49 protein-coding genes and 3 pseudogenes (2 of these 52 only partly in view) are annotated in these 57,671 nt (G+C 53.8%); 30 read left to right on the top strand and 22 right to left on the bottom strand.

Annotated elements, in window-relative coordinates; genetic code table 11:
* The 10 genes from phnG to phnP all read left to right on the top strand — a co-directional run.
* Positions 1-124, top strand: the final stretch of a protein-coding gene (phnG, locus tag E6P06_RS05730) for a phosphonate C-P lyase system protein PhnG (protein ID WP_048241771.1). Its footprint begins 329 nt before the window's first position; 124 of the gene's 453 nt are visible here — the last part of the coding sequence; the start codon falls outside the window, past its left edge; its stop codon occupies positions 122-124.
* Positions 121-705, top strand: a complete 585-nt coding sequence (phnH, locus tag E6P06_RS05725) for a phosphonate C-P lyase system protein PhnH (RefSeq protein WP_003841109.1) — start codon at positions 121-123, stop codon at positions 703-705. The genes phnG and phnH overlap by 4 nt, the downstream gene beginning before the upstream one ends.
* Positions 705-1,772, top strand: coding sequence for a carbon-phosphorus lyase complex subunit PhnI (locus E6P06_RS05720; RefSeq protein WP_044702163.1), 1,068 nt, complete (start codon positions 705-707; stop codon positions 1,770-1,772). The genes phnH and E6P06_RS05720 overlap by 1 nt, the downstream gene beginning before the upstream one ends.
* Positions 1,773-1,818: 46 nt before the next feature.
* A complete protein-coding gene (phnJ, locus tag E6P06_RS05715; protein ID WP_224774781.1) occupies positions 1,819-2,610 on the top strand; it encodes an alpha-D-ribose 1-methylphosphonate 5-phosphate C-P-lyase PhnJ in 792 nt (263 codons plus the stop codon).
* On the top strand, positions 2,607-3,365 hold the full coding sequence (gene phnK, locus E6P06_RS05710; protein ID WP_003031816.1) for a phosphonate C-P lyase system protein PhnK: 759 nt from the start codon (positions 2,607-2,609) through the stop codon (positions 3,363-3,365). Before phnJ ends, phnK begins: the two co-directional genes overlap by 4 nt.
* An 89-nt stretch (positions 3,366-3,454) precedes the next feature.
* Positions 3,455-4,135 (top strand): phosphonate C-P lyase system protein PhnL, encoded by a 681-nt coding sequence (phnL, locus tag E6P06_RS05705; protein WP_003841104.1) that lies wholly within the window; start codon positions 3,455-3,457, stop codon positions 4,133-4,135.
* Positions 4,132-5,268 carry an alpha-D-ribose 1-methylphosphonate 5-triphosphate diphosphatase gene (gene phnM, locus E6P06_RS05700; protein WP_003031811.1) on the top strand — a complete coding sequence of 379 codons (1,137 nt, stop codon included), beginning with the start codon at positions 4,132-4,134 and terminating at the stop codon, positions 5,266-5,268. Before phnL ends, phnM begins: the two co-directional genes overlap by 4 nt.
* Position 5,269: 1 nt before the next feature.
* Positions 5,270-5,824: a ribose 1,5-bisphosphokinase gene (phnN, locus tag E6P06_RS05695; protein WP_003841102.1), complete on the top strand. Its 555-nt coding sequence runs from the start codon at positions 5,270-5,272 to the stop codon at positions 5,822-5,824.
* Positions 5,811-6,245 carry an aminoalkylphosphonate N-acetyltransferase gene (phnO, locus tag E6P06_RS05690; RefSeq protein WP_003031809.1) on the top strand — a complete coding sequence of 145 codons (435 nt, stop codon included), beginning with the start codon at positions 5,811-5,813 and terminating at the stop codon, positions 6,243-6,245. The genes phnN and phnO overlap by 14 nt, the downstream gene beginning before the upstream one ends.
* Before the next feature lie 8 nt (positions 6,246-6,253).
* A complete protein-coding gene (gene phnP, locus E6P06_RS05685; RefSeq protein WP_103849062.1) occupies positions 6,254-7,012 on the top strand; it encodes a phosphonate metabolism protein PhnP in 759 nt (252 codons plus the stop codon).
* Between the two features lie 52 nt (positions 7,013-7,064).
* On the opposite strand, the gene E6P06_RS05680 is transcribed toward phnP, so the two are convergent.
* The 4 genes from E6P06_RS05680 to E6P06_RS05665 form a co-directional block, all read right to left on the bottom strand.
* A complete protein-coding gene (locus E6P06_RS05680) occupies positions 7,065-7,406 on the bottom strand; it encodes a HigA family addiction module antitoxin (RefSeq protein ID WP_046671375.1) in 342 nt (113 codons plus the stop codon).
* A gap of 26 nt (positions 7,407-7,432) precedes the next feature.
* Entirely contained in the window at positions 7,433-7,735 is a 303-nt protein-coding gene (locus tag E6P06_RS05675; RefSeq protein WP_046671374.1) for a type II toxin-antitoxin system RelE/ParE family toxin, read from the bottom strand.
* Between the two features lie 155 nt (positions 7,736-7,890).
* Positions 7,891-8,220: a DDRRRQL repeat protein YjdP gene (gene yjdP, locus E6P06_RS05670; RefSeq protein ID WP_003031807.1), complete on the bottom strand. Its 330-nt coding sequence runs from the start codon at positions 8,218-8,220 to the stop codon at positions 7,891-7,893.
* 69 nt (positions 8,221-8,289) lie between these two features.
* Positions 8,290-10,554 carry a hybrid sensor histidine kinase/response regulator gene (locus tag E6P06_RS05665; protein ID WP_115489424.1) on the bottom strand — a complete coding sequence of 755 codons (2,265 nt, stop codon included), beginning with the start codon at positions 10,552-10,554 and terminating at the stop codon, positions 8,290-8,292.
* Between the two features lie 114 nt (positions 10,555-10,668).
* Here E6P06_RS05665 and E6P06_RS05655 point away from each other — a divergent pair, with 114 nt between their 5' ends.
* The 6 genes from E6P06_RS05655 (at position 10,669) to E6P06_RS05630 (ending at position 16,890) form a co-directional block, all read left to right on the top strand.
* Positions 10,669-12,192 (top strand): sugar ABC transporter ATP-binding protein, encoded by a 1,524-nt coding sequence (locus tag E6P06_RS05655; protein ID WP_139935035.1) that lies wholly within the window; start codon positions 10,669-10,671, stop codon positions 12,190-12,192.
* Complete coding sequence (locus tag E6P06_RS05650; RefSeq protein ID WP_003031803.1) at positions 12,185-13,180, top strand: ribose ABC transporter permease; 996 nt, start codon at positions 12,185-12,187, stop codon at positions 13,178-13,180. Before E6P06_RS05655 ends, E6P06_RS05650 begins: the two co-directional genes overlap by 8 nt.
* Before the next feature lie 88 nt (positions 13,181-13,268).
* Positions 13,269-14,210 carry an ABC transporter substrate-binding protein gene (locus tag E6P06_RS05645; protein ID WP_003826688.1) on the top strand — a complete coding sequence of 314 codons (942 nt, stop codon included), beginning with the start codon at positions 13,269-13,271 and terminating at the stop codon, positions 14,208-14,210.
* Positions 14,211-14,330: 120 nt separating this feature from the next.
* The gene (locus E6P06_RS05640; RefSeq protein WP_046671373.1) at positions 14,331-15,014 is read left to right on the top strand and encodes a D-lyxose/D-mannose family sugar isomerase; all 684 of its coding nucleotides are present in this window, start codon (positions 14,331-14,333) and stop codon (positions 15,012-15,014) included.
* A 14-nt stretch (positions 15,015-15,028) separates the two neighbouring features.
* Positions 15,029-15,889: a ketose 1,6-bisphosphate aldolase gene (locus E6P06_RS05635; RefSeq protein ID WP_139935034.1), complete on the top strand. Its 861-nt coding sequence runs from the start codon at positions 15,029-15,031 to the stop codon at positions 15,887-15,889.
* The gene (locus tag E6P06_RS05630; RefSeq protein ID WP_139935033.1) at positions 15,886-16,890 is read left to right on the top strand and encodes a carbohydrate kinase family protein; all 1,005 of its coding nucleotides are present in this window, start codon (positions 15,886-15,888) and stop codon (positions 16,888-16,890) included. Before E6P06_RS05635 ends, E6P06_RS05630 begins: the two co-directional genes overlap by 4 nt.
* 87 nt (positions 16,891-16,977) lie before the next feature.
* On the opposite strand, the gene E6P06_RS05625 is transcribed toward E6P06_RS05630, so the two are convergent.
* The gene (locus E6P06_RS05625) at positions 16,978-17,709 is read right to left on the bottom strand and encodes a response regulator transcription factor (protein WP_003841088.1); all 732 of its coding nucleotides are present in this window, start codon (positions 17,707-17,709) and stop codon (positions 16,978-16,980) included.
* 292 nt (positions 17,710-18,001) lie between these two features.
* Here E6P06_RS05625 and E6P06_RS05620 point away from each other — a divergent pair, with 292 nt between their 5' ends.
* From E6P06_RS05620 to yjcO, 7 genes are all read left to right on the top strand, one after another.
* Entirely contained in the window at positions 18,002-19,987 is a 1,986-nt protein-coding gene (locus E6P06_RS05620) for an alkyl/aryl-sulfatase (protein ID WP_044714894.1), read from the top strand.
* A gap of 216 nt (positions 19,988-20,203) precedes the next feature.
* Positions 20,204-20,479, top strand: a complete 276-nt coding sequence (locus tag E6P06_RS05615; protein WP_139935032.1) for a YtcA family lipoprotein — start codon at positions 20,204-20,206, stop codon at positions 20,477-20,479.
* Between the two features lie 19 nt (positions 20,480-20,498).
* Complete coding sequence (mdtN, locus tag E6P06_RS05610) at positions 20,499-21,533, top strand: multidrug transporter subunit MdtN (RefSeq protein ID WP_121540661.1); 1,035 nt, start codon at positions 20,499-20,501, stop codon at positions 21,531-21,533.
* Complete coding sequence (gene mdtO, locus E6P06_RS05605; RefSeq protein ID WP_139935031.1) at positions 21,530-23,569, top strand: multidrug efflux transporter permease subunit MdtO; 2,040 nt, start codon at positions 21,530-21,532, stop codon at positions 23,567-23,569. Before mdtN ends, mdtO begins: the two co-directional genes overlap by 4 nt.
* Complete coding sequence (locus E6P06_RS05600) at positions 23,566-25,026, top strand: MdtP family multidrug efflux transporter outer membrane subunit (RefSeq protein WP_139935030.1); 1,461 nt, start codon at positions 23,566-23,568, stop codon at positions 25,024-25,026. Before mdtO ends, E6P06_RS05600 begins: the two co-directional genes overlap by 4 nt.
* A gap of 205 nt (positions 25,027-25,231) precedes the next feature.
* A complete protein-coding gene (fdhF, locus tag E6P06_RS05595; RefSeq protein WP_080602221.1) occupies positions 25,232-27,379 on the top strand; it encodes a formate dehydrogenase subunit alpha in 2,148 nt (715 codons plus the stop codon).
* 103 nt (positions 27,380-27,482) lie between these two features.
* Positions 27,483-28,172, top strand: a complete 690-nt coding sequence (yjcO, locus tag E6P06_RS05590) for a Sel1 family TPR-like repeat protein YjcO (protein WP_003031775.1) — start codon at positions 27,483-27,485, stop codon at positions 28,170-28,172.
* 104 nt (positions 28,173-28,276) lie between these two features.
* On the opposite strand, the gene gltP is transcribed toward yjcO, so the two are convergent.
* The 9 genes and pseudogenes from gltP to nrfA form a co-directional block, all read right to left on the bottom strand.
* A complete protein-coding gene (gene gltP / locus E6P06_RS05585; RefSeq protein WP_003031773.1) occupies positions 28,277-29,590 on the bottom strand; it encodes a glutamate/aspartate:proton symporter GltP in 1,314 nt (437 codons plus the stop codon).
* A gap of 344 nt (positions 29,591-29,934) precedes the next feature.
* On the bottom strand, positions 29,935-30,546 hold the full coding sequence (gene nrfG, locus E6P06_RS05580; RefSeq protein WP_139935029.1) for a heme lyase NrfEFG subunit NrfG: 612 nt from the start codon (positions 30,544-30,546) through the stop codon (positions 29,935-29,937).
* Positions 30,546-31,380: pseudogene (nrfF, locus tag E6P06_RS27910) on the bottom strand (heme lyase NrfEFG subunit NrfF); the annotation flags it as partial. The pseudogene nrfF and the gene nrfG, both read right to left, overlap by 1 nt.
* A gap of 249 nt (positions 31,381-31,629) precedes the next feature.
* Positions 31,630-32,634, bottom strand: a complete 1,005-nt coding sequence (locus tag E6P06_RS05565) for an IS110-like element IS5075 family transposase (RefSeq protein ID WP_094309343.1) — start codon at positions 32,632-32,634, stop codon at positions 31,630-31,632.
* Between the two features lie 70 nt (positions 32,635-32,704).
* Positions 32,705-34,099, bottom strand: a pseudogene (locus E6P06_RS05560) (heme lyase CcmF/NrfE family subunit); the annotation flags it as partial.
* Positions 34,100-34,107: 8 nt separating this feature from the next.
* Complete coding sequence (gene nrfD, locus E6P06_RS05555; RefSeq protein WP_139935028.1) at positions 34,108-35,064, bottom strand: cytochrome c nitrite reductase subunit NrfD; 957 nt, start codon at positions 35,062-35,064, stop codon at positions 34,108-34,110.
* Positions 35,061-35,732: a cytochrome c nitrite reductase Fe-S protein gene (gene nrfC, locus E6P06_RS05550; RefSeq protein ID WP_005132585.1), complete on the bottom strand. Its 672-nt coding sequence runs from the start codon at positions 35,730-35,732 to the stop codon at positions 35,061-35,063. The genes nrfD and nrfC overlap by 4 nt, the downstream gene beginning before the upstream one ends.
* Entirely contained in the window at positions 35,729-36,295 is a 567-nt protein-coding gene (nrfB, locus tag E6P06_RS05545; RefSeq protein ID WP_003031758.1) for a cytochrome c nitrite reductase pentaheme subunit, read from the bottom strand. Before nrfB ends, nrfC begins: the two co-directional genes overlap by 4 nt.
* Before the next feature lie 44 nt (positions 36,296-36,339).
* Positions 36,340-37,776: pseudogene (gene nrfA, locus E6P06_RS05540) on the bottom strand (ammonia-forming nitrite reductase cytochrome c552 subunit).
* Positions 37,777-38,209: 433 nt separating this feature from the next.
* Here nrfA and acs point away from each other — a divergent pair.
* From acs to actP, 3 genes are all read left to right on the top strand, one after another.
* Positions 38,210-40,168 carry an acetate--CoA ligase gene (gene acs, locus E6P06_RS05535; protein WP_139935027.1) on the top strand — a complete coding sequence of 653 codons (1,959 nt, stop codon included), beginning with the start codon at positions 38,210-38,212 and terminating at the stop codon, positions 40,166-40,168.
* 237 nt (positions 40,169-40,405) lie between these two features.
* Positions 40,406-40,720 (top strand): DUF485 domain-containing protein, encoded by a 315-nt coding sequence (locus E6P06_RS05530; protein ID WP_003031750.1) that lies wholly within the window; start codon positions 40,406-40,408, stop codon positions 40,718-40,720.
* The gene (actP, locus tag E6P06_RS05525; RefSeq protein WP_003031747.1) at positions 40,717-42,366 is read left to right on the top strand and encodes a cation/acetate symporter ActP; all 1,650 of its coding nucleotides are present in this window, start codon (positions 40,717-40,719) and stop codon (positions 42,364-42,366) included. Before E6P06_RS05530 ends, actP begins: the two co-directional genes overlap by 4 nt.
* 46 nt (positions 42,367-42,412) lie before the next feature.
* On the opposite strand, the gene E6P06_RS05520 is transcribed toward actP, so the two are convergent.
* Together E6P06_RS05520 and E6P06_RS05515 are read right to left on the bottom strand one after the other, a co-directional pair.
* Entirely contained in the window at positions 42,413-43,102 is a 690-nt protein-coding gene (locus tag E6P06_RS05520; protein ID WP_003031745.1) for an LrgB family protein, read from the bottom strand.
* Positions 43,095-43,505, bottom strand: a complete 411-nt coding sequence (locus E6P06_RS05515) for a CidA/LrgA family protein (protein WP_003031742.1) — start codon at positions 43,503-43,505, stop codon at positions 43,095-43,097. The genes E6P06_RS05520 and E6P06_RS05515 overlap by 8 nt, the downstream gene beginning before the upstream one ends.
* Before the next feature lie 101 nt (positions 43,506-43,606).
* On the opposite strand from E6P06_RS05515, the gene E6P06_RS05510 reads away from it, so the two are divergent.
* The gene (locus E6P06_RS05510; RefSeq protein ID WP_003844732.1) at positions 43,607-44,497 is read left to right on the top strand and encodes a LysR family transcriptional regulator; all 891 of its coding nucleotides are present in this window, start codon (positions 43,607-43,609) and stop codon (positions 44,495-44,497) included.
* A gap of 83 nt (positions 44,498-44,580) precedes the next feature.
* Here the strand turns inward: E6P06_RS05510 and E6P06_RS05505 are convergent, their stop codons facing one another.
* The 3 genes from E6P06_RS05505 to soxR all read right to left on the bottom strand — a co-directional run bounded on the left by E6P06_RS05505 (position 44,581) and on the right by soxR (position 48,917).
* Complete coding sequence (locus E6P06_RS05505) at positions 44,581-46,227, bottom strand: Na+/H+ antiporter (protein WP_003031737.1); 1,647 nt, start codon at positions 46,225-46,227, stop codon at positions 44,581-44,583.
* Between the two features lie 157 nt (positions 46,228-46,384).
* Entirely contained in the window at positions 46,385-47,734 is a 1,350-nt protein-coding gene (gene ghxP / locus E6P06_RS05500) for a guanine/hypoxanthine transporter GhxP (RefSeq protein ID WP_003031735.1), read from the bottom strand.
* Between the two features lie 724 nt (positions 47,735-48,458).
* A complete protein-coding gene (soxR, locus tag E6P06_RS05495; RefSeq protein WP_003031733.1) occupies positions 48,459-48,917 on the bottom strand; it encodes a redox-sensitive transcriptional activator SoxR in 459 nt (152 codons plus the stop codon).
* 86 nt (positions 48,918-49,003) lie between these two features.
* Between soxR and soxS the strand changes: the two genes are divergently transcribed.
* Positions 49,004-49,327, top strand: a complete 324-nt coding sequence (gene soxS, locus E6P06_RS05490) for a superoxide response transcriptional regulator SoxS (RefSeq protein ID WP_003031731.1) — start codon at positions 49,004-49,006, stop codon at positions 49,325-49,327.
* Positions 49,328-49,329: 2 nt separating this feature from the next.
* On the opposite strand, the gene E6P06_RS05485 is transcribed toward soxS, so the two are convergent.
* Positions 49,330-50,916 carry an EAL domain-containing protein gene (locus tag E6P06_RS05485; protein WP_003841054.1) on the bottom strand — a complete coding sequence of 529 codons (1,587 nt, stop codon included), beginning with the start codon at positions 50,914-50,916 and terminating at the stop codon, positions 49,330-49,332.
* Positions 50,917-51,469: 553 nt separating this feature from the next.
* Between E6P06_RS05485 and E6P06_RS05480 the strand changes: the two genes are divergently transcribed.
* Complete coding sequence (locus tag E6P06_RS05480; protein ID WP_003844730.1) at positions 51,470-51,751, top strand: YjcB family protein; 282 nt, start codon at positions 51,470-51,472, stop codon at positions 51,749-51,751.
* Positions 51,752-51,834: 83 nt separating this feature from the next.
* Here E6P06_RS05480 and E6P06_RS05475 read toward each other — a convergent pair whose 3' ends face one another.
* Both E6P06_RS05475 and ssb1 read right to left on the bottom strand, forming a co-directional pair.
* Positions 51,835-54,144: an autotransporter outer membrane beta-barrel domain-containing protein gene (locus tag E6P06_RS05475; protein WP_139935026.1), complete on the bottom strand. Its 2,310-nt coding sequence runs from the start codon at positions 54,142-54,144 to the stop codon at positions 51,835-51,837.
* Between the two features lie 481 nt (positions 54,145-54,625).
* On the bottom strand, positions 54,626-55,150 hold the full coding sequence (gene ssb1, locus E6P06_RS05470; RefSeq protein ID WP_003826621.1) for a single-stranded DNA-binding protein SSB1: 525 nt from the start codon (positions 55,148-55,150) through the stop codon (positions 54,626-54,628).
* A gap of 251 nt (positions 55,151-55,401) precedes the next feature.
* On the opposite strand from ssb1, the gene uvrA reads away from it, so the two are divergent.
* Positions 55,402-57,671, top strand: the 5' portion of a protein-coding gene (uvrA, locus tag E6P06_RS05460) for an excinuclease ABC subunit UvrA (protein ID WP_003031720.1). The gene runs 553 nt beyond the window's last position; only the first 2,270 of its 2,823 coding nucleotides appear in the window; it begins with the start codon at positions 55,402-55,404; the stop codon falls past the right edge of the window.

Raw genomic sequence — 57,671 nt, 5'->3', positions numbered from 1 at the left:
CCTAATGGAAACCTTAATTGCCCCGCTGGAAGCGGAACGCGATGCGCTGATTAACGCACGCTGTGCCGAAGTTAACGCCAGCCGGGTCGACTTCTTCACGCTGGTACGCGGAGATAACGCATGACCTTACAGACCGCATTTAATTTACCCGTTCAGGATGCTCAGCAGAGCTTTCGTCGCCTGCTGAAAGCCATGAGCGAACCGGGCGTAATCGTCGCCCTGCATCAACTGAAACACGGCTGGCAGCCGCTGGGTCTGGCGACCACCAGCGTGCTGCTGACCCTGGTCGATGGCGACACGCCGGTCTGGCTGGCGCCGTCGGTGGATAACGATATCGCCCGGCAGAACCTGCGTTTTCACACCAACGCGCCGCTGGTGGATCAACCACAGTTGGCGGCCTTTGCCGTCGCCGACGAACGTATCAGCAGCGAACAGCTTAACGCCCTCTCCGCCGGTTCAGCCGTCGCACCAGAAACCAGCGCCACGCTGATTGTGCAGGTCTCTGGCTTAAGCGGCGGACGCATGCTGCGTCTGACCGGCGCGGGCATCGCCGAAGAGCGCATGATCGCGCCACAGCTGCCGGAATGCCTGATTCACGAACTCACCGAACGCCCGCACCCGTTCCCACTGGGGGTCGATCTGATCCTCACCTGTGGCGAACGCCTGCTGGCTATTCCGCGAACCACCCATGTGGAGGTGTGCTGATGTACGTCGCCGTCAAAGGGGGCGAAAAGGCGATAGCCAACGCCCACGCCCTGCAGGAAAACCGACGCCGGGGCGATGAGACCATTGCTGAACTGAGCGTGGCGCAAATCGAACAGCAGATGAACCTGGCCGTTGATCGGGTGATGACCGAAGGTGGCATCGCTGACCGCGAACTGGCTGCACTGGCGCTCAAACAGGCCAGCGGCGATAACGTCGAGGCCATCTTTTTGCTCCGCGCCTACCGCACTACGCTGGCAAAGGTTGCTGTCAGCGAACCGGTTAACAGCGCAGAAATGCGTCTTGAACGCAGAATCTCCGCGGTCTACAAGGATATTCCCGGCGGGCAGCTGTTGGGTCCAACCTATGACTATACCCATCGCCTGCTGGATTTTACCTTACTGGCCAATGGCGAAACCCCGCCTCTGCGCAGCGCAGACGGCGCGCAGGATGCCTCCCCGCACGTCTTTTCCCTGCTGGCGAACCAGGGCCTGGCAAAACGTGAAGAGGATGATGGCGCGACACCCGACGACATCACCCGCACGCCGCCGGTTTACCCCTGCTCACGCGCTTCACGTCTGCAACAGTTGATGCGCGGTGACGAGGGATATTTGCTGGCGCTGGCCTACTCCACCCAGCGCGGCTACGGGCGCAACCACCCGTTTGCCGCCGAAATCCGTAGCGGCTATGTGGCACTGGAAACCGTACCGGAAGAGCTGGGATTTGCGGTGAACGTCGGCGAACTGCTGATGACGGAATGTGAAATGGTCAACGGTTTTGTCGCGCCAGAAAATGAATCCCCCCATTTTACCCGCGGCTACGGGCTGGTGTTCGGTATGAGCGAACGTAAAGCAATGGCGATGGCGCTGGTGGACCGCGCCCTACAGGCAGCCGAATACGATGAAACGGTCACAGGACCGGCGCAGGACGAAGAGTTCGTGCTGGCGCATGCGGATAACGTCGAGGCGGCGGGTTTTGTTTCGCACCTCAAACTTCCCCATTACGTCGATTTCCAGGCCGAACTGGAACTGCTCAAACGCCTGCAACAGGAGGCCACCTGTGACCACTAACCTCTCCGGCTACAACTTTGCCTATCTTGATGAGCAGACCAAACGCATGATCCGCCGCGCAATTCTGAAAGCGGTAGCGATTCCCGGTTACCAGGTACCGTTTGGCGGCCGTGAAATGCCGATGCCATACGGATGGGGAACCGGCGGCATTCAACTTACCGCCAGCGTGATTGGCGAGCCGGACGTGCTGAAAGTGATTGACCAGGGTGCGGACGACACCACTAACGCCGTATCGATTCGTAATTTCTTCAAGCGTGTGACCGGAGTGAATACCACTGAGCGTACGGAAGATGCGACGCTGATCCAGACCCGCCACCGCATCCCGGAGACGCCGCTGGTGGAAGATCAAATAATCATCTTCCAGGTACCGATCCCCGAGCCGCTGCGCTTTATCGAACCGCGTGAAACGGAAACTCGCACCATGCACGCGCTGGAAGAGTACGGCATCATGCAGGTGAAACTGTATGAAGATATCGCCCGCTTTGGTCATATCGCCACCACTTACGCCTATCCGGTGAAGGTCAACGACCGCTACGTCATGGACCCGTCGCCCATCCCGAAATTCGACAATCCGAAGATGGACATGATGCCGGCCCTGCAACTGTTTGGCGCAGGCCGCGAAAAACGCATCTATGCCGTTCCACCTTACACTCGCGTGGAAAGCCTCGATTTCGACGATCACCCGTTTACCGTGCAGAGCTGGGATGAACCTTGTGCCATCTGCGGCTCAACCCACAGCTATCTCGATGAAGTGGTGCTCGATGACAGCGGCAAACGCATGTTTGTCTGCTCCGACACCGATTACTGCCGCCAACAGAGCGAGGCCCTCAGCAAATGACGCAACCGCTGCTTTCAGTCAACAACCTGACCCATCTCTACGCGCCGGGCAAGGGCTTCAGCGATGTCTCTTTTGACCTGTGGCCAGGCGAAGTGCTGGGTATCGTCGGCGAGTCCGGTTCTGGCAAAACCACGCTGCTGAAATCGATCTCTTCACGGCTGACGCCGCAGAGCGGTGAGATTTTGTATCAGAACCGTTCGCTGTACGGCATGAACGAGGCCGACCGTCGCCGTCTGCTGCGCACCGAATGGGGCGTGGTGCATCAGCATCCGCTGGATGGCCTGCGCCGTCAGGTCTCCGCAGGCGGCAATATCGGCGAACGTCTGATGGCCACTGGCGCGCGTCACTACGGCGACATCCGCTCCACCGCGCAGCGCTGGCTGGAGGAGGTGGAGATCCCTGCCTCGCGTATCGACGACCTGCCAACCACCTTTTCCGGCGGTATGCAGCAGCGCCTGCAGATCGCCCGCAACCTCGTCACCCATCCCAAACTGGTGTTTATGGACGAACCCACCGGCGGGCTGGACGTTTCGGTACAGGCCAAACTGCTGGACCTGCTGCGCGGCCTGGTGGTGGAACTGGACCTTGCAGTGGTCATTGTCACCCACGATTTGGGTGTGGCACGTCTGCTGGCAGACCGTTTGCTGGTGATGAAGCAGGGTCAGGTGGTGGAAAGTGGGTTAACCGACCGCGTGCTCGACGACCCGCACCATCCGTACACCCAGTTGTTGGTGTCGTCCGTTTTGCAAAATTAAACATCGGATGCCGGATGGCAGCTTACGGGGCGCTGTTTGTAGGCCGGATAAGCGCAGCGCCATCCGGCAATAAGAACCATGAGGCTCAAATGATTCGCGTTGAAAACGTCAGTAAAACCTTTGTCCTGCATCAGCAAAACGGCGTGCGTCTGCCGGTGCTGCAAAACGCCACGCTGGAAGTGAAAAATGGCGAATGCGTGGTGCTGCACGGTCACTCGGGTAGCGGCAAGTCCACGCTGCTGCGATCGCTGTATGCCAACTATCTGCCGGATGAAGGACACATCCACATTCGCCACAGCGATGAGTGGGTCGATCTGGTGCAGGCCCCGGCGCGCAAAGTGTTGGAAGTTCGCCGTTCAACTATCGGCTGGGTAAGCCAGTTCCTGCGCGTAATCCCGAGGATTTCCGCGCTGGATGTGGTGATGCAACCGCTGCTGGATCTAGGGGTCTCCCGTGAGGAGTGTGCAGCCAAAGCGGCTAACCTGCTTACCCGCCTGAACGTGCCGGAGCGGCTGTGGCACCTGGCGCCGTCGACCTTCTCCGGCGGCGAACAGCAGCGCGTCAACATCGCCCGCGGGTTTATCGTCGATTACCCGATTCTGCTGCTCGATGAACCCACCGCCTCGCTGGACGCCAAAAATAGCGCCGCCGTCGTCGCATTGATTGAAGAAGCAAAAGCCCGCGGCGCAGCAATTGTCGGTATTTTTCACGATCAAACCGTGCGCGACCGCGTAGCGGATCGTCTGCATCTGATGGGAACAACAGCATGATTATCAATAATGTAAAGCTGGTACTGGAAGATGACGTGGTGCAAGGATCGCTGGAAATCGAGGGCGGGGTCATTCGCGCCTTTGCTGAAAGTCCGAGCAGCCTACCTGAGGCGCTGGACGGCGAAGGCGGCTGGCTGCTGCCAGGGCTTATCGAGCTGCATACCGATAATCTCGACAAATTTTTTACCCCGCGCCCGAAGGTAGATTGGCCTGCCCACTCGGCGATGAGCAGCCACGACGCGCTAATGGTCGCCAGCGGCATTACCACCGTGCTGGACGCAGTGGCGATTGGCGATGTGCGCGACGGTGGTGACCGTCTGGAAAATCTGGAGAAGATGATCAACGCGGTGGAAGAGACGCAAAAGCGTGGGGTCAATCGCGCCGAGCACCGCCTGCACCTGCGCTGCGAGCTGCCGCATCACACTACCCTGCCGCTGTTTGAAAAACTGGTTGGTCGTGAGCCGGTGACGCTGGTGTCGCTGATGGATCATTCCCCCGGCCAGCGTCAGTTCGCCAATCGTGAGAAGTACCGCGAGTATTATCAGGGCAAGTATTCGCTCACCGACGAGCAGATGGCCCGTTATGAAGAAGAACAGTTAGCGCTGGCTGCGCGTTGGTCACAGCCCAACCGCACGGCGATTGCCCAGATGTGCCGTGAGCGCCAGATTGCGCTGGCGAGCCATGACGATGCCACCTGCGATCATGTGCTCGAATCGCATCAACTTGGCAGCGTGATCGCCGAATTTCCCACAACTTTCGAAGCCGCCGATGCCTCACGCCAGCATGGCATGAACGTGCTGATGGGCGCACCTAACATCGTGCGCGGCGGTTCTCACTCCGGCAACGTGGCGGCACATAGGCTGGCTGAGCTGGGGCTGCTGGATATTCTCTCCTCCGACTACTACCCCGCCAGCCTGCTCGATGCGGCATTTCGCGTAGCGGATGACGACGCTAACCGCTTTACGCTGTCGCAGGCTATTCGTCTGGTGACACGCAATCCGGCGCGGGCCTTAAATCTCGACGATCGCGGCGTTATTGCCGAAGGTAAACGCGCGGATCTGGTGCTGGCGCATCGCAAAGGCGGCAACATCCATATCGACCACGTCTGGCGTCAGGGCAAAAGGGTATTCTGATATGGGTAAACTGATCTGGCTGATGGGGCCGTCCGGCTCCGGTAAGGACAGTCTGCTGGCAGAATTGCGCCAGCAGGAACCGGCACAACTGCTGGTGGCGCATCGCTACATCACCCGCGCCGCCAACGCCGGGAATGAAAATCATATTGCGCTAAGTGAACCAGAGTTTTTTACCCGCGCCGGGCAGAATCTGCTGGCGCTGAGCTGGCACGCCAACGGCTTCTACTACGGCGTCGGCGTGGAGATAGACCTCTGGCTGCACGCTGGTTTTGATGTGGTGGTCAACGGCTCGCGTGCGCATCTGCCCCAGGCGCAGGCCCGTTATGGCGCTTCTTTGCTTCCCATTTGCTTACAGGTTTCTCCGGCAATTCTCCGCCAGCGCCTGCAGGCGCGTGGGCGGGAGAGCGAAACGGAAATCGCCGCCCGTCTTGAACGCGCAGCCCGCTACGCCCCGTATGACTGCCACGTCCTGAATAACGATGGTAGTTTGCTACAGTCTGTCGATACACTGCTCGCACTGATGGGACGCAAGGAGAAGAAACATGTCTGTCTGTGAATTACGCCGCGCCACGCTCTACGATACCGATGCGGTTTACGCGCTCATCTGCGAGTTGAAGCAGGGTCAATTTGACCTGCAGGCTTTTAGCGCTGGTTACGCCGCTAATCTGCAAGATGCCAATATGCACTACCAGTTGGCACTGATCGACGGACAGGTCGTAGGCTTGATCGGTCTACACCTGCAGTTTCATCTGCACCACGCCAACTGGATTGGCGAAATCCAGGAACTGGTGGTGATGCCGCAGGCGCGAGGGTTAAGGGTTGGCAGCCAGCTACTGGCCTGGGCCGAAGCCGCCGCACGCGAAGCGGGCGCAGAAGTCACCGAGCTTTCCACCAGCACCCAACGCCTTGACGCACACCGTTTTTACCAGCGCGAAGGCTATACCATGAGCCATTTTCGCTTCACCAAACCGCTGTAGGGGAAGCCATGAGTCTGATCATTACGCTAACGGGAACTGGCGGCGCACAGCTGGTGCCGACATTTGGCTGCGACTGTGCGGCCTGCCAACGAGCACGCTTACAGGCGCAATATCGTCGACGCCCTTGTAGCGGGGTGGTCAAATTCAACAATGCGGTGACGCTGCTGGACGCGGGGATCCCGCATCTGATGGACGACTGGCCAGTGGGCAGCTTCCAGCAGTTTCTGCTGACCCACTATCATATGGATCACGTGCAGGGGCTGTTTCCGCTGCGCTGGGGCGTGGGGGCGACTATCCCGGTGTACGGACCGCCGGATGAACAGGGTTGCGACGATCTGTTTAAGCATCCCGGCATCCTCGATTTTAGCCATACCGTCGCGCCATTCGTAGTGTTTGACCTGCAAGGATTGCAGGTCACGCCGCTACCGCTCAACCATTCAAAGCTGACGTTTGGTTATCTGCTGGAGACCGCACATAGCCGCGTGGCGTGGCTCTCCGATACCGCCGGACTTCCCGACAAGACGCTGAAGTTTCTCCACAATAACCAACCCCAGGTGATTATCATCGACTGCAGCCATGCCCCGCGCTCCGAGCCACCGCGCAATCACTGTGATTTAAATACCGTTATCGCGTTGAACGACATTATCCGCTGTCCACGGGTGATCCTGACGCATATCAGCCATCAGTTCGACCTGTGGATGATGGAAAACCAGCTTCCCGCAGGGTTTGAGGCAGGATATGACGGTATGGAGATTATGCTGGAGTAAGGAAATTTGCCGGATGCGATGAAAACATCTTATCCGGCCGACAAGACGACAGTCAGGCGACTTTTTTAGACTCGCTATTTCGCTGAGCGATAAAATCTTTAACCGAAACAATGCGGTTCAGTTCTTCTTGCGCCCGCATGTCATTTTCAACTTCCCACAGGTCAACCGCCGCCTGTAAGTTACGCCAGAAATCAACGGAGGTATCGAACGCTTTGGCCAAACGAAACGCCATATCCGTTGTTAATTTGCGATTATTGTTGACCAGTGCGCTCACCGTATTGCGATGAACATGCAGTATTTCAGCCAGATCGTTAATTTTCAGTCCGAGCGGCTCCAGGTATTCATATTGCAGGATATCACCCACAGTCGTGGGTTTTCTGGTTGCCTGTTTCATATCGTTACCTTAGATTTTCTCTAGTTCTAGTAGATGTGTGGATCTAAGTACACATCTTCGGCCTTACCGTTAACCCATTTAAATATTAATCGGTACTGCTTGTTTACTCTGATTGAAGAATATTCCTGTAATTTTCCGGTTAACTCTTCATATCTGTTACCGGGTGGCGAGCGCAAATCCCGATGCGAAACAGCCGCATTAATGATATCCAGCTTTCTGGCTAATGCAGTATGAATATCCGCTGGTATTTTTCTGTGCGATGTCGCCCGCTCAAAAAAATCTTCAAGCCATGTATCCCGAAAGCTCCTGATATTTAATGATTTAGACATTCCATTGCCGGCTCCTTTTCCATAAGTATAGAGAGATTATAATGCATACATGCACTGTGCTCAAGTGCATTTATTAACATAAAATGGCGAGATGTTGAGCTGACAGCGAAATCCCTTACAGGGGATAAAATATTCTTACATTTAGATAGTTACAGTTAACGATCGTAATCCTCTTCCATTCTGCGTTCTTCGTCTTCTAACTGACGCCGTTCTTGATCAAGCTGGCGCTGACGGTCATCCAGTTGGCGACGTCGATCTTCAAACTGGCGGCGGCGATTGTCATATTGCCTGCGCCGGTCGTCACTCATCTGGCGCTGCCAGCTTTCATCACGGGAATCATCATAATCCCGCCCGTTGTCCGGTTTGTATGCGTCGTTTATCGCCTGCTGAATATTACCAATGGCGTCATCGATAATATCCGCCTGCGCCGATACGGTGGTCAGCATCAGCAAACTAAAAAGAAGGAATGTCGCGGAGCGTTGCATAAAACCAGCCTCATCAAGAAACTCGCCCCACGGTAACCAAAGCGTATTTGCGCGGGTAGCGGAGGAATCTCAATTACGCGAATGCCGCAGCGCCTGCGCCAGCTCTCCCCGGGTAAAAGGCTTACGCAATAGTGCCACATCCGGCAGCGCCGGGTTATGCGCCGGGCGTAAATCCTGACCGCTCATCAGCAAGATGGACAACTGCGGATAATGTGCCTGGGCATGGTTAACCACATCCACGCCGCTTAAACCACCAGGCAGCATTAAGTCGCTGATAAAAATATCAATCTCGGATGAAGCCGCCAGCATATGCATCGCCTGTTCGCCGTTGGCGGCCTCTAACGTCAGGTAGCCCAGCAGGTGTAATTGCTCGCACAACGTCTGGCGTACATCGTCCTCATCCTCGAGCACCAACACCAGTTTTTCATCGTTGGTCGTTGTGTGTTGCGCTACCGCTTCCACTTGAGCCTGCACCGGAACAACGGCGCGAGGCAGTTGCAGCCGGACAGTCGTTCCCTGCCCGGGGGCGCTTTCAATCTCCACCCGGCCACCGGACTGGCGCACAAAACCGTAAACCATCGACAGCCCAAGCCCACTGCCGCTGCCGGTCTGTTTGGTGGTGAAAAATGGCTCGAAGACCTGCGCTTTCACTTCCTGCGACATCCCACTTCCCTGGTCGGCTACCTCCAGCATCACCATGTCCTGCTTACGCCCATCGCTGCGCGTAACCCGTTGATTCCAGGTACGGATTTTTATCGTGCCCGCCTGCCCGTCCATGGCGTCACGGGCGTTCATCACCAGATTGATAATGGCGTTTTCCAGTTGGCTGACGTCAATCCACGCGGGCCAGGCAGGCGACTGGGCTTCAATCTCCAGCGTCAACGTGGCCGGAAGAGAGTGGCGCATCAGTTCGCCCAGGTTTTCCAGCAAGGTTTTCAGCTCCACCGCATGAGGGTGCAATGACTGTTTGCGCGAAAAGGCCAGCAGCCGTTGGGTAAGCAGCGCCCCGCGCTCGGCGGCTTTTAGCGCCCGATTGACCCGTGGCGCATCGGGCGACTCCGGATTCACCAAATCCAGACTGCCAATAATCACCGCCAGCAGGTTATTGAAATCATGCGCTAATCCACCCGTCAGTTGCCCCACCGCCTTCAGCTTTTGGCTGTGCAACAACGCTTCTTCCAGCCCCTGACGCTCGGTGCGATCGATTTCCATCTGGCTGGTTTTTTCTTTTAGCAGTCGAGTGGTGTGCTCCAGCGATGCCGTATTGCGGGCAAAGACGCTAAAGGCGCGGGCCAGCTCGCCCAGCTCATCGCGCCGCTGCAGGGCCGGGACACTGACGTCTGATTCACCGTGCGCCAGTCGGGTCATCGCCCGCGAAATGGCCGTTAGGTTGGAGCCGAGATTACGGTAGATATACCACCCGGCAAAACCGGTGATCACCACCGCCAGCAGCGCAAACACTAAAATAAACAACGCGCCGGATTGCAGTTCCTGATGGTTTTGCGCCACCCGCTGCTCTGAGATCAGCGCCACCTGCGAGGCATACTGGTTGATATCGCTGTTGAGGATCGCCACCAACGCTTTGATGTGGAACATATACCAATTGATGGCCAAATCACTTTGCTCCAGCGCGGAGGAGAGCGGCTCCAGCTTATGCAGCTCCTGGTTGAAGTCGTTGAGGATACCGCTAATCAGCGGATTGGCATGCAGCAAGGGAAGAGCGGGCATCACTGCATCCAGTTGTTTCACCACCGAACGCGGCGTGGGCGTGTCGATGGCGGCAACAATTAAGCGGTCCATCTGCCCCAGCAGCACATCGTCCTGCGCGCCGGTGAGCTTTTGCAGATGACGTAAATAGCTTTGATTCTGATACAGCGAACTGAGCAGCGCGTTACGTTCCAGGTGCCGCCGCTGACCGCGCTGCAACATACCTTCTACGCTGCTTTGTAACTCCTGGCTGCGCTGGATAATTCGCTCGACCAGCACCGGCTCCTGCTGTGCCAGCGGCGCGGTAGCCAGTTGTTCCAGCGACTGCTTCAGCGCCCTTTGCGTCTCCTGCAGCCGCTCCGCTTCCCCTTTGTATTCCAGCGCCCCGACTACCTGCGACAGCCGCACCGCCGCTGTCGCGACGTTCGCCGTATCCCGTGCCAGGTTCATGCTGCCGGTCATGTCGTCAACGGTTTGCTGCTGCACCTGCTCCTGGATCTGGCTTGCGTGCTGAAACCCCAGCACCGCCACGCCGCTCACCATCAGCGTGACCGCCACCACCAGCAGATTGAAGAACAGTAATCGTCCACGCGCACTGGCGAAAAAGTGACGTCCCGGTTGCGGCATATCACGCTCCGTGAAGAAAAATCGCAATATGACAAATATGAACGGCTTCTGACATTTTGCATTTACATTCCTGTGATGGACTGCTGATATCGGCCACCCCACAGGAGATCCTCTATGAGCAGGACACCGGTTCTGGAGATGCGCAACATTGCTAAAGCGTTTGGCAAATTTTACGCGCTGAAAGGGGTCGATTTAACGGTCTGGCCGGGCGAGATTCATGCCCTGATGGGCGAGAACGGTGCGGGGAAAAGCACCCTGATGAAGATCCTCGCGGGCGCCTATACCGCCACCAGCGGTGAAATCCTGATTGACGGTCAGCCGTTTCACATTCGCGGTCCCAAAGATGCACTCAGCGCAGGCATCACGCTGATTTATCAGGAGATGCAGCTCGCGCCGAACCTGACGGTGGCAGAAAATATCTTTCTTGGCAGCGAGCTGTCGCGCGGCGGTCTGGTCCAGCGTAAAGAGATGGTCATGCAGTCACAGAAAGTCATCGATCGACTCGGCGCCCAGTTTAAGGCCAGCGACCGTGTGATGACGTTGACCATCGCCGAACAGCAGCAGGTTGAAATTGCCCGTGCCCTGCACCGTAACAGCCGCATTCTGGTGATGGATGAACCCACCGCCGCCCTCTCCTCACGTGAAACCCACCGCCTGTTTGAACTGATCATGCGCCTGCGCGATGAGGGGATGGCGATTATCTACATCAGCCACCGCATGGCGGAAGTGTACGAACTCTCCGATCGCGTCAGCGTCCTGCGCGACGGGCAATATGTTGGCAGCCTGACCCGCGACAAACTCAACGCCTCGGAGCTAGTGCGCATGATGGTGGGCCGTCCGTTGAGCGACCTGTTCAACAAAGAGCGCGACATTCCCTTAGGTAAAGCACGCCTCAACGTCCATTACCTTACCGACGGCCATAAAGTCCAGCCGTGCAGCTTGCTGGTGCGTTCCGGGGAGATCGTCGGCCTGGCCGGGTTAGTTGGCGCCGGGCGTTCTGAACTGGCGCAGCTGATTTTTGGCGTGCGCAAAGCCATCGGCGGCATGATTGAAGTGGACGGTGAACCGGTGGTGATCCACTCCCCGCGCGAAGCAATTGACCACGGCATTGGCTTTCTGACGGAAAACCGCAAAGAGCAGGGATTATTTTTAGAGCTGGCAGCGGCAGAAAACATCACCATGGCAACGCTGGAACGTGACGCGAACTGGGGCATGCTCGATCGCAAAAAGGCGCAGGCGATTTCTGATGACGCCATCAAATTGCTCAATATTCGCGTCCCGCATGCCCAGGTCCGCGCAGGCGGCTTGTCCGGCGGCAACCAGCAAAAGCTGCTGATTTCGCGCTGGGTGGCGATCGGGCCACGCATTTTGATCCTCGATGAACCCACGCGCGGCGTGGACGTCGGCGCCAAAAGCGAGATCTACCGGATCATGAACGATATGGCGCGCAAAGGCGTGGCGATCCTGATGATCTCCAGCGAACTACCGGAAGTGGTCGGGATGAGCGACCGCGTGTACGTCATGCGCGAAGGCAGTATTGCCGGCGAGCTGAACGGACAAAGTATTACCCAGGAAAATATTATGACGCTGGCAACCGGCGTGAACGACTCCCATCATCAGGCGGTACCCCATGAATAATCCAACCACTCCCCAGCAGGTGGCGAAATCCGCCTCCGCAAAAAAAATGCTGATGAGCGATCTGATGCAAACGGTCGGTATCTTACCGATTCTCATCCTGATAGTGGCGGTGTTTGGCTTTATCGCGCCTAACTTTTTTACCGAAAGCAACCTGCTGAATATTACCCGCCAGGCGTCGATCAACATCGTGCTGGCCGCTGGCATGACCTTCATTATTTTAACCGGCGGCATCGATCTTTCGGTTGGTTCGATTCTCGGCACCACCGCCGTCGCAGCCATGGTGGTTTCTCTCATTCCTGAGTTTGCCATGCTGTCAGTCCCTGCTGCACTGTTGCTCGGCATGGTGCTGGGGTTGTTTAACGGCGCGCTGGTCGCTTTTGCCGGCCTGCCGCCGTTTATCGTCACGCTTGGAACCTATACGGCGCTGCGCGGCGCGGCCTATCTGCTGGCGGACGGCACCACGGTGATTAACTCCAACATCAGCTTTGAGTGGATCGGCAACAACTATCTCGGTCCGGTTCCGTGGCTGGTGGTCATTGCGCTGGCGGTGGTGGTGGTGTGCTGGTTCATTCTTAGGCGCACAACGCTCGGCGTTCATATCTATGCGGTTGGCGGCAATATGCAGGCCGCGCGCTTAACCGGGATCAAAGTGTGGCTGGTGCTGCTGTTCGTCTACGGCATGAGCGGTTTGCTCTCAGGTCTTGGCGGGGTGATGAGCGCCTCGCGACTGTACAGCGCCAATGGCAACTTAGGTATGGGTTACGAACTGGACGCCATCGCGGCGGTGATCCTCGGCGGCACCAGCTTTGTTGGCGGGATCGGCACCATCACCGGCACGCTGGTGGGGGCGTTGATCATTGCCACGCTCAATAATGGCATGACGCTGATGGGCGTCTCCTATTTCTGGCAATTGGTGATCAAAGGGGCGGTGATCATCATAGCGGTGCTGATCGACAAATACCGTACCCGACACCATCAAAGTGCATAGACAAGCTTACTGGCCTACTCATTCGTAGGCCTGATAAGCGCAGCGCCATCAGGCGTATAACAACAATACCCTACGTGAGGAAACGAGTATGCGTTTGAAGCCATTAGTGACCGCGCTCTGTGCTGGCGCCCTGCTTGCTGCAGCTCCATTTGTGCAGGCAAAAGAACTGAAATCCATCGGCGTTACGGTGGGCGATCTGGCCAACCCGTTCTTCGTGCAGATCACCAAAGGCGCGGAGCTGGAAGCACGCAAACTGGCAGGTGATAGCGTTAAAGTCACGCTGGTTTCCAGCGGCTACGATCTGGGGCAACAGGTGTCGCAAATCGACAACTTTATTGCCGCCAAAGTCGACATGATTATCCTTAACGCCGCCGACTCCAAAGGCATTGGCCCGGCGGTTAAACGCGCGAAAGACGCCGGGATCGTGGTGGTTGCCGTTGACGTAGCGGCGGAAGGCGCAGACGCGACCATAACTTCCGATAACACTCAGGCAGGCGAAATGGCCTGTAAATACATTACCGACCGTCTGAAAGGGAAAGGCAACGTCGTCATCATCAACGGGCCGCCGGTTTCTGCCGTCCAGAACCGTGTGGAAGGCTGCCAGACTGAGTTTAAACGCCACCCGGACATCAAGGTGCTGTCGCATAACCAAAACGCCAAAGGCAGTCGCGAAGGCGGGCTGGAGATCATGACCGCGTTGCTGGCGGCGAATCCGAAGATCGACGGCGTATTCGCCATTAACGATCCCACGGCGATCGGCGCCGATCTGGCGGCAAAACAGGCGCAGCGTAGCGAATTCTTTATTGTCGGCGTAGATGGATCCCCAGACGGTGAAGAAGCGCTGAAGCGCGAAAACTCACTATTTGTGGCGACTCCGGCACAAGATCCGCAGGTGATGGCTGCCAAAGCGGTTGAAATCGGCTATGACATACTGCAGGGGAAACCCGCCCCGAAAGAACCCGTGCTGATCCCAGTGACGATGATCGATAAAAACAACGTCGGCAGTTATAAGGGTTGGACGGTGAAATAGCCCGCCACAACAACGCCGGTTGGCGGCAAAGATGCCTTATCCGGTCTACAAGATCGCTATGAATTTGTAGGCCGGATAAGCGCGGCACCATCCGGCATTATATTAAGGAGGATTCAGCCGATGAAACGCTCCGCAATAAACGAGATCCTTGGCCACACGCGCCAGTTTTTCTCTCAGCACGACGTGCATCTCCCCCCTTTTGCCAGCTTCCCCCCGACCCAATGGCGCAAGCTTGATGCCGCTGCCTGGAGCGAAGTGTTCGACCTTAAGCTCGGTTGGGATGTCACCGCGTTTGGCGGCAACAATTTCGCCGCGCAAGGATTAACGCTGTTCACCCTGCGTAATGGTTCGCCGAAAGGCATGCCTTACGAGAAATGCTACGCCGAGAAAATCATGCATGTTCGCGATGCACAGGTCACGCCGATGCATTTTCACTGGCGCAAACGCGAAGACATTATCAATCGCGGCGGAGGCAATCTCATTGTAGAACTGTGGAATGCAGGGATCCGCGAGCAAACGGAAGACAGCGACGTTAGCGTGGTAATTGACGGCTGTCGGCAAACCCATGCCGCAGGCAGTCAACTGCGCCTGACGCCGGGTGAAAGCATCTGCCTGCCGCCGGGCCTGTATCACAGCTTCTGGGCGGAAGAAGGTTTTGGCGACGTGCTGGTTGGCGAGGTCTCTTCTGTTAATGACGACGACCACGACAACCATTTTCTGCAACCGATTTCCCGCTACAACGACATTGAAGAAGACGAACCGGCGATGCTGGTGCTGTGTAACGAATATCGCCTGTTCCGCTAACCAAGGAGCACATTATGCCGTTGATCTCACTCGCTGATGGCCTTGCCCATGCCCGCGAGCACCGCTATGCCTTAGGGGCGTTTAACGTTCTGGATTCACATTTCCTGCGCGCGTTGTTTGCCGCAGCAAAGCAAGAACGTTCGCCGTTTATTATCAACATTGCCGAGGTGCATTTTAAATATATCTCGCTAGATTCTCTGGTCGAAGCGGTCAAATTCGAAGCCGCGCGGCATGACATTCCGGTAGTGCTGAATCTTGACCACGGCCTGCACTTTGAGTCGGTGGTGCGAGCGTTACGCTTAGGTTTCAGCTCAGTGATGTTCGATGGCTCCACGCTGGAGTACGAAGAAAATATCCGTCAGACCCGTGAAGTGGTAAAGATGTGCCACGCCGTCGGCGTGTCGGTGGAAGCTGAGTTGGGCGCAGTCGGTGGCGATGAAGGCGGTGCGCTGTACGGTCATGCCGACGAATCACTGTTTACCGACCCAATTCTGGCGCGTGATTTCGTTGACAGAACCGGGATTGACGCGCTGGCGGTCGCCATTGGCAACGCCCACGGCAAATATAAAGGCGAACCGCTGCTCGACTTCCCGCGTCTGGACACCATTCGCCAGCAGGCGGCAATCCCGCTGGTACTGCACGGTGGCTCCGGCATCAGCGACGACGATTTCAAGCGCGCAATTGAACTCGGCATTCACAAAATCAACTTCTATACCGGCATGTCGCAGGCGGCGCTGTCGGCAGTGGAGACGCGGATGGCGAATCGTCAGCCCTTATACGACGAATTCGCTGAACTGCTGCTCGGCATTGAGGAAGCCATTACCGATACCGTTTCAGAACAGATGCGCATTTTTGGCAGCGCGGGACGGGTCTGATGGAACGCAAAGGCGTTATCGCCGCAGGCAACATGCTGGTCGATCATGTGCATCAAATTGTGCAGTGGCCGGAACGCGGCTGGTTGGCGGAAATCACCCGTAGCGAACGCGCCACGGGCGGTGCGCCGCTTAATGTGCTGCTGACGCTGGCAAAAATGCACACTGGGCTGCCGTTGCAGGCGGTGGGGTTAATCGGTCAGGACAGCGATGGCGACTACATCATGGCGATGCTGGAGCAGTATCACGTTAATCGCCAACACGTGCAGCGCACGACATTCGCGCCCACGTCAATGTCGCAGGTGATGACCGATCCCAGCGGTCAGCGCACCTTTTTCCACTCGCCGGGCGCCAACAGACTGCTGGATTTGCCCGCTTTTGAGCAACTGGATACCTCGATGAAAATCTTCCATCTGGGATATCTGCTGCTGCTCGACAGTCTGGACATGCCGGATGAGGAGTACGGGACGCGTAGCGCAAGGCTGCTGGCGCAAATGCGCGACAACGGCTTTGAAACATCGCTGGATCTGGTCTCACGCAAGGGCGACCCGCGCTACCAGCCACTGGTGATGCCAGCCTTGCGCCATCTCGACTATCTGGTAATTAACGAGCTGGAAGCCGGAGAATTTAGCGGGCTGGAGATCCGCCAGTCCAACGGCGAGCTACATATCCCGCATATCGCTACCGCCGCGCGCGAATTATTGGATGCAGGCATACGCCAGCGGGTGGTTATTCACTGTCCGGAAGGTGCCTGGGGTGAAGCGCCGGATCTGCCGGGCGTCTGGATCCCGTCGCAGTACCTGGCGCAGGAAGAGATCGTTGGCAGCGTCGGGGCGGGTGATGCGTTTTGCGCCGGATTCTTGTATGGCTGTCATGAGCGCTGGTCGCTGACGGACAGCGTCAGGTTGGCACACGCCTGTGCGCGGGCAAGCTTGCTGTGCGCCAATGCGATAGACGGCGCGAAGACGCTGGCAGAGTTAAAAGCAGAAATGGTTGACGCCTGATGCGCTGCGCTTATCAGGCCTACGGGATCGTTGTCGCTTTTGTCGGCCGGATAAGACGTTTACGCCGCATCCGGCAAGTGCACACGATCACGCCGCCTTATCGTGATGCTGCACGTCGGCGGCGAATACATAGCCCAACCCGCGCAGGGTTTTGATCAACATCGGTTGATGCGGGTTAATCTCTATTTTTCGCCGCAAGCGCATGATTAACACGTCAATAGTGCGGTCAAACACCTCAACACTGTCGCTACGCGTCAGCTCCAGCAGTTGTTCCCGGCTCAGCACCCGGCGGGCATTTTGGGCCAGCGCCAACAGCAGGCTGTATTCCCCCTGCGTCAGGTCCACCTTCAATTGCTGAGGATTACGAAGCTGGCAACCGGCGGTATCGAGATGCCAGCCATTGAAAGAAAGCCCCGTGGTCTGTGGGCCGCCGCTTTCTGCCGTTAACACGCCAACGCGTCTGAGCACCGCCTTTACCCGAGCCACCAGCACCCGCGCATTGAACGGTTTACCGATATAGTCGTCAGCGCCCATTTCCAGCCCGACCACCACATCCGACTCGCTACCAAGCCCGGTCAGCATCACCACCGGTAATCCAGGCCTCATCTTTTGCACCTGCTGCAGCACCATCAGACCGTTGATGTCGGGCAACATCATATCCAGCAATACCAGCGCGATCTCCGGATGAGTCTCAATGCAGCGCAACGCCTCCTGTCCGGTGTGACAAGCGGTCACCGCAAAGACGTGTTCGTTCAGCACATCCTGTAAAAGCGAGCAGACTGCCACGTCATCATCCACAACCAGAACAACGGGTTTCATCATTCGACTCCGTCCACTTCGTTATCATCTTATTGTGAGTAATATCAGGCGAAGTGAAAGAGCACACATGATCTATCTGATAAAAATATAATCCTTGTCACACTATTCAGTAAACATAATAGGTTTTCCTCTGCTCAGCACTTTGGGCACAAATACCTAATAAGAATAACTACGCAGATCACACTTCCTTTCTTTAAAATAAACCATTCGAACTTATGATAATGACAAAATTAAAGCAGCGACATTTACCATTTTAATAAATTCACAGTACATATGATAAATGGAGATTCATATGAATAAATCTCAGCCGTTCCGCCTGAGCAGGATTTTTATTGCATTGGTCGCGACTACCGGAATATTAGTTAATCCTGTATTTGCCAGTGAATCATCCCAACCAGCGTCACAATATACAAAGCAACAGAATCAGCGTTATTTAACATCATTACCTTTTGCCGATCGCCAGGATTTTGACGATGCGCAGCGTGGTTTTATCGCACCACTGCCTAACCAAGGTATTCTTAAAAATGCCGACGGAAAACCCTTTTATCGCGCAGAAGATTATAAGTTTGATATCAATGCCCCTGCACCAGAAACAGTAAACCCCAGCTTATGGCGACAGTCGCAGATCAACGGTATTTCGGGCTTGTTTAAAGTCACTGAACGGATGTATCAGGTACGCGGCCAGGATATTTCCAATATCACTTTTATCGAAGGTGATACAGGTATTATCGTTATCGACCCATTGGTTACCGCTGGGGCAGCAAAAGCCAGCCTGGACCTCTACTATCAACATCGTCCGCAAAAACCGATTGTTGCCGTTATTTATACCCATAGCCATACCGATCACTATGGCGGTGTGAAAGGCATTGTCTCTGAAAATGACGTGATATCTGGCAAAGTGCAGATTCTCGCCCCGGCAGGCTTTATGGAAGAAGCCATCAGCGAAAACGTATTGCTGGGCAATATTATGAGTCGCCGTGCTCTGTTCTCCTACGGCCTGCTTCTGCCTCGTAACCCACAAGGAAATATCGGCAACGGTCTGGGCGTCACGCTGACAACAGGTCTGCCGACTATCATTGCCCCAACCCAATCAATCATCAAAACCGGTGAGAAAAAAGTCATCGACGGCCTGGAGTTCGATTTCCTGATGGCGCCAGGCAGCGAGGCGCCTTCCGAAATGCACTTATATATTCCGGCGCTCAAAGCGCTCTGTACGGCAGAAAATACGACGCACACGCTGCATAACTTCTATACGCTACGCGGTGCAAAAACACGCGATACCAGCAAATGGACCGAGTATCTGAACGAAACACTTGATATGTGGGGCAGCCAGGCAGAAGTGTTGTTTATGCCGCATACCTGGCCCGTCTGGGGTAATCAGCATATTAACGACTATATCGGTAAATATCGCGACACCATCAAGTATATCCACGATCAAACTCTGAATATGGCTAACCAAGGCTATACGATGAATGAGATTGGCAACATGATTCAACTACCACCAACGCTCGCCAATAACTGGGCCAGTCGTGGCTACTACGGTTCGGTCAGCCATGACGCGCGTGCGGTCTACAACTTCTACCTCGGCTACTTCGACGGCAACCCGGCAAATCTGGATCCTTACGGACAGACAGATATGGGTAAACGCTACGTCAAAGCGTTGGGTGGTGCAAAACAGACCATTGAGCTGGCTCAGGAAGCCTATGACAAGGGTGATTATCGCTGGACGTCAGAACTGCTCAAGCACGTGATTTCCGCTGAACCAGACAACCAGGCGGCTAAGAATCTGCAAGCGAATGCGTTTGAACAGCTGGGCTATCAGGCCGAGTCCGCCACCTGGCGCGGTTTCTACCTCACCGGCGCGAAAGAACTGCGTGAAGGCGTGCGTAAATTTACACACGGCACCACCAATTCCCCGGACACCATCAACGGCATGAGCGTAGAAATGCTGCTCGATTACATGGCCGTTCGTCTGGACAGTGAGAAAGCATCAGGTAAACACATCAGCCTGAACTTCAACCTGGACAAAGGCGAGAACCTGAATCTGACGCTCAACAACAGCGTGCTCAATCATCGTCAGACCCTGCAACCAGATGCCGACACTTCATTCTATATCAGCCGTACAGATCTACACGACGTGCTGACAGGCCAGGTGAAAATGAGCGATCTGGTACACGCGAAGAAAGTCAAAGTGATTGGCAAAGCCGCGAAGTTGGATGAAGTGATAGCGATGCTGGATCAATTTGATTTGTGGGTTAATGTCGTTACACCCAATTAATAACAAGCCGCTTCCAGAGATATTTTCAATCTCTGGAAGCATATTTATTCACACAACAATGTGCGATCGCAAAAACAATAGAATAAATAAATGAATTATGAACTCGGTGGGCATGCAAAGATATTTTATCTCGTTAAAAAATTGCCATACTGCTGACGCTTTATATTTTTATATTCACTCATGATATTGTTCGCGATAAACAGGATGTATTTTGTTATGCAAACGGTTAACTCCAGCATTGTGATACCGCTGAGAATAATAGGCTGGTTCCTCTCGCTGCCATTATTAACAGGATGCAAGTTCTCTCCCGCCATTCCGGTCATCGGTGCTTACTATCCCGACTGGCTGTTCTGCCTTATTGGCGGTGTCATCCTGACGCTCATAACCCGAAAAGTTATTCTGCATAAATATAGCGGATTGGCCCTTATCGGGATTATTTATACCGCCCTTTTTGCCCTCTACTCCATGCTGTTCTGGCTGGTATTTTTCTAACTTATTTTGAGACGCCCCTATGGAAAGCTCGTCGAAAAAAGCTCCGCGTAACAAACTTCCCGCGCTGATGCTGTTGGTACTTGCGCTGGTTATTTTGGTCTTCGTCATCTGGAAACTGGATAGCTCACCCGCGACCAATGACGCCTACGCCTCAGCCGACACCATCGATGTCGTGCCAGAAGTCAGTGGTCGCATTGTCGAACTGGCTGTTTCCGATAACCAGCAGGTCAAGCAAGGTGATGTGCTGTTTCGTATCGATCCCCGTATCTATGAAGCGAATCTGGCAAAAGCACAAGCGTCGCTCGCCGCTCTGGATAAACAGATCATGCTGACCCAGCGCAGCGTAGATGCACAACAATATGGTGCTGACTCCGTACGGGCTACGGTAGAAAAAGCGCGAGCAGCCGCTAAGCAAGCCAGCGATACTCTGCGCCGTACCGAACCACTACTGACGGAAGGTTTTGTCTCCGCGGAAGATGTTGATCGCGCCAGAACGGCACAACGCGCCTCAGCGGCAGATCTTAATGCGGTGTTATTACAGGCGCAGCAGGCTGCCAGCGCGGTGAGTGGCGTTGATGCCCTGGTAGCTCAGCGCATCGCCGTAGAAGCCGATATCGCCCTGACCAAACTGCATCTTGAAATGGCAACAGTACGCGCACCCTTCAATGGCCGCGTGGTGGCATTAAAAACCTCCGTCGGGCAGTTTGCTTCCGCCATGCGACCCATTTTTACCCTGATTGACACCCGTCACTGGTACGTAATCGCCAATTTTCGCGAAACAGAGCTGAAAAATATCCATGCAGGCACACCAGCCAATGTTCGCCTGATGAGCGACAGCGGCAAAGTGTTTGTCGGTAAAGTGGATTCAATCGGCTACGGTGTATTACCTGATGATGGCGGTATGGTGCTGGGCGGTTTGCCGCGAGTTTCCCGCTCTATCAACTGGGTTCGCGTTGCCCAACGCTTCCCGGTAAAAATCGTGGTAGATAAACCGGATGAAGAGATGTTTCGCATCGGCGCATCGGCGGTTGCTACCCTTGAGCCACAGAAATGAAAGCACTTAACTGTTTGCCTCTGCCACTGGTCAGGCTATTGGCGTTTTTTCACGAAGAATTAAGCGAACAACGTCCCGGAAGACTCCCACAAATCATGCAGCTCTGGGCGGGTTGCCTGCTGGTGGTACTGATCTCGATGACCTATGAGATCCCCTTCCTGGCGCTTTCGCTTGCCGTACTCTTTTATGGTATCCAGTCCAATGCTTTCTATACCAAATTCGTGGCGATTCTCTTCGTCGTCGCCACAGCATTAGAGATAGGTAGTTTATTTCTGATCTACAAATGGTCTTATAGCTACCCTCTGGTCCGTCTGATCATTGCCAGCCTGATCGTTCTGGCCTGCATGTTCCTGATGCGAACCCATCGTCTGGGGCTGGTTTTCTTTGCCGTGTCGATTGTTGCAATATACGGGCAATCTTTCCCCGGCATGCTCGACTACCCCGAGGTCGTCGTTCGCCTGACGTTATGGTGCATCGTCGTTGGTCTGTACCCCACGCTACTGATGACGCTGACCGCCGTTTTGTGGTTTCCCAGCCGCGCTGTCAACCAAATGCGCGAAGCCCTGCGTGCCAGGCTGGGTGATGCCCTCAATCACCTGACGGCACCGACAACACCGCTTGCGGAAAAATACATCGAACGAGAAGTGCTGGCGCTGCAAAAGCTGAACATCTTTTGTCTGGCAGATGACGCAGACTGGCGAGAAAAAAGTGCCTGGTGGCAGGCTTGCGTTGCCACAACCACCTATCTGTACACTACGCTCAATCGCTACGATTTCACGGCACATAACCCGGCAACCCGCGATCTCCAGCAGAAACTGTGCCGTGAAATAACCGCACTGCAAGATGCGGTTGCTCGAGGTATGCCCTGGCAAAGTGAATGGGAACTCAGTCAGGCAGAAGCCACAACGGCCCGCGAATGCGGCCTGGAACCCCTGTGCCAAACCCTGCTACAGCTTGGTCACATGGACCCTAATACGCCGCCAGCTCCTGTCGCTAAACCGCCCTCAATGGTATCTGACGCGTTCACCAACCCAGGCTATATTCGCTACGCGTTAAAAACACTGCTGGCATGTCTGATTTGCTATGTCTTTTACTCCGGTACCGACTGGGAAGGCATTCACACCTGTATGCTGACCTGCATTATTGTCGCGAACCCCAGTATCGGCTCGTCATACCAGAAGATGGCACTGCGCTTCGGCGGCGCATTTTTCGGCGCAATTCTGGCCCTGCTGATGACGATTTTTGTCATGCCCTGGCTGGACAATATCGTCGAACTTCTCCTGGTGCTGGCGCCACTTTTTCTGATGGGTGCCTGGATTGCCACCGGCTCAGAACGTTCCTCTTATATCGGAACCCAAATGGTCGTCACCTTCGCGCTGGCAACACTTGAAAACGTCTTTGGCCCAACCTACGACCTGGTGGAAATCCGCGATCGCGCCTTCGGCATTTTGATCGGCACTCTTGTTTCCGCGGTGATCTACACCTTTGTCTGGCCGGAAAGCGAAGCCAAAGCGCTGCCACAAAAACTGGCAAGCTCGCTGGGACTGCTCAGCAAATTACTGCGGATCCCACGTCAGCAGGATGCTGTTCTCATGCGCACTTATCTTCAGATGCGTATTGGTCTCCATGCGACGTTTAACGCCTGTGATGAAATGTGCGAGAGGGTCGCGCTGGAACGCCAACTCCCCGGCGATGAACGCATAGCGCTTATTCAACGTAGTCAGCGCGTTATTCACCTGGGCCGTGACATTCTCTATACCTGGGATACCACCCGAAATGACGCCCCGACGCTGGATAACGCGGTATTGCTGGAGAGCGCAACACACCTGGCCGATGCGCTGGAAAAATACGCAGCCGACCTGGCGACAGCATCCAGCCTTCCGCCGTCGATTGAAAACCTGTCCCCATCTCAAGACATTTTACCAACGTTACCCAAACAGGAGCGCTGCATCATACAGCAGATAACCTGTTTACCCGACTGGACTCACCCGACGCTAATACCAGCAAGCGAGCAGGAGCAAGGAACCTCCCAATAATGAACCGATATCTCCCTCGATTACTCCTCTGCGGCATACTCAGCGGCGCAACGGTCCTTTCCGGCTGTGCACTGATCCGCAAAGATTCTGCACCACATCCGCAATTACAGCCTGAGCAGATCTCACTGGCTAAAGACATTCATCTGGCAAGCTCAGGATGGCCACAGGCACAGTGGTGGCGGCAGTTTAACGACCCACAGCTAAACTCGCTTATTGAAGCAACGCTGTCTGGCTCCCATAACCTCGCCGAAGTGAAGCTGCGTGAAGAGAAAGCGCAGTCGCAGACTGAACTGCTGGAAGGGCGTTCTCAGCTCCAGATGGCAGCGCTGGGCATGATTAACCGCCAGCGAGCGTCTGCCAACGGCTTCCTCGGCCCCTACGCACTGGATGCGCCACGATTAGGGATGGACGGCCCCTACTACACTGAAGCGACGATTGGTCTGGTCGCCGGACTGGATCTCGACCTGTGGGGCGAGCATCGTTCCGCTGTCGCGGCAGCTATTGGCGCACAAAATGCCGCGCTTGCCGAAACAGCAGCAGTGGAACTCTCCCTGACGACCGGCGTCGCGCAGCTGTATTACAGTATGCAAGCCAGCTACCAGATGCTTGATTTGTTGCAGCAGACCCACGATGTGATTGATTATGCCGTGAAGGCCCACCAGAGTAAGGTCGCTCACGGGCTGGAAGCAAAAGTACCGTACCATGGCGCACGTGCGCAATTGCTGGCAGTGGACAAGCAAATCGTCGCGGTTGAAGGACAAATCAAAGAAACTCGGGAATCACTCCGGGCGCTGATCGGTGCCGGCGCAAAAGATCTGCCTGAAATCAAACCGGTCGCACTGCCAACTGTCGATACAGGAATACCCGCAACGCTCTCCTACGACCTGCTTGCCAGGCGTCCGGACTTGCAGGCTATGCGCTGGTATGTGCAGGCTTCGCTGAACCAGGTCGAGGCCGCTCGCGCCCTGTTTTATCCGAGCTTTGATATCAAAGTCTTCTTCGGTTTAGACGCTATCCATATCGATCAACTGTTCAAAAGCACCAGCAGGCAGATCAACTTCATCCCCGGCCTGCGTTTACCGCTGTTTGACGGAGGTCGTCTGAATGCCAATCTGGAAGGCGCCCGCGCAACCAGCAATATGATGATAGAGCGCTACAACCAGTCGGTGCTCAATGCAGTGCGCGATGTCGCGATTAACGGAACACGTCTGCAAACGCTCAATGAACAACGGGTAATGCAGATGGAACGCGTAGATGCCACGCATTACACGCAAGCAGCAGCAGACGCGGCTTACCAGCGAGGCCTGAGCAGTCGCCTGCTGGCAACAGAGGCCAAATTACCCGTGATCGCAGAAGATATGTCGCTCCTGGTCATAGATACCCAACGACTCATGCAGAATATTCAACTCATCAAAGCGCTTGGCGGAGGTTATCAAGCCCCTGCTAACAAGAAGTAGCGTTCTCCGACCTCGCCGCGTGATATCCGTCACGCGGCATTTTCTTTCGTCACGTCAAATATGACGACAGCCTGTTTTTCGTCAGGGTTTTGCGCAAAATTCGCCCGTAATATCGATGAATGCCCCTGATAAAAACATGGCATAAAAGATGCATAACAAAAACGACAAGCGCGTATGCGCGATTTGATTAACTGGAGCGAGACCGATGAAAAAAGTCGTCACGGTTTGCCCATATTGCGCATCAGGTTGCAAAATCAACCTGGTGGTCGATAACGGCAAAATCGTCCGGGCTGAAGCGGCGCAGGGGAAAACCAACCAGGGTACTCTGTGTCTGAAGGGCTACTATGGCTGGGATTTTATCAACGATACCCAGATCCTGACCCCTCGTCTGAAAACCCCAATGATCCGTCGCCAGCGTGGCGGCAAACTGGAATCTGTTTCCTGGGATGAAGCGCTTGATTACGTCGCCACTCGTCTGAGCGCCATCAAAGCGAAGTATGGCCCGGACGCTATTCAGACGACCGGTTCATCTCGCGGTACGGGTAACGAAACCAACTATGTAATGCAAAAATTCGCGCGCGCCGTTATTGGTACCAATAACGTTGACTGCTGCGCTCGCGTCTGACACGGCCCATCGGTTGCAGGTCTGCACCAATCGGTCGGTAACGGCGCAATGAGTAATGCTATCAATGAAATTGATAACACAGATTTAGTGTTCATCTTCGGGTATAACCCGGCGGATTCCCACCCGATCGTGGCGAATCACGTGATTAACGCTAAACGTAACGGGGCGAAAATCATCGTATGCGATCCGCGCAAAATTGAAACCGCGCGTATTGCCGACATGCACATCGCGTTGAAAAACGGCTCGAACATCGCGCTGCTCAACGCCATGGGTCATGTCATCATCGAAGAAAAACTGTACGACCAGGCGTTCGTCGCCTCCCGTACGGAAGGATTCGAAGAGTACAGCAAGATTGTCGAAGGTTACACGCCGGAGTCCGTCGAAGATATCACTGGCGTTAGCGCGCAGGATATTCGTCAGGCTGCACGTATGTATGCCACGGCAAAAAGCGCGGCTATCCTGTGGGGTATGGGTGTTACCCAGTTCTATCAGGGCGTGGAAACCGTGCGTTCACTGACCAGCCTCGCAATGCTGACCGGCAACCTCGGTAAGCCAAGCGTGGGCGTTAACCCGGTTCGTGGTCAGAACAACGTTCAGGGCGCATGCGATATGGGCGCGCTGCCGGATACCTATCCGGGCTATCAGTACGTTAAGTTCCCGGAAAACCGCGAGAAATTCGCTAAAGCCTGGGGCGTGGAAAGTCTTCCTGCACATACCGGTTATCGCATCAGCGAACTGCCGCACCGTGCTGCGCATGGCGAAGTCCGCGCGGCGTACATCATGGGTGAAGATCCATTACAGACCGATGCTGAACTCTCCGCAGTGCGCAAAGGCTTTGAGGATCTGGAACTGGTCATCGTGCAGGATATCTTCATGACCAAAACCGCCGCGGCCGCAGACGTTATTTTACCGTCTACGTCATGGGGCGAGCATGAAGGCGTATTCTCCGCGGCTGACCGTGGCTTCCAGCGCTTCTTTAAAGCCGTTGAGCCGAAGTGGGATCTGAAAACGGACTGGCAGATTATCAGTGAAATCGCCACCCGTATGGGCTATCCGATGCACTACAACAACACCCAGGAAATCTGGGACGAGTTGCGTCATCTGTGCCCGGATTTCTACGGTGCCACTTACGAGAAAATGGGCGAGCTGGGTTATATCCAGTGGCCTTGCCGCGACACCTCAGAAGCCGATCAGGGGACGTCTTATCTCTTTAAAGAGAAGTTCGACACCCCGAACGGCCTGGCGCAGTTCTTCACCTGCGACTGGGTAGCGCCAATCGACAAACTCACCCCAGAGTACCCAATGGTACTGTCTACGGTGCGTGAAGTCGGCCACTACTCTTGCCGTTCGATGACCGGTAACTGTGCGGCGCTGGCCGCGCTGGCGGATGAACCGGGCTATGCCCAGATCAACACCGCCGACGCAGAACGCCTGGGCATCCAGGACGAAGAACTGGTGTGGGTTAACTCGCGTAAAGGTCGGGTCATTACCCGTGCGGCAGTCAGCGATCGTCCAAACAAAGGCGCGATTTACATGACCTACCAGTGGTGGATTGGCGCATGTAATGAGCTGGTAACCGAGAACTTAAGCCCGATTACCAAAACGCCAGAGTATAAGTACTGTGCCGTTAACGTTGAACGCATTGCCGATCAGCGCGCTGCCGAGCAGTATGTTATTGATGAGTACAACAAGCTGAAAGCCAGTCTGCGCGAAAGCGCGATGGGTTAGTCCGTTTACGTACCTGTTCTGCAACAGCCTCCGCCCGGAGGCTGTTTTTTTATCCATACGATCTCTTTATACTGTTCATTCCGTACCCTAAATAAAACTCAAAATGAAACAACTCATTGCATTGATGTTCTTTATGACATTCTTTGCCCATGCCAGTGATACTGAGCCAGGAAGCCAGTACTTACAGGCCGCTGAGGCAGGGGACCGTCGCGCACAGTACTTTCTTGCCGATACCTGGTTCAGTTCGGGCGATTTGAGCAAAGCCGAGTATTGGGCGCAAAAAGCCGCCGACAATGGCGATGCCGACGCCTGCGCGCTCCTGGCGCAAATCAAAATTACGAATCCGGTCAGTCTGGATTACCCCCAGGCCAAAACGCTGGCGGAAAAGGCAGCCAAAGCGGGCAGTAAAGCGGGAGAACTGACCCTGGCGCGGATACTGGTCAACACCCAGGCAGGACACACAGATTACCCCAAAGCCATTACCTTGCTGCAAAACGCCTCTGAAGATCTGGAAAATGACTCCGCCGTCGACGCGCAAATGCTGCTCGGGCTGATTTACGCCAACGGCGTGGGGATCCCCGCAGACGATGAAAAAGCGACATGGTATTTCAAACGCAGCTCCGCCATCTCCCGCACCGGTTATTCCGAGTACTGGGCCGGAATGATGTTCTTAAACGGCGAGCAGGGTTTTATCGTGAAGAATAAACAGAAGGCGCTACACTGGCTGAATCTGAGCTGTATGGAAGGGTTCGATACCGGCTGTGAAGAGTTTGAAAAGTTAACAAACGGGTAATGGTTTGCATTGCCGGATGGCGGCATAAACGCCTTATCCGGCCTACAGTTCACCGTCTTCCGTAGGCCGGATAAGCGCAGCGCCATCCGGCAATCTTTCATTAATTAATGATTAGCGGTCTTATCAAATTTACCCAGCATCTCGCGCTCGTAAGCCAGCGCCTTCTTGCGGTCAAATTTGTGCTCCCACTTGGCGATAACCAGCACCGCCAGCGCATTCCCCACCACATTCAGCGCGGTACGCGCCATGTCGAGGATACGGTCAACACCGGCAATAAACGCCAGGCCTTCCAGCGGGATCCCCACGCTGCCAAGCGTAGCCAGCAGTACCACGAAGGAGACGCCCGGCACGCCCGCAATCCCTTTCGAGGTCACCATCAACGTCAACACCAGCACGATTTCCTGCCACAGCGACAGGTCGATACCATACAGCTGCGCAATAAAGATCGCGGCAATACTCTGGTACAGCGTTGAACCATCAAGGTTGAATGAGTAGCCGGTCGGCACCACAAAGCTGGTGATTGAAGCCGGTGCGCCATAGGCTTCCATCTTCTCGATAATACGCGGCAGTACGCTCTCGGAACTGGCGGTAGAGTAAGCCAGAATCAGCTCATCTTTCAAAATGCGGATCAGGATCCAGATGCTCAAACCGCAGATACGCGCCACAATCCCCAGCACCACCAGCGCGAAGAACAGGATGGCAAAATGCACCAACAGCACCAGTTTCGCCAGCGGCCACAGGGAGGCAAAACCGAAGTTCGCGACGGTCACAGCAATCAGCGCAAAAACACCGACTGGCGCATAACGCATCACCATGTGGGTCACTTTAAACATGGTTTCTGAAATCGAGCGGAACACAGTCACCAGCGGCTCGCGGTGGGTTGCTGGTAGTGAAGACAAGCCTAAACCAAACAGCACCGAGAAGAAGATAATCGGCAACATATCGCCTTTCGCCATCGACGCGACGATATTAGTCGGCACCAGCGACACAATCGTGCCCATCAGGCCATGCGCGTGGCTCTGCACTTCTGCGGTGGTATTTTGATATTTCGAAATATCCACGGTCGCCAGTTGCGACATATCAATCCCGGAACCCGGCTGGAAAACATTCGCCAGCGTGATGCCAAGAATAATCGCTACGGTGGTGATCACTTCGAAATAGAGAATGGTTTTGGCGCCAATACGGCCCAGCTGTTTTGCATCACCCACCCCGGCAATACCAACCACCAGCGTGGAGATAACAATCGGCACGACGATCATTTTGATCAGATGGATAAAGATATCGCCCGCCGGAGACAGCAGGTTGACCACCAGCCATTCGCGGCTGTCGCTATGGTAATGCAGGTAACTCCCTAGCAGAATGCCCAGCACCATGGCGATTAGAATCTGCCATGCCAGGCTGACTTTCAAATTTTTCATAACAACGGACTTCCTCGATGGAGCGCTATTCCACATGCGGTGTGTGGGAATAGTACATACTGAAAGGGTATGAATTGTGTTGCGTTCGTTTATGGAGTTTTTTAACGCTTATTATCATTATCATCTGCATGGCATTCCGCGCAACCCTCTAAGAACAGGGCTTTTGGCTGAATTTATGCATAAAAATGCAATTTTATCGCGGTATTGATGAATAACTTTTTGTTATAAAAGAATTTTAATATGTTCAAAAATGAAGAAGTCATAGCGTGAGTTTTTTTCGCTCACCTGTTCGTTTGCCTGTTTTTTAAACAGGCAAAATGATACAAATCACAAATAAAACAAATTTATTTTTGCCGATTCTGCAACAACTTCGCCATATTAATAGAGTCAACGAGCTGTGCCCGGTTCACCCTCGGCGAGTTTAAATCCATAACTTTTTGCCAAACTGAAATAGCCTGGGCGTAGTCTGCCTGCATAAACGCATCTGAGGCTAACAACATCAGCGCGGTGACCTCTGCCGGGTCCAGCGCCAAGGCCTTATCAATCATCTCGCGAGTGGGCGGCGCCATATGTTGTCCGGCCTGGTAATACAATACCGTTGCCATCGCTGAATAGATCTCAGCATTTTCACCGCCGACACGCAGCGCCTGCTCGTAGGCCAGCAGCGCATTATGATACGCGTTTTGCCAAAGATAGTACTCCCCGAGTTGCGCCCATTTCACGCCGTCCTGTGGATTGGCTCGGATCTGCGATTGCAGCAAAAGCAACTGTTTTTCCTGAATATTTTCATCAGAGAAAGCATGTAAAGGGTCCGCCAGTCGCGTCTGCTCCTGACGAACCGCCTGCCATTTTGGCGTCAACAGGTAGCCTCCAATGCAAGCCACAACCATCAGTACTGCCGCAACGGTCAGCCGCTTCACGGGCATTGGGCGTAACAGCGGCTCGCACTGGCTCATTATTCACCTTCCTCCGTATGCTGACGTCTTCTCACTCGCCAGACCACTACACCTACCAGCAACAACAACAGGCACGGCAACGCCCACAGCAGCAGCGTTTGTTCATTCAGCGGCGGATTATAACGAACGAAGTCACCGTAACGCTCGGTCATCCAGGTGGTTATCTCGGCTTCACTTTTCCCTTCCGCCACCATGCTGTAAACCTGATGGCGCATACTGACCGCTACCGGCGCATTGGATTCCAGCAAATTTTGGTTTTGGCACTGTGGACAACGCAGCTGGCTGGCAATAGACAGCGCTTGTTCCTGCTGTTGCGGATTTTCAAAGCGCCAGGTATCCACAACCTGGGCATGCGTAGCGAAAGTAATGAAAAACAGGACGAGCGTTAGGAGTAATAACTTTCTGCCGGATGGCGCTGCGCTTATCCGGCCTACGGTTTGCGCACCTTGTAGGCCGGATAAGGCGTTTACGCCGCCATCCGGCAACGCTGTGATTAATTTACGCATCGCGTTTCCTTCCTCGCCATCCGCTCAGCAGCGCGCCAAAGACCATTAATAGTCCCCCACCCCAAATCCAGCGCACGCCGGTCTGCACGTACAAGCGCATGGCATAACGGTCTGGTCCGGTTTTTTCACCCATTACCGCATACCAGTCATGCATCAGGTTCCAGCGGATCCCCGGCTCCATCATCTGTTGACGACGCGCGGCATAGAAGCGCCTTTCAGGTTGCAGGCTGCCAATGCGTTTCTCATTGTGCCACAGCGTGATCTGCGCTTTTTCACTGGTGTAGTTACCTTTGGCTTCCAGGTCGAGACGCTCAAAACGGAATCTATGGTCACTCCCGTTTTTGCAACACCGATTTTGACGACAAGTTGGCTTGCTTGAATCTATCCGGCGTCTGAATGGGATTTTATTCCCGCGCCTCGATGAGTTCCGCGCCTGATGAACCTCCAGAAAATATACGGCTTCAATGAGCCTTTCCGTTTTACAGGTTCCTCAACAGGCCGGTGGGCCGTTAGTATCATCAATATCAGTATTCGCAAAACCAGATGAATGATTGTTTAAACTGGTGTATTTCTGCCTTTATGCTTCGTAAGTTTGCTGTCGCGCCGTCAGTGCCCAGGCTATTCTGGCCAGCTTGTTTGCCAGAGCACAGGTGACGACAAAGTTGCTTTTCCGACACAACAACTCCCTGACCCAGTCGGCCAACTTGCCAGACTGGTGTTCCAGTTTTTGTATGAATACCCTGGCACACTGAACCAACAAAGTTCGGATCTTTTTGTTGCCCCGCTTGCTAATCCCTAACAATGTCGTCCGACCTCCCGTGCTGTACTGTCGGGGTACCAGCCCTGTTGCCGCCGCAAAGTCACGGCTGCTGGCGTACTGCTTCCCGTCGCCAATCTCAGTTGAAATAGTACTGGCAGTCAGCGTTCCAACGCAGGGAATACTCAGCAAGCGCTGTCCAACCTCATCTTCGTCCAACTTTCGTTTCAACTGAGATTCCAGATCTTTAATCTGCTCAACAAGATAGTGATAATGCTGTTGTAATTTCAGCAGTAACTGGCTGAGATAAAGAGGCAAACTACTGTCCTCAAGAAGGGTACTCAGTCGACTAATAACGGCAGCACCTCGCGGAACGCTGATACCAAATTCCAGCAGAAAAGCATGCATCTGATTAGTTGTTTTCACCTTATCCTGAACCAGGGATTCACGGACACGATGCAGAGCTCGCATTGCCTGCTGAGATTCGGTTCTGGGCTGCACGAAACGCATAGATGGACGTGATGCTGCTTCACAGATAGCTTCAGCATCAACGAAGTCATTTTTGTTGCTTTTAACGAATGGGCGGACAAATTGCGGTGATATCAGCTTTGGAAAATGCCCTAACTCTGCCAGCTTGCGTGCCATAAAGTGAGAACCGCCACAGGCTTCCATCGCGATGGTTGTTGCCGGGCATGTCGCCAGAAATTCGATTAGCTTTGGTCGGGTGAATTTTTTACGGTAAACGGCCTTCCCACGATGATCCTGACAATGAATATGGAAAGAGTTCTTACCCAGATCGATACCAATAAGCGCAACGTTTTCCATGATGGTTCTCCGAATGAAAGCCTGTCCTCAGCATAGTACTGGGAAGGAGGGAGTGACCATCTCATTAAATGTAACCCGCCAGTTCAACCTGCTGCCCAGGGCTCAGGTTCAGGCTTATCTCCTGACGACTCCCGCTGGAAAAGACGATCCCCGCCGCAAACACCAGCACTCCGGTATGCGCCAGCAGTGCCGGAAGTTGGATGCGGAAAGACACTTTGCGGCTTCTGACCATTGCCAGCACAATAACCAGCAGCATCAGTAGGCCAAAGGGCAGCGTAGCGCGGTTAAAGTACGGTGCGCCCACGGAAAGCCGCCCCCAGCCGAACAGCCCGTAAATCATCGGGTAGAGCGTGCCAATCAGCACAATCAGCAGCACTGCACTAAAGAGCAGCAGCGCAACCAGAATCAGCATCTCGCGTGACCAACCGCCAAAACGAGCATTCTGCCGGACTTGCTGGCCCCGCCAGGCGTACAGCCCGAGCGAAGCCAGACTCAACACGGTAAACAGCGCAAACAGCGGCGCGGCACGAACGTTATCCAGCGCGAAAGCATGCACCGAAACGAGAATGCCGGAACGCACAATCAGCGTCCCCAGCAGCGATAAAATCAGCGTGACGATCGCCAGCAGCAGCGACCAGTGGCGGAAGATCCCGCGCTGGCGCGTGATATACAGGCTATGTAGCAGCGCGCTGGCGGAAAGCCAGGGTAATAAGGAAGCGTTTTCTACCGGGTCCCAGAACCACCAGCCGCCCCAGCCCAGCTCGCAGTAGGCCCACCAGGAGCCGAGGATAATCCCCAGTGTCAGCGCGCACCAGCCGGGCAGCGCCCAGCGCCAGCACACCCAGGCGCTCTGCGCATTAAAGTCACCGCGCAGCAGCGAGGCCAGCGCCACGCCTGCAGCCACCATTAATCCCCCGTAACCCAGGTACAGCAGCGGTGGATGGAGGATTAACCCAAGATGTTGCAGCATCGGGTTAAGGTCGCGTCCTTCAATGGCTGGCGGAAAGATACGCACGAACGGATCGGACCATACCACCACAAACAGCAGCAGCAGGGCCGTTATCATTGAAAGGACACTGAGCGTCAGCGGAAACAGCGCGTTGGTATTACGCCGATAGTGAAGAGCAAACAGCGCGCTCCAGGCGGAAAGAAACAGCACCCACAGCAGCAGCGATCCTTCATGACCGCCCCACACCGCCGCCAGTTTTAATCCCCACGGCAGCAGGCTGTAGCTGTGCTGGGCAACGTAGACCACCGAAAAATCGCTGGTCAAAAAGCAGAATACCAGAATGGTAAAGGCCAGTAGCAGCAGGGCAAATTGCGTCCACACGCCCACGCTTGCCAGGCGCATCACCCCCTGCCAACGCTGGCGGACACCTACCAACACGGCAAGCGGGGTCAACACGTTGACCCCGAGGCTTAATAACAGCGCCAGAAAACCGGCTTCAGGAAGGAGAACGTCCAGATATCACCTTACGCAACGGTTAGCTGACCCGCATAGAGGATAAAAAAGCGCAGCAGCAGTACGCCGGTCAGGCTAGCGCCGCACACTGCCAGCACGCCATGAAACGTCGAACTGCGGTTGGCCCAGGGTTTTAGCAGCATCGGCAGTATCAACCCAAGCCCGGCCACGCCAAGCCAGAACCACCAGGTCCAGAATCCGCCGCCCAGTGCCGCCGCCAGCGCACGCATTTTGCCGTCATCGCCCAGCGCCAGACCAACAAAGAACGCCGCCAGCAGGAAGATCTCCAGCCATACGACCGGGACTTCCATGCGATGCACAAAGTGCGCTTCCGTACTGTGCGGATTGCTACGATGACGTAACGCCATGGCGATCAGTGCCACCGCCGCACCGGAGGAGATCCCGGAGAACAGGAACAGCACCGGCAGGATCGGGTTATTCAGGAACGGGTAGGATTTCAGCGCCGACAGCAGGAACCCGGTATACGCCCCGAGCAGAACCGCCAGCACCAGCATCAGCGTCTCAAGCGCGCGATGGAACGGCGTGATTAGCGTCAGGAGTTTTGACACCATCATCAGTCGCGGCACGAACCGCTGTTGCAGGGCAATCACCTCTTTTTCAAAGATTTTTGCCAGCCACAGCACTAACACCACCATGTACAACTGGAACAGCATGACCCCCATCGACATCACCGAAGTGAAGCTGTAGTGGAACATCAATTTCCAGAAGGTCCATGGACGCGTCAGGTGGAACACCAGAATTAACAGACCGAGGATAATCGCCCCCGGCCCTAACACCACCGTGGTGCGCAGCAGCGTGCTGTCTGAACCGCCCGCCTCCGGATGGAAACGACGCAGCAGAATCGCCAGCGTAACCAGTCCGGCTGAGATGCCAATCAGGAACAGATAGATGGCAATGGGCCAGTCCCACACCAGTGATTCGAAATGAAATGCAGAAGCGGATGTCATTGGCTCACCTCCCCAAATTTAAAGGGAACGCGGTAGACCTTCGGTTTTGTGCCTAACGCCAGCTTGTAACGGTAGGTGGTTTTCTGCTGCAACAAGCGGGAGATATCGCTGTTAGGATCGTCCAGATTACCAAACGTCAGCGCCTTCGTCGGACATGACTCAACGCAGGCGGGCTGTTTGCCCGCTTTCAGGTTGGTTTTCCGGCAGAAATCGCATTTATCCGCCGTTTTGCTCACCGGATGGATAAAGCGCACACGATAAGGACACGCGGCGATGCAGTACTGGCAGCCAACGCAAAGGTCCGGGTTCACATCCACAATGCCGTTGGCGGCATCGCGATACGATGCCCCCGTCGGGCAGACGTCAACGCAGGGAGCATGGTCACAATGCTGGCACGAGTGGCGGAAGAAACGATATTTCACATCAGGAAACGTCCCTTGCGGCTCGCTGCGAATAATCGTCAGACGCGATACGCCTTCCGGCACGTTGTTCACTTCCCGACAAGCATCCATGCAGGCCGTACAGCCAATGCATAAAGACTCATCATGAACCATACCGTAACGCACACCGTTGATGTTCAGCGTCTTCGCCACAACGCGCCCCGCCGTCCCGCTCACTGCCACCAGCGCGCCGACGCCGGTGATAAACTGGCGACGAGAGCAACTCATGGATGCTCCTTAAGCAACGGAACCGACGCCGGGTTAAAGTTCGGATTGTTACGTTGATCGCTGTGGCAATCGACGCAAATCTTGATCCGTCCTTTATCGCTCAGCGTCTGCATCGTGTCTTGCTTCGGATGCAGTGAGTGACAGCTGGCACACGCCACTTTGGTTACGTGGACATCGTGCGGCCAGAACGCTTTTTGCAACTGCTCAGGCAGGTGACAGGACATACAGACACTGTTCTGCTGCTCCACGTTGTACATCGGCTCATTAAAGCGCATCACATCTTTCACCCCTTCGCGGTGGTTCGGTGACGGCTGGCCGTGACAATTGGTGCAGGTGACAGGCAGTTTGTTATTCGGGTTGATGGCTTCCGCATGCTTACCATGCATGCCTTCGGTATCCGGCTTGTGACAGTCCAGACAGGCGGCATCCGGATTACGCTGTTGGGTAACCGTCCAGCGTTGATCCGACTCCTGCGGCGTTGGCGTGGCAGTGATTCCACTCAGGCTCCATAACAAGCCTGACGCCAGCACCCCAGCAGTTAATAACGAACGTAATACGCTCATATTCACTCCGTTGAGTTATCCGCCCCTTGCGGGGCGAAATGGGGTTATTGGCTTAACAGACCGTTTTTACGCGCCTGATCTTCCCACTGCGGAATCACCGTTTTGATGAAGTCCTGCTTCTCAGCATTGATTTGCTGCATGTTCAGACCAATCGCCGCCTGGGCTTTCTCTTTGGTAGAGATATCCGGTAACGGGATTTCATGCGTGATGCCTTTGGTCGCCAGCAGACGGACCAGTTTGGTACGTGCGTCAGCGGCTTTATCCATTGCGCTACCCAGCATCCGCAGACCTTCTTCCGGGGCATGCATGTGAATACCGTGTGAGGCGATAGACAGGTCCCAACGCCATTGCGCGTGACGGATATCTTCCAGAATCGGCTTCATTTCCGCTTCGGTCGCACCCGCATCCCATGCGGCTTTCGCTTCGAAGTGCGCACGAACAAGCTGGTCTTCAACTTTGATTTTCAGGTCATGAATGGCCTGTTTACGCTCGGCGACCACTTTTTGCAGGGACGCTTTGTCCTGGGTGTGGCAGTTCGCACAGGTCTGAGCGAAGTTATCGAACGGATTACCAATCTTATGGTCGGTGTAAATCTTGCCTTCCGCGTTCTGCACTTTCGGCATGTGGCAGTCGATACAGGTCACATTGTTCTTGCCGTGAATGCCTGCGCTCCAGGTTTCATACTCCGGGTGCTGCGCTTTCAGCATCGGGGTTTTAGACAGGGAGTTGGTCCAGTCAGAGAAGGCGATGGTGTCGTAGTACTTCTCCATGTTCTCGACTTTCATGCCGTCGTCCCACGGGAACTTAACGGCTTTGTTTTTACCGTCGAAGTAGTATTCCACGTGGCACTGGCCGCAGACCATGGATTACTGGTCAAAGCGACCGGCTTTCTCAAACGGTTTGCCGATGGTTTCCATCGCGCGCTCAGCATAAGGACGCGACAGCGTCAGTTCTGGCTTGCCTTTGGCAAAGTCTGGTGACGCGGTGTTATGGCAATCGCCGCAGCCAAGATTATTAACAATTTCAGGACCGCCGCGCGCCCATTTACCGTGGAAGTAGCCATCTTCACCGTCTTTCTGGATCAGACGCGCCACATCCGGGCTTTTACAGCTCCAGCAGGCCATCGGCAACGGACCATCTTCTGCCGTTTTGGGTGCGCCGGTACGTAAGGTTTCACGAACATCGGTCACTGCATACGCGTGCCCGCGCGGTTTGTTGTAATCGCGCGAGAAGGGATATCCCGCCCACAGGATCACCAGACGAGGATCTTCTGCCAGCGCATCTTCACGGGCTGATTGCTCAGACGTGGCTTTCCAGGAGAGATATTGATCGGGATGCTGAGGGGCGAAGACTTCATTCTTCGCTTCAACGGTGACGGTTTTTGCGGGTACGGGGGTTTGTTCAGCGTGAACTGCAGAGATAAATAATAAAGGTACTAACAGGCTGAAGAAACGGCGTACGCGTGATTTTATCCTTGCCATAGGGGTCTCATCCAGATGACGCCATTATCTGCAATGGCGGTTCTTTTATTGTTTTCCATAACAGCAACCACACGAATACTGTCATGACATTGCTCCACCCTATTTGTAACAAGAAACCACACTGAAAATGTTGTCTTTAATCAATTGTAAGTGTATGTAAAATACCACTTTAGAGTTAGTAACTCCCTTTGATTGCACCCTCTTTTGTCTAATTCAGAGACAGATCACCTTTTCAACAATCCTTTAGATAACCACATGTTATCGCGAGATTTAGTCAATTTTGCTAACTCCCTTCAAAATTCAGTTTGTCGCTAATTTGCACAATTCGTTTATTGCGTGATCTGCCGCGCAAATACTAAACAAAACTCTCAAAGCCCCTACATTTAACGTTTATGAGACATATTATTAACATCCTACAAGGAGAACAAAAGCCATGAGCCAAATACATAAACACGCTATTCCCGCAAACATTGCGGATCGTTGCCTGATAAATCCGGAGCAGTACGCAGAGAAATACCAGCAATCCGTTAACGAACCCGACACATTTTGGGGCGAACAGGGAAAAATTCTTGATTGGATCAAGCCGTACAGCCAGGTGAAGAACACTTCCTTCGCACCAGGCAACGTGTCGATTAAATGGTACGAAGACGGCACTCTGAATCTGGCCGCAAACTGTCTTGACCGCCACCTGCAGGTAAACGGCGATCGTACCGCCATCATCTGGGAAGGCGATGACGCAACCCAAAGCAAAAACATTACCTATCGCGAGTTGCATCGCGATGTCTGCCGTTTCGCCAATACGCTACTGAATTTAGGCATTAAAAAAGGTGACGTGGTGGCCATTTATATGCCGATGGTGCCGGAAGCTGCGGTCGCCATGCTGGCCTGTGCCCGTATTGGCGCGGTGCATTCGGTCATCTTCGGTGGTTTCTCACCGGAAGCCGTCGCCGGACGTATTATCGACTCCAATTCACGCCTGGTGATCACCGCCGACGAAGGCGTACGCGCCGGGCGCGCTATCCCACTGAAAAAGAACGTCGATGATGCGCTGAAAAATCCAAATGTGAAAACCGTTGAACATGTGATCGTTCTCAAACGTACCGGTGGAAAAACGGAATGGCAGGAAGATCGCGACCTGTGGTGGTCCGATCTTATCGAGAAGGCCAGCTCAGAACACCAGCCGGAAGAGATGAACGCGGAAGATCCGCTGTTTATCCTGTATACCTCCGGCTCAACCGGCAAGCCGAAAGGCGTGCTGCACACTACCGGCGGGTATCTGGTCTACGCCGCCACCACCTTTAAGTACGTGTTTGACTACCATCAGGGCGATATTTATTGGTGTACCGCTGACGTAGGCTGGGTAACCGGGCACAGCTACTTGCTGTACGGTCCGCTGGCCTGCGGCGCAACCACGCTGATGTTCGAAGGCGTGCCAAACTGGCCTACCCCGGCGCGTATGTCGCAGGTTGTGGACAAGCATCAGGTCAATATTCTGTATACCGCACCGACCGCCATTCGCGCCCTGATGGCGGAAGGCGATAAAGCGATTGAAGGTACTGACCGTTCGTCACTGCGTATCCTGGGTTCAGTTGGCGAGCCGATCAACCCGGAAGCATGGGAGTGGTACTGGAAGAAGATCGGCAACGAAAAATGCCCGGTCGTCGATACCTGGTGGCAGACTGAAACCGGTGGATTCATGATCACCCCGCTGCCGGGCGCCACCGAACTGAAAGCCGGTTCTGCAACCCGTCCATTCTTTGGCGTACAGCCTGCGATTGTCGATAACGAAGGTAATCCGCTGGAAGGCGCGACCGAAGGCAATCTGGTGATTACCGACTCGTGGCCGGGCCAGGCGAGAACGCTGTTTGGCGATCACGAACGCTTTGAGCAAACCTACTTCTCTACCTTCAAGAATATGTACTTCAGCGGCGACGGCGCGCGCCGTGACGAAGATGGCTATTACTGGATCACCGGACGTGTGGACGATGTGCTGAACGTCTCCGGCCACCGTCTGGGAACGGCTGAAATCGAATCGGCGCTGGTGTCGCATCCGAAGATTGCCGAAGCCGCGGTGGTGGGGATTCCGCATAATATTAAAGGCCAGGCGATCTACGCATACGTTACGCTGAATCACGGTGAAGAGCCGTCACCTGAGTTGTACGCCGAGGTTCGCAACTGGGTGCGTAAAGAAATTGGCCCGCTGGCAACGCCAGACGTGCTGCACTGGACCGACTCACTGCCGAAAACCCGCTCCGGCAAAATTATGCGCCGTATTCTGCGTAAAATCGCGGCGGGCGATACCAGCAATCTGGGCGATACCTCGACCCTCGCCGATCCTGGCGTCGTGGAGAAACTGCTCGAAGAGAAGCAGGCCATCGCGATGCCATCATAACCATAACTGTGAAATGCCCGATGGCGCGCAGCTTATCGGGCCTACAAATCCTATCCCTACCCCTCCCCTGACCGGGAGGGAAATATAAAAACCCTCCCCCAAAGGATTTCGCGTTGCAGGAAGGCGGCAAGCGAGCACATCCCCAGGAGCATAGTTCACTATGTGACTGGGGTGGGCGAGTGCGGCCAACGCACCTGCGGCGTTAAAGACGAAGGGGGTATCTCTGGAGACTCTGTGATGAATGACCAAATTTATCAGCGGATAGAAGACAGTGCGCGTTTCAGGGAGTTAGTAGAAAAACGGCAACGGTTTGCCACCATTCTGTCCATCATCATGCTGGCAGTTTATATCAGCTTTATTTTACTGATTGCCTTTGCGCCTGGCTGGCTGGGTACGCCGCTCCACGCGGGAACCAGCGTCACCCGGGGTATTCCGATTGGGGTCGGAGTGATCCTCATCTCCTTCATCCTGACCGGGATCTACATCTGGCGGGCAAACGGTGAATTCGATCGCCTGAACAATGCGGTTCTGCACGAGGTTAAAGCATCATGAAGAGAGTTCTGACGGCGCTTGCCGCCACGCTGCCCTTCGCCGCAAACGCGGCGGATGCTATTAGCGGTGCAGTCCAACGCCAGCCAACCAACTGGCAGGCGATTGTCATGTTCCTGATTTTCGTCATCTTTACGCTCGGCATTACCTACTGGGCGTCTAAGCGCGTACGTTCGCGTAATGACTACTACACCGCCGGCGGTAACATCACCGGTTTCCAGAACGGGCTGGCGATTGCGGGCGACTATATGTCGGCGGCATCGTTCCTTGGAATTTCCGCGCTGGTATTTACCTCCGGTTATGACGGGCTGATTTACTCACTCGGCTTCCTGGTCGGCTGGCCAATTATCCTGTTCCTGATTGCTGAGCGTTTGCGTAACCTCGGTCGTTACACCTTTGCTGACGTTGCTTCTTATCGTCTGAAGCAGGGTCCAATCCGTATTCTGTCGGCCTGTGGTTCCCTGGTGGTGGTCGCGCTGTATCTGATCGCCCAGATGGTCGGCGCAGGTAAACTGATTGAGCTGCTGTTTGGTCTGAACTATCACATCGCCGTCGTACTGGTTGGCGTACTGATGATGATGTACGTTCTGTTTGGCGGCATGCTGGCAACCACCTGGGTACAGATCATTAAAGCTGTTCTGCTGCTGTTCGGCGCCAGCTTTATGGCCTTCATGGTAATGAAGCACGTCGGCTTCAGCTTCAACAACCTGTTCACTGAAGCGATGGCAGTACACCCGAAAGGCTCCGCGATTATGAGCCCGGGCGGTCTGGTAAAAGATCCGATATCCGCCCTGTCGTTAGGTCTTGGATTGATGTTCGGTACAGCAGGTTTGCCGCATATTCTGATGCGTTTCTTCACGGTCAGCGATGCCCGCGAAGCGCGTAAGAGCGTATTCTATGCCACCGGTTTTATGGGTTATTTCTACATCCTGACCTTTATCATCGGCTTTGGCGCGATCATGCTGGTAGGTGCTAATCCAGAGTACAAAGATGCTGCAGGCGCACTGATCGGTGGTAACAACATGGCGGCGGTTCACCTGGCGAATGCGGTGGGCGGTAACCTGTTCCTCGGCTTCATCTCTGCAGTGGCGTTTGCCACCATCCTGGCGGTGGTTGCCGGGCTGACGCTGGCTGGCGCTTCGGCAGTTTCTCACGACCTGTACGCCAACGTATTCCGCAAAGGCGCAACCGAACGTGAAGAGCTGAAGGTGTCAAAAATCACCGTACTGGTACTGGGTGTGATAGCCATCCTGCTCGGCGTGCTGTTTGAGAACCAGAACATCGCCTTCATGGTGGGTCTGGCGTTCGCCATCGCGGCCAGCTGCAACTTCCCGATCATCCTGCTTTCCATGTACTGGTCGCGTCTGACCACCCGTGGCGCAATGCTGGGTGGCTGGTTAGGTCTGTTAACAGCGGTAGTATTGATGATTCTCGGCCCAACCATTTGGGTCCAGATCCTCGGTCACGAAAAAGCCATTTTCCCGTATGAATATCCAGCGCTGTTCTCCATCAGCATAGCGTTCCTCGGGATCTGGTTCTTCTCTGCTACCGACAACTCAGAAGAAGGCAACCGCGAACGCGAGCAGTTCCGTGCTCAGTTCATCCGCTCCCAGACCGGGTACGGCGTAGAACAAGGTCGCGCGCACTAACCTCCCCCTCTCCTCCGGCTTTCGGGCCGGAGGATTACATCCTTTCTTAGAACATCAGCCTCGCGACCAGCGGCGCCACCAATACCATCACCACACCGGAAAGCATCATCACCAGGCTGGCAACCACGCCCTCCTGCTGACCAAGCTCATAAGAGCGCGCCGTGCCTGCGCCATGCGATGCGGCGCCAAATCCTGCGCCTTTCGCCATTCCTTCACGAATGGAAAGGCGTAAAAACAGCACATCGCCGACCGCCATGCCGAATACGCCGGTCACCACCACGAACAAGGCCACCAGGTCCGGCTGCCCGCCCAATGGCTCTGCCGCTGCCAGCGCAAATGGCGTGGTGACGGAACGCACCGCCAGACTGCGTTGGATCTCATCAGGCAACATAAACAGGCGCGCCAGCCACACGGAACTGGTGACGGCCACCAGCGTTGCCGTTACCACGCCCGCCGTCAGCGACATCCAGTGACGCTTAATCACCGCAAGGTTGTCATACACCGGAACGGCAAAAGCGATGGTCGCCGGTCCTAACAACCACAGCAACCAGTGCGATTCACCAATATAGTTTTGCCAGGAGATATGGCCGAAGACTAGCATCAGCACCAGCAGGGCTGGGGTGAGAACTAATGGCATCAGCGGTAATTTACGAAAACGGCGATACAAACGCTTATTAGCAAAGTAGATACCCAGCGTAATCACCAGACACAGCACGCTTAGCTGAAAATTACTCACGGTTTAGCCTGCTCATTTCATAGCGATACACTTTATCCACCACCCACGCCGTTGCGCCGAGTACCATCAGCGTACTGATCGCAATAACGGCAAATATACGCCAGCCATCAACCAGCAACAGCTGCGTGTAGTTCACAACGGCGACCACCGCCGGGACAAAAAACAGCAGCATTTCAGCCAGTAACCAGCGAGCACCTGCGCGAATCCAGTTCAGCGGGATAACCCGGCAGACAATTAACGCCAGCATCAGCACCATCCCTACCAGGTTGGCAGGAAGCGGCAGATGCAGCCAGGAGACAAGATATTGAGCAAATACAAAGAGACCTGCGTACAACAGAACCTGAACGGGGATCTGGAGTCGATGAATAACAGCAGGCGTCACGCGGCTTATCGCCACAGCCATGAGGGTATGTCCTTAAAAAATAGAGAGCGCCAGTATAGAGAGCCCCCGTCCAGTACTGAAATGAATTAAACTCATTGCAGGCATAGTCTTAAGGAATAATCATGGATATCAGAACGCTGCGATATTTTGTTGAGGTGGTTCGTCAGCAGAGCTTTACTCGCGCAGCGGAGAAGCTTTTTGTCACCCAGCCCACCATCAGCAAGATGTTGAAGAACCTTGAAGACGAGCTTAATTGCACGTTGCTCATCCGCGACGGGCGGCGGTTGTTGTTAACCGACACCGGGCAGGTCGTTTTCGAACGCGGCCTGGCGATCCTCGCTGAGTTTCGCCAGCTTGAAGCCGAACTTAGCGACATTAATCACCTCAACAGGGGTGTGCTGCGCCTCGGTATCCCGCCGATGGTCGGTATGTTGATGGCCGGGCCTATCAGCCTGTTTCGCCAGCGCTATCCCGGCGTTGAGCTGAAGGTCTCTGAATTTGGCGGCTTAACCGTCCAGCAGGCGGTGATGAACGGCGATCTGGATGTCGCGATGACCGCGCTGCCGGTTGAAGAAGAGAGTGGTCTGGCGACCTTACCGCTTTTCAGTCATCCGCTCTGTGTGCTGGTCCCCCGCTCCGGTCAGTGGACAACATGCGAATCCATTTCCCCCGAGGCACTGGCGGAACATCCGCTACTGATCTACAACGAAGATTTCGCGTTGAGCCGCCAATTGCTTGAGCTGTTTAGCCAACACAACGTCAAGCCCCGCATCGCGGTGCGCAGCGGGCAGTGGGATTTTCTGGCTGCGATGGTACAAGCCGGAGTCGGGATTGCCATTTTACCGGAGCCGATTTGCCAGCGCCTGGATAAGCAAACATTGCGCTGGATCCCTCTGGAGAGTGATTTACGCTGGCAATTGGGCATGATTTGGCGCGAAGGCGTGTATCTGTCGCACAGCGCCCAGGCGTGGCTCAAATGCTGTGAAGGGTTTTGGCTACCGCAAGCGTCGTAAAATGCCGGATGCGGCGCAAACGCCTTATCCGGCCTACATCGGTTTTGTAGGCCTGATAAGCGTAGCGCATCAGGCACTCTCGTTTATTGGTTCTCGATCAACAGCGCTTCCAGCAAGTCCAGATCGTGCAGCAGCTTTTGCAGCGTTTCATTGCTGATTTCCCGCGTCGCGCGCAGATGATAAAGCTCCGCGCGTTCTGAACGCAACGCTGCCAGGCGGAAACGTCGCTCGAGGTTTTCTTCCTGCATCGAGCTTTCCACATCGTTGCGTCCGTCGGCGCGACGACGCAGGTTACCAATCACGCGGGAACTCACCTCGGTGAGTAACTGGTTATCGATGTTCTCTTCGGTGTCCGCGGCCAGTCGCTCCTCCATTTTCTGGATCGCGACAATCGCCACTTCTGCCGTAGCAGCGCGAGCAATACGTTCCTCTTTCTGCTGCTGCGAGTGGTCTGCCACTTCCAGATGTTGTAGCAGAATCGGCAACATCACCACGCCAACAAACAGCGAGAACAGAATCACGCCTGCGGCAAGGAAGATCAGCTCATATCGCGCCGGGAATCCGCTACCGTCCGGTAACAACAGTGGTATGGAGAGCACACCGGCGAGGGTAATTGCCCCGCGCACGCCCGCAAAAGAGGCAATCAGGATTTCACGCGTTGTCCAGGAGCCGAATTCCATTGGTTTTTTCTTCAGGAAGCGCAGACTGAATTTTTTCATCGTCCACAGCCAGCCAAAACGTACCAGCATCAGCGCCACGTAAATCAGCACGATATCGGTAAACAGCATCCAGATTTCAACGTTCGGATCGACCTCTGCCGCCGCTAAGGAAGACTCCAGAATCCCCGGTAACTGTAGCCCTAACAGCAAGAAGACCATGCCGTTAAACACAAACTCAAGCATTGCCCAGGTACTGTTAGCACGTAAACGCATCGCCAACGGTGCGCGGCGCATCACCCCGGAACGGGTGATCGTCATCCCGGCAGCGACCGCCGCGAGGATACCGGAAACGCCGATGTGTTCCGCAATCAGGTAAGACGCAAACGGCAGCAGGAACAGCAGGACGATTTGCGTTGCCGGCTCGTCACCGCCCCAGCGGCTGAGGAAGCGCAGGGAGCGCCCGTACAGCCAACTGACGACAAAACCAGCCAGGATACCGCCAATCGCCACTTTGAAGAACTCAAGCGTTGCGCCACCAACGGTAAATACCATCGTCCCCATCGCCACGGCGACGGCAAACTTCAGAGAGACCAGACCGGAGGCGTCGTTCATCAACGCTTCGCCCTGCAGGATGCCCATGATTTTCTTCGGTATGCGCCCCTCCCCCACAATGCCGGAAAGGGCAACAGCATCGGTTGGCGAAAGGACGGCGGCCAGCGCAAAGGCTGGGATAAGCGGTATCCCCGGCACCAGCCAGTAAATCATAAATCCAATGCCGACCACCGTGACCAGCACCAGCGCCAGCGCAAGGCCGAAGATCTCTCGCCCATGCTCGAGAAACTCACGCGTTGGCGTCTTCCAGCCATCGGCAAAGAGCAGCGGCGGGATGAACAGCACCAAAAACAGCTCAGGATCGAATTCCACATGCAAACCAAACGTCGGCCACGCCAGCAAGGCGCCGATAGCGATCTGCATTAGGGGTAAAGGGAGTTGGAAGGGCAATACGCGAGTAAATACCCCCGACAGCGAGACCACAAGGGTCATGATGAGTATGGTGAAAAAGATTTCCATGCGTTCCCTGTTTGCGATGTTTCTTATGATTGGTGATGAGAGGCGTCGTGCCTCAATTCTATCTAATTGAGAGTAACGCAAAAGACAACGAGTGTGTTCTGAAAATAAAAACGGGCGGCCAAAGCCACCCGTTTTGAGGATCTTTATCGAATAAAAATCAGATAGCCCAGCCGCCCGCGTAGAAGGCCACCAGCGCGATAGCGATAACCACCGTGCCGATATTCAGCTTGCGCCATTCGCCAGAGACAAGACGGCCAATCACCAGGGTAGCAAAACCAATCATAATGCCGGTAACGATGTTACAGGTCAGCACGATAAATACGGCCGTTACCAGACCCGCCATTGCGTCGACAAAGTCAGCAAAGTCGATTTTCGCAACGTTGCTCAGCATCAACAGGCCCACATACATCAGTGCAGGCGCCGTTGCGTATACCGGTACAAGATACGAGAGCGGAGAGAGGAACAGGATCAGCAGGAACAGGACGCCAACGGTGATCGCCGTCAGGCCAGTTTTACCGCCTGCCGCCGTACCCGCTGCGGATTCAATGTATACCGCCGCAGGAGCAGCGCCCACCAGACCAGAGAACACGCTGCTCAGGGAGTCGGTGGTCAGCGCTTTGCCGCCGTCGATAATCTGTCCGTCTTTATCCAGCAAATTCGCCTGTCCGGCTACGGCACGAATGGTGCCGGTCGCATCGAAGACGGCGGTCATAACCAGCGCCAGCACGCTCGGCAGAACGATAGGATTCAGTGCGCCCATAATATCCAGGCTGCCGATCAGCGAGTTGCCGTTTTCGTCGCTCAGAGACGGCATGGCAAAAATACCGGAGAAATGCACGGCCGGGTCGAAAATCAGGCCAACAATGGAAATACCGATAATAGTCAGCAGGATGCCGCCCGGTACTTTCAGTTTTTCGAGGCCAATAATCACCGCCAGACCAACCAGCGACATAATCACCGGGAAGGTATCGAAGTCACCCAGCGCAACCGGCAGACCGTCCAGCGGATTCTTAATCACCAGACCAACGCCGTTTGCCGCAATCAGCAGCAGGAACAGGCCGATACCGATTCCCGTACCGTGCGCAACGCCCTGCGGCAGATTGCGCAGGATCCAGCTACGAATACCCGTCGCGGAAATGATGGTAAACAGGACGCCCATCAGGAACACCGCGCCCAGCGCAACGGGCACGCTGATATGTTGCCCCAATACCAGGCTGAATGCGGTAAACGCCGTCAGAGAAATGGCGCAACCAATCGCCAGCGGCAGATTTGCCCACAGGCCCATGACAATAGAACCGACGCCCGCGACCAGGCAGGTTGCCACAAATACAGCGGCAGGCGGGAATCCGGCTTTACCCAGCATCCCTGGAACCACAATAACGGAGTAAACCATGGCGAGGAACGTCGTTAATCCGGCAACGACTTCCTGACGAACGGTACTGCCGCGAAGCGAAATTTTAAACCAGGCGTCGAGTGAACCGCCGGTACGCGCTGAAGGCGTAGACATAGAAAACATCCCCTGAGAGTTTATTTTTTCGTCATTATGCGTGCTGGACAATCCACTGCCTGCTAAACGTTTTCTCCATGTGCCAGGTTTGCGTCATTAGGGGTGTCGCAAAAAAGCAAACGTTTAGCTCCGCGCATAAAAAACGGGTGGTAAAAAAAAGCAAACGATTATCCAGCGATCATACGCCGGTTTTCAACTGAACTTTGCCGCTTTTTACTCATTTCTTCTTATAACGCACAATAAACAACCAGTCGATGCGCAAACGTTATCGTCAATGCGCAATCTGGTAACAAATTTCGCCAGATTGTCGCAACAATCGTTCTTATTTTTCGCGCAAACTCGCGCAAGAAAACCGGTGAAGATGCGGTAATTTTTTTGGCTAAAAAATCATCATTTGACTGGCAAATGGAGGGAGGTAGCTTACACTTACATTATCAACACAGGCCGGAACCTCCCCTAATGTGCTCGACTGAGGGGTGTTGATGTCGGGGGAAACCCTCCCGTGAACCAGCGGGATAGAGTGAAAGACGAAGACCGGAACCAAACTAAAGCGCCCTCTGTGGCGCTTTAGTTTTATACCCGTCATATTTCACGTTGCAGGTGTGTTGGCTGCGTTTACTCACCCGAATCACTTAGTTTACTAAGCTCATCGGGATTCGTGCTCTTGCCGCCTTCCCACAACGCGAATTATTTAGGGTATATATCAGTCATATATTTAAACCAATCAATCATCTTCCAGCAGACGCGCCCCGGTTCCTTGCTCGCCCAGCTGATCGCCTGGGTTACGCAACGGGCAATCGCTGCGCGACAAGCAGCCGCAACCAATACATCCATCCAGCTCATCGCGTAGCGACACCAAAGTATGAATGCGTCGGTCCAGCTCTTCACGCCATTGCGAAGAGAGCTGTTTCCACTCTTTAGCGCTAAGTGAATGTCCTTCAGGTAATACGCCCAGCGCGTCGCCAATCGTTGCCAGCGGGATCCCAATGCGTTGAGCAATCTTGATAATCGCCACGTAACGCAACACATCACGTTTGTAGCGACGCTGATTACCGCTGTTGCGCATGCTGCTGATTAACCCTTTGCTTTCATAGAAATGCAGGGTCGAAACTGCCACGCCGCTACGCTTTGCAACTTCACCTGGCGTGAGCAGCGCTTTTATCCGGGGTAATTTCTTTTCCATAAATCGCTTTACCTCAAGTTAACTTGAGGAATTATACTCGCCCACAGACAAAACGACGAATCGAATACTGAGAAAGAGGCAGCCCTATGTCCCATCAGCAGATTATTCAGACCCTTATTGAATGGATTGATGAACATATCGATCAGCCGCTGAACATTGAGGCGGTTGCGAAAAAATCAGGTTACTCGAAGTGGTATTTACAGAGAATGTTCCGCACGGTGACGCGCCAGACGCTGGGTGACTACATCCGCCAGCGACGACTTCTGCTGGCGGCGGTTGAACTGAGGACGACTGAGCGACCTATTTTCGATATCGCGATGGATCTTGGTTATGTATCGCAACAAACCTTCTCGCGCGTGTTTCGCCGCGAGTTTGATCGTACCCCCAGCGATTACCGCCACCGCCTGTAAGCTTATTGCCCGCTCTGCGTCAGTATGGCGGGCGACCGTTGTATCCAGTGCATGAACTCCTGCGACGGCAGCGCCTTCGCAAAATACCAGCCCTGACAATACTGTACGCCGCGTTCAAGCAGCCATTCGATTTGTTCCTTCGTTTCCACCCCTTCCGCAATCGTCTTCAGGTGTAAGCTTTGCGCCATCTCAATAATATGTTCGGCAATCAAGTGACTGGTGCTGTTAGTGGACAACGTGCTAATAAACGATTTGTCGATCTTCAGGATATCGACATTCAGCGCTGACAAATTATGCAGATTGGAATATCCCGTGCCAAAATCATCAAACGCCACTTCATAACCCGCCTTGCGGAACGCCTGAATTACTGGGGTCATTTTATGTACATCTATGAACCCCCGCTCCGTCACTTCGACTTTAATTTGCTGGGCCGCCACGGAGTACTCACGATTTTTGTCGTTAATCAGAGCAATCAATCGGGATGAATGAAAGTCAGAAGCGGAAAGGTTAATCGAGATATAAAGCTGAGGATGCGCCGAAAGAAAATACCCCAAATCGTTGAACACCTCTTCAACGACATAATCCGTGATCCGCTCAATCATTCCCTCTTTTTCAGCCAACGGAATAAACTCCGTCGGGCTCATCACCTCACCTTTACAACCCGGCCAGCGCAGCAGAGCTTCAGCACCAACACATTGTCCATTCTTAATATCAATGATCGGCTGGTAATGCAGGCAAAGCTGACGTTTTTTGATCGCGCGTTTTAGTAAGCGCCGGGGAGATAAGTATTCCTGGCGCGTGCGCCACCACATTAGCAGTATCAGGATGCTGCAGATAATCCCGAAGGGAATGGTTAACGCCGCCTCGTGATAAAAAATCTGACTTACGCGGTTGTCTGAGGTCGACACAATGATCGCAATTGGGCGTTTTTCTGAATGCACGATGGTGTAAAAGCGATCGTCTTGTTGAAAGGTCGAGGCTTCACCGCGTACGAGAGGCGCGAATTGCGCAATATTTGCCGCTTCGCTGGCGGAGAAAAACGTATCTGTTACTGTGTCATATACGCCCCAGGACAGATCCGGATCATCTGACATGACTTCGCTGTAGGATAATGGATTTATGACTGCGACGTAGTTCCCACGTTGCATGTACGTCATTCTGTAGCCAGCGAAAAAAGGGGTATCGCGGTAGTAATAGATGGCGATATCCGGCGTACGTTTATAGTCTGCGGTCGGCATAATATAGGTAACGGGTGGCACCATCGACGTAGAGCACAAAAAATGATCGCCCTGCGCATAAATTAGCTCGCTGATATATAAACGACCGCGAATAATATTCAGCATACTTTTCTGATGTGCCGGGGTACACATCTTACCCTGATACAACTGGGCCATATCACGCGCCAAATCGGCTTGCAGGATTACCAATTCTGTTTTATTTAACACCAGTTGAGCAAATGAGCGGAGTTGATTACGGGTTTCGGACATAGCCCGAATTTGAGCAAACCATAATGCCAGCACCACGGGGAGCAATACCACCATGAATGTTCCCAGCAACTTCAGCAGCTTGCGTCGCGCACTGTGATTCATGTCAGCCTTATGTCCCTGTTTTGTCTATGCCAGTACCTGTCACGGCAGGATGCTATAAACACCAGCTAGTTAACTTGCATGAATCTATCAGTATTAGCAACAGACGTCTCTATGTAAAAGTCTGATAATAGTTGATGATGATATTATTTTTCCGTAAGGCAAACTTAAAGTTACGCTTATTTCACAACGTTATTATCCCTAAAACGTAAATTTTTTATGAGCACTATCCTGGTTGCATTTAAGAAATTCATTAAATTTTTTTAACACAAAATTTAGGATAAATTAAACCGGTGGTCTAAATGCACCTTTAAGATTGATTATTTAGTGTCAAAAGCCTTTTTGAATATAACCACACATTAAGAGTGGTTATGATCCTGTAAAAATAACGTCCAGTACTGGTGAACAAACGAGCACTTGTGATATAGTTCACAAAAACCATGTAACAGAAACATTGTTTCATTCATGTTATTGCCCGTCGATAGCCAGAGTACTACACCCTCGGTGAACACCCCCGCGCTGTCCTGGGCATCCAGACTTTCTGAGGACGTTTTTCATGGCAACGATAACAACTGGCGTGGTTCTTCTGCGGTGGCAATTACTCAGTGCAGTGCTGATGTTTTTAGCCAGTACGCTCAATATCCGTTTTCGTAAATCAGATTATATTGGCCTGGCCGTCATTAGCAGCGGTTTGGGGCTGGTTTTTGCCTGCTGGTTTGCGACTGGATTGCTCGGCATAACCCTGGTGGATATGTCTACTATCTGGAAGAACATTGAAACCGTGATGGTCGAAGTGATGAGCCACACACCGCCAGAATGGCCGATGGTGTTGAACTGATAACAACAGTGTGTCCGACCAGAATATACCCGGTCGGACACGGTTTTAAGCAATAACGATTCTACTGACGTTCCGGTAACCGTTTACCACTCCATACGGAACCCTGCGTTCACCTGCCAGTTCATATCAATGTCGCCTCCAGCCGATCTTTCCAGGTCAACGTACAGTCGGGAGTTATTGTTCTGAGTGAGGTGGATATTGGTACCAATACCGTAGTTAATCCACGAGTCACTTCCTCCCTCGCGAACCGTCATGGACGCGTCTTTACCCCACACAGTGACATCACGATCGCCGGCAAACTCATGCAGCAGATCCAGCTTCACATAAATGTCGCTGTCCGGACGTTCTTCAAATCGATAACCTCCTCGCAATCCGACACGACCGATCACGCTATCGATATCATTCTGACGAACCCGTAGCCCGCTGCTGGTGGTATAACGAGCCTCATCCAACCGGGTATACACGAGCTGCGCTTGCGGTTCGATGAAAGAGGATTCTCCCAGACTAAACTCACGACCGTATTCTGCGCTGGCGCTAATTGACCACGAACTGCTATCCGCCACCCCCATATTGCCGTACACATTTCGGTAGTTAAAATCACTCTCATGGCGGCTATATTTCAGCACCAGATCCAGGTAGTCCTGTTTCTCCGGACGGTTCCATGCAGCATAAAGTGAACCACCGTAGCTCTTGTTATCACCCGTGCCATAAGTAAAGTCAGCGTTACCTTTCATGTAATGCGCCGCAATGCCTCGCGTCCAGACTGATTGTTCACCTTCTTCTTTATTGTCATAACCAAGTTGCCAGAAGCTGTACAGGTTTTTGAAGTAGCTGCCATTATCGCTTTCCATTTCGCCGCCTTTATAGCGTATCCACAGACCATTTTGCTGTTGGTTCTGGCGTAATTCCCCTAAACGCTTATTCAGGCTGTCGATTTCGAGACGGGCGGTGGCCGCCGCGTAGTTTAACCCAGCATTGGCAATTGCGGTGTTGCTACCCGCACTGGCTTTCGTTGAAACCCCCGTGATATACCAGTTTGTGCCATACTGGCTTACCGGATCGCCTTCCCGAATATCAGAACGCAGTAGCGGTTTATAGTCGTATACATACTCGTTAGTGATATCGATTTTATCGTACGCTGCGAACGTCACATTGCTGGCGGCATCGGCAACCCAGATATCTTCTTGCAGATTGCTGAGCTTATTAATATTTAACGCCTCAATGGCATGAGTTCCCCCCGTGCTACTCTTAACGACCTCGATAAAGTCGCTCCCATTACGCCGCTGCTCATCGGTTTTATTTGTATTTACATCAATCAGGAAAATACCGTTGTTGCCTTTCAGATCGTGAATCTTCACGGTTTCGTTGATACTCTGATTGGTATGCAGGTTAAAACCATGCAGGTTTATCGTCCCGCCGTCTTGCAAGGTAATGGCGCTGATCTGAGCGTCTTTGCCATCCGGGATCCAGTAAGCATTATTCATCAGCGTCAGATTCAAATCTCCCGCCCATTTACCGCTGGCAGTTTCCAGGAAGTTCGCTTCATGCCCATGCCAGAATGACTCTGCACCATTGAGAGTAATATTCATCTGGCTGGTATTAGCATATATTTTATCGCCGAAGTCGATATTTCCTAACAAATTAACCTTGTGCTCACCTGACTGATTAATATTTACGACACCACCATCTTTAGCACTAACTGCATCACTTTTTGATGAGCCATCAGGATAACCACTATTGTTCTCCAGCAGTTCTTTGAAATTACTGGCGTATGTATTAATGTAAACATCGCCACCGTTAGCTGTAATAGTTGAACCTGCACCGCGCGCATAGACTCCATTATTTGCCAGCGTGGCGTCTTTCCCCTCGTTGCTGTGTTCAACCTCTGAACGAATGTACACATTACCGTTTACAGTGATATCCGCACCGCTTCCCGCATACAACGCAGTATTGTTATGTGTATACTTAGAGCCAATTAAGAAAGTGTTTTTCAGGCTAAAGTTATCGACGGTGACGTTGGTGTCCTGACCTTCGGCGGATAAGCCAAAAAAGGCCAGACCGGCGCGGTGTTCCTGTTGCGTAGTTCCGCTAATATTCACGTTGTAATTGCCAATTTGATAATCTCCCGCCTGGGCTTTGGTGATACTGCCAATCTTCACCTCAAGGCCATTACCTTCACCTCGCACAGGGTTATCAATATTTACCGTGATATCATAGCTTTTATCATCAGCAATCGTATCCTGAATGATGATCCCTTCCTGACCACCATTAATATCTATATAATTTAGTTCATAGTTTTTTGCACTCGCAAATCCGGCGCAAACCAACTGCGCTGCGGTAAATGATAGTGCAAAAGGTATTATTGCTTTCGGGTTTATCTTCCTGTGATACATAGTAAGCTCCATAACAAATAGTTTACCAACGCACTTATTAACACCCCACCAATAAAAAGCAGCCAATAATAAATATATTTTCATCAATGAAGAATTGATAAGCTAAAAGCATTATTTAAAGCCATGCATTAATTTGTCAATATTTACCACGCAGCAAATTACATTTTTTTCTTTAAATTAATTTAATATTGCTCTCCAAAAACTATCTCAAACTGAAAAAATCAAAAGTGCAATATAAATCCATTAGTTATTATCGTCATTTTTAATGTTATCATTCGGTAATACCTACATTGATTTTCATTCCCTGTAACAATCAATAAATATTATAGAATATTAGCGTAAATCATTTCGTATTAAATGAATAATAAAGCTGCGATGATAAACCAGAAAATACCGAATAATTAATTCTGAATAAGAGATGTAAAAAAACCCCGTCGCAACGGGGTTTTTTTACATTAGAACGTTAATGCGTTCAGCTATCTTAGAACGGAATATCGTCGTCGAAATCCATCGGCGGTTCGTTAGACGGCGCTGCCGGAGCGGACTGCTGCGGACGAGACTGCGCGCCGCCGCTGAACTGATTGCCGCCCTGCGGCTGCTGAGGCTGACCCCAACCACCCTGCTGCTGGCCGCCACCTGCCGGAGCACCACCGCCCTGACGACCGCCCAGCATTTGCATGGTGCCGCCAACGTTAACAACAACCTCAGTGGTGTACTTTTCTACGCCGGACTGATCGGTCCATTTGCGGGTACGCAGCTGACCTTCGATATAGACCTGGGAACCTTTACGCAGATATTCACTGGCCACTTCCGCCAGTTTGCCAAACAGCACAACGCGGTGCCATTCAGTCTGCTCTTTCATTTCACCGGTCGCTTTATCACGCCAGGATTCGGAAGTAGCCAGCGTAATGTTGGCAACTGCGCCACCATTCGGCATATAGCGTACTTCCGGGTCCTGGCCCAGATTACCGACGAGAATCACCTTGTTTACGCCTCTGCTGGCCATGATCGTGTCTCCTGAAAAACGTTACTGAATAAGTGTAAGCGCGGGATTGTAGCATTTCCAATAGCGCTTTTACTACGTTGCGAAGTTGATTCCAGTAAACAACCCCCGCCAGACATTGTTGCACAGGAACATGCGTTTTGCATTCCAATACTGTATATCCATTCAGGTCAGGTTGTGTCATAATTAACCGTTTGTGATCGCCGGTAGCACCATGCAGCCAGGCAAAAAAGCGTTTAATCCGGGAAAGATGAATGGATAAGATCGAAGTTCGGGGCGCCCGCACCCATAATCTCAAAAACATCAACCTCGTCATCCCGCGCGACAAGCTGATTGTCGTCACCGGGCTTTCGGGCTCAGGCAAATCTTCGCTCGCTTTCGACACCTTATATGCCGAAGGGCAGCGTCGTTACGTTGAATCCCTTTCCGCGTACGCGCGTCAATTTCTGTCGCTGATGGAAAAACCGGACGTCGACCACATTGAGGGGCTCTCTCCTGCCATCTCAATTGAACAAAAATCGACGTCCCATAACCCGCGATCCACGGTAGGTACAATTACCGAAATTCACGACTATCTGCGTCTGCTGTTTGCCCGCGTTGGCGAGCCGCGCTGTCCGGATCACGACGTTCCCCTGGCAGCGCAGACCGTTAGCCAGATGGTGGACAACGTCCTGTCCCAGCCGGAAGGCAAACGTCTGATGCTGCTGGCACCGGTAATTAAGGAGCGTAAAGGCGAGCACACCAAAACGCTGGAAAACCTGGCGGGCCAGGGCTATATCCGCGCCCGTATCGACGGCGAAGTGTGTGACCTTTCCGATCCGCCCAAGCTTGAGCTGCAAAAGAAACACACTATTGAAGTGGTGATTGACCGCTTTAAGGTACGCGACGACCTCACTCAGCGACTGGCTGAATCCTTTGAAACCGCGCTGGAACTGTCCGGTGGTACGGCGGTGGTCGCCGATATGGACGACCCGAAAGCGGAAGAGCTTCTGTTCTCCGCCAACTTCGCCTGCCCTATCTGCGGCTATAGCATGCGCGAACTGGAACCCCGCCTGTTCTCGTTTAACAACCCAGCGGGCGCGTGTCCAACCTGTGACGGTCTCGGCGTGCAGCAGTATTTCGATCCTGACCGGGTGATTCAAAACCCGGAACTGTCGCTGGCCGGTGGTGCTATTCGTGGTTGGGATCGCCGTAACTTCTATTATTTCCAGATGCTTAAATCTCTGGCTGAGCACTATAAATTCGACGTTGAAGCCCCATGGGCCAGCCTGAGCCCTACCGTGCATAAAGTGGTGCTGTACGGTTCGGGTAAAGAAAATATCGAATTCAAATACATGAACGATCGCGGCGATACGTCCGTACGTCGTCACCCGTTTGAAGGTGTGCTGCACAATATGGAGCGCCGTTATAAAGAGACGGAATCCAGTGCGGTACGTGAAGAATTAGCCAAATTCATCAGTAACCGACCGTGCGCCAGCTGTGAAGGGACGCGTTTACGTCGCGAGGCCCGCCACGTATTTGTTGAAAATACGCCGCTGCCCGCGATTTCCGACATGAGCATCGGTCATGCAATGGATTTCTTCAACAATCTGAAGCTTGCGGGTCAGCGGGCGAAGATTGCTGAGAAAATTCTTAAAGAGATTGGCGATCGTCTGAAGTTCCTGGTCAACGTCGGCCTCAACTACCTGACGCTATCGCGGTCGGCGGAAACGCTATCCGGCGGTGAGGCCCAGCGTATTCGTCTGGCAAGCCAGATCGGCGCGGGTCTGGTTGGTGTAATGTACGTGCTGGATGAACCGTCTATCGGTTTGCATCAGCGCGATAACGAGCGTCTGCTGGGTACGCTTATCCACCTGCGTAATCTGGGTAATACCGTCATTGTAGTCGAGCACGATGAAGATGCGATTCGCGCCGCTGACCACGTTATCGATATCGGCCCCGGCGCGGGTGTTCACGGTGGTCAGGTCGTCGCCGAAGGGACGCTCGACGACATCATGGCAGTGCCTGAGTCGCTGACCGGCCAGTACATGAGCGGTAAGCGCAAGATTGAAGTGCCTAAACAGCGCGTTGCGGCTGACCCAGAGAAAGTGCTGAAGCTCACCGGCGCACGCGGCAACAACCTGAAAGATGTCACCCTGACGCTGCCGGTAGGTTTATTTACCTGCATTACCGGGGTTTCCGGTTCGGGTAAATCGACGCTGATTAACGATACGCTGTTCCCGATTGCGCAGACGGCGCTGAACGGTGCGACGCTGGCTGAACCTGCGCCGTATCGCGACGTTCAGGGCCTGGAACATTTCGACAAAGTGATCGACATTGACCAAAGCCCGATTGGCCGTACGCCGCGTTCTAACCCGGCAACTTACACCGGCGTGTTTACGCCAGTGCGCGAACTGTTTGCCGGCGTGCCGGAGTCACGTGCACGCGGTTACACCCCGGGGCGTTTCAGCTTTAACGTCCGCGGCGGACGCTGTGAAGCCTGTCAGGGCGACGGCGTGATCAAAGTCGAAATGCACTTCCTGCC

The organism is Citrobacter sp. CF971 (assembly GCF_006385635.1).
Lineage (GTDB): Bacteria > Pseudomonadota > Gammaproteobacteria > Enterobacterales > Enterobacteriaceae > Citrobacter > Citrobacter freundii.
This window is presented reverse-complemented; position numbering and strand designations above follow the sequence as displayed.

Excerpts from the sequence above, each read along its gene's own strand:
- mdtO (WP_139935031.1), top strand. The coding sequence starts at position 21,530 with ATGAAAGCACTTAACTGTTTGCCTCTGCCACTGGTCAGGCTATTGGCG.
- E6P06_RS05480 (WP_003844730.1), top strand. The coding sequence starts at position 51,470 with ATGGCAACGATAACAACTGGCGTGGTTCTTCTGCGGTGGCAATTACTC.
- E6P06_RS05720 (WP_044702163.1), top strand. The coding sequence starts at position 705 with ATGTACGTCGCCGTCAAAGGGGGCGAAAAGGCGATAGCCAACGCCCAC.
- phnL (WP_003841104.1), top strand. The coding sequence starts at position 3,455 with ATGATTCGCGTTGAAAACGTCAGTAAAACCTTTGTCCTGCATCAGCAA.
- acs (WP_139935027.1), top strand. The coding sequence starts at position 38,210 with ATGAGCCAAATACATAAACACGCTATTCCCGCAAACATTGCGGATCGT.
- phnK (WP_003031816.1), top strand. The coding sequence starts at position 2,607 with ATGACGCAACCGCTGCTTTCAGTCAACAACCTGACCCATCTCTACGCG.
- ghxP (WP_003031735.1), bottom strand. The coding sequence starts at position 47,734 with ATGTCTACGCCTTCAGCGCGTACCGGCGGTTCACTCGACGCCTGGTTT.
- phnO (WP_003031809.1), top strand. The coding sequence starts at position 5,811 with ATGTCTGTCTGTGAATTACGCCGCGCCACGCTCTACGATACCGATGCG.
- yjdP (WP_003031807.1), bottom strand. The coding sequence starts at position 8,220 with ATGCAACGCTCCGCGACATTCCTTCTTTTTAGTTTGCTGATGCTGACC.
- phnN (WP_003841102.1), top strand. The coding sequence starts at position 5,270 with ATGGGTAAACTGATCTGGCTGATGGGGCCGTCCGGCTCCGGTAAGGAC.
- gltP (WP_003031773.1), bottom strand. The coding sequence starts at position 29,590 with ATGAAAAATTTGAAAGTCAGCCTGGCATGGCAGATTCTAATCGCCATG.
- E6P06_RS05475 (WP_139935026.1), bottom strand. The coding sequence starts at position 54,144 with ATGTATCACAGGAAGATAAACCCGAAAGCAATAATACCTTTTGCACTA.
- E6P06_RS05620 (WP_044714894.1), top strand. The coding sequence starts at position 18,002 with ATGAATAAATCTCAGCCGTTCCGCCTGAGCAGGATTTTTATTGCATTG.
- E6P06_RS05680 (WP_046671375.1), bottom strand. The coding sequence starts at position 7,406 with ATGAAACAGGCAACCAGAAAACCCACGACTGTGGGTGATATCCTGCAA.
- ssb1 (WP_003826621.1), bottom strand. The coding sequence starts at position 55,150 with ATGGCCAGCAGAGGCGTAAACAAGGTGATTCTCGTCGGTAATCTGGGC.
- E6P06_RS05635 (WP_139935034.1), top strand. The coding sequence starts at position 15,029 with ATGCCGTTGATCTCACTCGCTGATGGCCTTGCCCATGCCCGCGAGCAC.
- phnJ (WP_224774781.1), top strand. The coding sequence starts at position 1,819 with ATGATCCGCCGCGCAATTCTGAAAGCGGTAGCGATTCCCGGTTACCAG.
- mdtN (WP_121540661.1), top strand. The coding sequence starts at position 20,499 with ATGGAAAGCTCGTCGAAAAAAGCTCCGCGTAACAAACTTCCCGCGCTG.
- E6P06_RS05565 (WP_094309343.1), bottom strand. The coding sequence starts at position 32,634 with ATGGAAAACGTTGCGCTTATTGGTATCGATCTGGGTAAGAACTCTTTC.
- phnP (WP_103849062.1), top strand. The coding sequence starts at position 6,254 with ATGAGTCTGATCATTACGCTAACGGGAACTGGCGGCGCACAGCTGGTG.
- E6P06_RS05505 (WP_003031737.1), bottom strand. The coding sequence starts at position 46,227 with ATGGAAATCTTTTTCACCATACTCATCATGACCCTTGTGGTCTCGCTG.
- soxS (WP_003031731.1), top strand. The coding sequence starts at position 49,004 with ATGTCCCATCAGCAGATTATTCAGACCCTTATTGAATGGATTGATGAA.
- nrfG (WP_139935029.1), bottom strand. The coding sequence starts at position 30,546 with ATGAGCCAGTGCGAGCCGCTGTTACGCCCAATGCCCGTGAAGCGGCTG.
- E6P06_RS05625 (WP_003841088.1), bottom strand. The coding sequence starts at position 17,709 with ATGAAACCCGTTGTTCTGGTTGTGGATGATGACGTGGCAGTCTGCTCG.
- E6P06_RS05530 (WP_003031750.1), top strand. The coding sequence starts at position 40,406 with ATGAATGACCAAATTTATCAGCGGATAGAAGACAGTGCGCGTTTCAGG.
- E6P06_RS05640 (WP_046671373.1), top strand. The coding sequence starts at position 14,331 with ATGAAACGCTCCGCAATAAACGAGATCCTTGGCCACACGCGCCAGTTT.
- nrfB (WP_003031758.1), bottom strand. The coding sequence starts at position 36,295 with ATGAGCGTATTACGTTCGTTATTAACTGCTGGGGTGCTGGCGTCAGGC.
- E6P06_RS05510 (WP_003844732.1), top strand. The coding sequence starts at position 43,607 with ATGGATATCAGAACGCTGCGATATTTTGTTGAGGTGGTTCGTCAGCAG.
- E6P06_RS05655 (WP_139935035.1), top strand. The coding sequence starts at position 10,669 with ATGAGCAGGACACCGGTTCTGGAGATGCGCAACATTGCTAAAGCGTTT.
- nrfC (WP_005132585.1), bottom strand. The coding sequence starts at position 35,732 with ATGAGTTGCTCTCGTCGCCAGTTTATCACCGGCGTCGGCGCGCTGGTG.
- phnM (WP_003031811.1), top strand. The coding sequence starts at position 4,132 with ATGATTATCAATAATGTAAAGCTGGTACTGGAAGATGACGTGGTGCAA.
- E6P06_RS05675 (WP_046671374.1), bottom strand. The coding sequence starts at position 7,735 with ATGTCTAAATCATTAAATATCAGGAGCTTTCGGGATACATGGCTTGAA.
- E6P06_RS05515 (WP_003031742.1), bottom strand. The coding sequence starts at position 43,505 with ATGGCTGTGGCGATAAGCCGCGTGACGCCTGCTGTTATTCATCGACTC.
- actP (WP_003031747.1), top strand. The coding sequence starts at position 40,717 with ATGAAGAGAGTTCTGACGGCGCTTGCCGCCACGCTGCCCTTCGCCGCA.
- E6P06_RS05665 (WP_115489424.1), bottom strand. The coding sequence starts at position 10,554 with ATGCCGCAACCGGGACGTCACTTTTTCGCCAGTGCGCGTGGACGATTA.
- E6P06_RS05645 (WP_003826688.1), top strand. The coding sequence starts at position 13,269 with ATGCGTTTGAAGCCATTAGTGACCGCGCTCTGTGCTGGCGCCCTGCTT.
- nrfD (WP_139935028.1), bottom strand. The coding sequence starts at position 35,064 with ATGACATCCGCTTCTGCATTTCATTTCGAATCACTGGTGTGGGACTGG.
- yjcO (WP_003031775.1), top strand. The coding sequence starts at position 27,483 with ATGAAACAACTCATTGCATTGATGTTCTTTATGACATTCTTTGCCCAT.
- phnH (WP_003841109.1), top strand. The coding sequence starts at position 121 with ATGACCTTACAGACCGCATTTAATTTACCCGTTCAGGATGCTCAGCAG.
- E6P06_RS05485 (WP_003841054.1), bottom strand. The coding sequence starts at position 50,916 with ATGAATCACAGTGCGCGACGCAAGCTGCTGAAGTTGCTGGGAACATTC.
- E6P06_RS05650 (WP_003031803.1), top strand. The coding sequence starts at position 12,185 with ATGAATAATCCAACCACTCCCCAGCAGGTGGCGAAATCCGCCTCCGCA.
- E6P06_RS05615 (WP_139935032.1), top strand. The coding sequence starts at position 20,204 with ATGCAAACGGTTAACTCCAGCATTGTGATACCGCTGAGAATAATAGGC.
- soxR (WP_003031733.1), bottom strand. The coding sequence starts at position 48,917 with ATGGAAAAGAAATTACCCCGGATAAAAGCGCTGCTCACGCCAGGTGAA.